Here is a 53,902-nt window from a genome sequence, read left to right as displayed (position 1 = left end):
GAGGGTTCTCACCCAGTTCGACCGCTGCCAGGGGGTTTGAAAACTCTCGCGATCAAGCGTGAGGGGTAAGTTCCGTTGTAAGAACCATGTCATAAGCTTTCGCTTCACCCACCACGGATACCTTCTTGCTTCCAATAGACAATCTTAATGCGGTTGGGTACAAGCGGGTTGTTAGGTTCCCTGTACCTCTCGGTTATTACGAACCGAGTAACTCCAACCCCTATTGACATATCCTTTACTTTCCTTACTTTTTCTACTTTCAGTTGTCTCCTCGGAAAAATCGATTATCAATTCATCTTCGTTTTGGTGAGCTGATGCCTCATAATACTCAGCAGCAAAACGATTTAGCACATTATCATATGTTATAAATTTCTTTTTTCTGTCCACAGCAGTCGCCAGTATTAAGATGTCATTGATAGTGTTACGAATATTGCTTTTGCAGTTATGTTGAGCAGCAAACTCTGAAAACAGAGTCAACCCATTTTCTATTGTCGCTCTAGTTAGAGAGTAACAACGATAATTATTATCCAAAATGTATTTCAACCGTTTTTTGAGGTACTTCTGCTTTTGTTTAGATAAATGAGAAACACTGAGTTCATATACGCCATACTTTTTTTTGTTAATAACCTCAGCAATTGCTTCGTTTCCAAACTCACGATATGCAGAGAACTGACTGCCAAAGTCGATAATCACTTGGTCTGTCCGACAAGCACCTCCCTTGGCCCATTTAGGATTTCCAAAATGCTCGGGAATACCAAAATCACGTTCTTCTGAATTTATTACCGAGTATCTAGCTGGATGAAGAATGTAGTAGTCAGGTTGCTTTGAGTCTCGGGGCTGAGCCAGTAAGAATTCATTAGCTGTAATTGATGAAATAGCTCGGCTTCCGTCGTGGACATCGTTCTCAATCTCCTTGAAACGATATGAAAGCACTTGTGTGTCAATAATTGTATTCACAACCCCGTCCTCTCGATAAACCACTTATCCCCGAAACTTGGGAACCTAACTACTCATTTTACTAGGATCGCACTATAAATTTCTCTGTAGGATTCAATTATCGCACACAGCTTTGACATAAAGGGTTTTGGAAAAACTCGATCGCCATCAGATTCCTGATTAACAGCTTCCATTAACCAAAATACCTAAAAAAATCCCCCGCCAGAAGGCGGGGGATTTTAGTTAATTACCTAGAAACCAGAGTTCAGAGTTACCCGAATTTCCCGGCCGTCGAGGCAATTACAAAGGCGGCGTAAGTGAGGATGTATCCCACAGTAAAGTGAGCCAAACCAACAACGCGACCTTGGATGATCGACAAAGCAACAGGCTTGTCTTTCCAGCGAACCAAGTTAGCCAAAGGAGTGCGCTCGTGAGCCCAAACCAAAGTCTCGATCAACTCTTGCCAGTAACCTCTCCAAGAGATCAGGAACATGAAACCAGTTGCCCAAACAAGGTGTCCGAATAAGAACATCCAAGACCAGACAGACAAGTTGTTAGTACCATACGGGTTGTAACCGTTGATCAACTGAGCGGAATACAGCCAGAGGTAATCGCGGAACCAGCCCATCAGGTAGGTAGAAGACTCATTGAACTGAGCCACGTTACCTTGCCAGATGCCCAGGTGCTTCCAGTGCCAGTAGAACGTTACCCAACCCAGGGTGTTCAGCATCCAGAACATCGCCAGGAAGAAAGAGTCCCAAGCAGAGATGTCGCAAGTACCGCCACGGCCGGGGCCGTCGCAAGGGAAAGCATAACCGAAGTCTTTCTTGTCCGGCATCAGCTTAGTACCGCGTGCATCCAGAGCTCCCTTGACCAAGATCAAGGTGGTGGTGTGCAAGCCTAGTGCGATCGCGTGGTGAACCAAGAAATCGCCAGGTCCGATCGCCAAGAACAGAGAATTAGTACCGTTGTTAATCCCGTCTAACCAGCCTGGGAGCCACACGTTAGCGTAGTTCGGCCAAGCGGTAGAAGCAAGGCTGTCAGGGTTAGACAACAGCACGTCCATGCCGTAGAGAGCTTTTCCGTGAGCAGCTTGGATGAACTGTGCGAACACTGGTTCAATCAAGATTTGCTTTTCAGGAGTTCCGAAAGCAACTACCACGTCATTGTGAACGTACAGACCGAGAGTGTGGAAGCCCAAGAACAGCGACACCCAGCTCAAGTGAGAGATAATCGCTTCTTTGTGCTGCAACACGCGATCGAGCACGTTGCCTTTGTTTGCTTCAGGATCGTAGTCCCGCACCAAGAAGATAGCTCCGTGGGCGAAAGCGCCGACCATGATGAATCCAGCAATGTACTGGTGGTGGGTATACAGCGCAGCCTGAGTCGTGAAGTCCTTCGCCATGAAAGCGTAGGGAGGCATCGCGTACATATGCTGTGCTACCAGGGAGGTGATCACGCCCAAAGCAGCGAGGTGAATTCCCAGTTGGAAGTGCAGCGAGTTGTTGTAGGTTTCGTACAAGCCTTGGTGAGGCAAGTTGAACTGCCCTTCACTCTTGCCGCCGACCAAACCAGCCTTAGAATCCAACATCTCTTTGATGCTGTGACCGATACCGAAGTTAGTCCGGTACATATGACCGGCAACGATAAACAGAACTGCGATCGCCAAGTGGTGGTGAGCGATGTCTGTCAGCCACAGGGATTCTGTTTGAGGGTGGAAGCCACCCAAGAAAGTCAGAATTGCGGTTCCAGCGCCTTCGGAAGTACCGAAGACATGGTTCGGTGCATCTGGGTTCTCGGCGTATACGCTCCAGTTACCAGTGAAGAACGGAGCCAAACCTGCCGGGTGAGGCGGGGTAGACAAGAAGTTTTCCCAACCTACGTGCTGTCCGCGAGATTCGGGGATAGCAACGTGAACCATGTGACCAGTCCAAGCCAAAGAGCTGACACCGAACAAACCAGCCAAGTGGTGGTTGAGGCGAGATTCAGCATTTTTAAACCAAGACAAGCTGGGGCGGTACTTGGGCTGGAGGTGCAACCAACCTGCGAACAGGAAGACAGCCGCCAGTAGTAGCAAGAAGATAGCTCCTTGATACAGGTCAGCGTTTGTCCGAATCCCTTGAGTGAACCACCAATGGTAGACACCGGAGTAAGAGATGTCTACTGGGTTAGAAGCGCCCCCTTGAGTGAAAGCTTCTACTGCAGGAGCGCCGAATTGGGGGTCCCAAATCGCGTGAGCGATCGGGCGGACGTTTAGGGGGTCTTTAATCCACTGTTCAAAGTTACCTTGCCATGCTACGTGGAACAGGCTGCCCGAAGTCCACAAGAAAATGATTGCTATGTGGCCGAAGTGAGAAGCAAAAATCTTTTGGTAAAGATTTTCTTCCGTCATGCCATCGTGGCTTTCAAAGTCGTGTGCTGTGGCAATCCCGTACCAGATCCGCCGTGTGGTCGGGTCTTGGGCAAGGTCTTGGCTAAATTTTGGAAATTTCGTTGCCATAAGCCTTGATTAATCCTGAATCCTGAACAAAATTGAAGGGATTCGGTTCTGAGTTTGGATTCTCGATTTGAGATTCCTCCCAAATCGAGAATCCAAAACCTAGGGGTAGTTTACCCTACCGAAATGATTCGCGCTAGGAAAAATGCCCACGTAGTGACAATTCCTCCTAGGAGGTAGTGAGCTACACCCACAGCCCGACCCTGAATAATGCTCAGAGCGCGAGGCTGAATGGAGGGACCTACCTTGAGCTTGTTGTGAGCCCAAACAATGGACTCAATCAGTTCTTGCCAGTAGCCGCGGCCGCTGAACAGGAACATCAAGCTGAAGGCGAAGACGAAGTGTCCAGCTAGGAACATCAGACCGTAGGCCGACAGTGCCGAACCGTAGGACTGAATCACCTGAGAAGCTTGCGCCCAGAGGAAGTCCCGCAGCCAGCCGTTAATCGTGATCGAACTTTGTGCGAAGTTGCCGCCGGTAATGTGAGAAATTGTGCCGTCTGGCGCTACTGTTCCCCACACGTCCGACTGCATTTTCCAGCTAAAGTGGAAAATCACGATCGAGATGCTGTTGTACATCCAGAACAAGCCGAGGAACACGTGATCCCAACCCGAAACTTGGCAGGTGCCGCCACGGCCTGGGCCGTCGCAAGGGAACCGGAAACCCAAGTTGCCTTTGTCAGGAATCAAGCGAGAACTGCGTGCAAACAACACGCCCTTCAAGAGAATCAGGACTGTAACGTGAATTGTGAAAGCGTGGATGTGGTGGATCATGAAATCCGCCGTACCCAACTCGATCGGCATCATCGCTACTTTGCCGGCGACTACTACTGCACCGCCGCCAAAAGCGTGGCTGACGATTTCCGTAGCATTAGGCGCTGTTGTGCCCGGAGCCAAGGCGTGGATGTTTTGCACCCACTGGGCAAATATCGGACGCAACTGAATCCCGGTATCCGAGAACAAATCTTGAGGACGACCGAAAGCCCGCATCGTGTCGTTGTGGACGTACAAACCGAAGCTGTGGAAGCCCAAGAATATACAAACCCAGTTCAGGTGGGAAATGATCGCATCTCTATGACGGATCACGCGATCGAGCAGGTTGTTGACGTTGCCGCTCGGTTCGTAGTCCCGCACCATGAAGATTGCTCCGTGAGCGGCTCCTCCAACGATCAGGAATCCGCCGATCCACATGTGGTGGGTGAAGATGGACAACTGAGTCGGGTAGTCGGTCGCGATGTACGGATACGGAGGCATCGCGTACATGTGGTGAGCCACGATGATGCTCAGAGAGCCCATCAGTGCCAAGTTAATCGCCAGTTGCGCGTGCCAAGAATTAGTCAGGATTTCGTAGAGACCTTTGTGACCTTCACCAGTGAAGGGGCCTTTGTGGTTCTCTAGGATTTCTTTCATGCTGTGGCCGATGCCCCAGTTCGTCCGGTACATATGACCAGCGACGATGAACAGCACTGCCAAAGCTAAGTGGTGGTGTGTTGTATCAGTCAGCCACAAACCGCCTGTGGTGGGGTTCAGACCGCCTTTGAAGGTCAGGAAGTCTGTGTATGCGCCCCAGTTGAGGGTGAAGAAGGGGGTTAAACCTTTAGCGAAACTCGGGTAGATGTCAGCCATCAAGCCCGGTGTCAAAATCCACTCGTGCGGCAGGGGGATGTCGGCAACTGTTTTGATCAGCTTGCCGCCGACTGTCAGCGGTGAACCTGCATCGATCGCGTCCATGCAAGCGTTGATTGGCAGCGACACGTGAATTTGCTGTCCCGCGTAGCCCAAGCAGCCGCAGCCCAACAACACAGCCAAGTGGTGGTTCATCATCGATTCCACGTTCTGGAACCATTCCAGTTTCGGAGCGCGGACGTGATAGTGGAACCAACCGGCAAATAGCATCAGAGCTGCCATTACCAGGGCGCCGATCGCAGTGCAATATAGCTGGTATGAGTTAGTGATGCCGTTGGCGCGCCACCACTGGAATAGACCAGAGGTGATCTGAATTCCGTGAAAGCCGCCGCCTACATCTGCATTTAAAATTTCTTGACCAAAAATCGGCCAGACCACTTGAGCGCTGGGCTTGATGGCTGTAGGATTTGTCAGCCAAGCTTCGTAATTGGAAAATTTAGCGCCGTGGAAATATGCGCCACTGATCCACACGAAGATTACTGCCAAGTGGCCGAAGTGAGCGCTAAAGATTTTGCGCGAAACGTCTTCTAAGTCACTTGTATGACTGTCAAAGTCGTGAGCGTTAGCGTGGAGGTTCCAAATCCAAGTGGTGGTTTTTGGTCCCTTAGCTAGAGTGCGATCGAAATGACCGGGTTTTGACCACTTCTCGAAAGAAGTTGGAACCGGATTCTTATCGACTACTACCCTAGCTTTTACCTCTCGCTCTGGAGGACTAATGGTCATGAAGACTCTCCTCTCGGTAAGACAAGGAACGAGAACTGAATAATGTACCGGACACTCCCCGCGCTTGATTGGGCGGGGGATTCTCGAAAAAGCCGACACTGCACTACACTTTACTCTTTGCAGAGCTAGACGCAGGTGCATCGTCTCCCCAAGCATTTTGCTTCTTTGAAGAAGCCAGTTTCCCAGTGTCGCTAACAATGTGACTGGGTACTGCCAACTCTTCTCTCCAGATGAGCCGCCGATCGCGTCCTTGATTCAGACTTGATACGGCTGCTCCTTTTGAGGGAGTTTTATGAATTATAAGCTTGCTAGAGGAGTATTAATCGCTTGTTAACAATACTTAAAAAAGGCTCAATTATTGATGTAATAACGCCTGTAAATCCCACAGTCCCTCGAAAAAGTCAAGGGGTACTGCCATTAACTTTACAAAACTCAAAGATAAAGTAATTTAGGAATACTCATTTGTAGATATATGTTTTGGAATAAGGCTGCGGGAATTAAGAGTGCGAGAAGATGGGTTGGCCGCTGCTGCCTCAATCCGGGTTCCTACGCAGCTTTGGAATTCCTGAGCGGCAATTCCCCAATACTAAATTCATTTTTGGGCTATAGTTCCCTATGAGAAGGCTTCTAGGAGTATGGTTGCGTGATTGGGATCAATTGGCACAGAACGGTTGCGGGCAGGCTGCTGGCATTGTTCGCAGCAGCAATATTAATTTTGGGTTTAGCAAGTTGTGGCGCGGGTCATCCCGAATTGCCCAAATCAGGGAACAAGAGCGACTCAGCTACCGCCCCAGTAAACAGAATCTCAGAGGTTTCTCCCCCAGAAGCCATTCAACAACTGCGTCAGGCTCTAGAAATCTACCAGCCTCAAATTAGTATTTTGAATCCAAAACCTGACCAAGTGCTTCAGGATATAAATGTGTCTGTTCAGTTCCAAGTAAAGGACTTGCCCATTTTCAAAGATGCAAACTTGGGTTTGGGCCCCCATCTGCAAGTTTTATTAGACAACCAACCTTATGCAGCAGTTTACGACATCAACCAACCTTTAACGCTCTCCGACTTAGAACCCGGAACCCATACCCTGCAGGTGTTCGCCGCTCGCCCTTGGGAAGAAAGCTTTAAAAACGAAGGTGCCGCAGCTCAAACCACCTTTCACGTTTTTACCAAAACAGACGACAATAATCCCGATCGAACATTGCCCCTATTAACGTACAACAGCCCCCAAGGCAGCTACGGGGCAGAACCCATCCTGCTCGACTTTTACTTGACAAATGCCCCCCCGCACGAAGTGGCGCAAGAAAATTCCCAAGATGAAATACTCGATTGGAAAATTCGAGCCACAGTGAACGGCGAAAGCTTTGCGATCGACCAGTGGCAACCTATATATCTTAAAGGATTCACACCAGGGAAAAACTGGGTACAGCTAGAATTAATTGACGAACGAGGAAAAATTGTCAAAAACGCCTTTAATAATACAGCCAGACTGATAAATTACCAACCCCTCGGTCAAGATACTCTTTCAAAATTAGTGCGGCGCGAACTAACAGCAGCAGAAGCTCGCGGTATAGTCGATCGCACCTACCAAGCTCCCGAACCCAAACCAACCCCAACCCCCGAACCGACACCGACACCTGCATTAGAAAAAACACCAGTTGTCCAACCCTCACCAGCGGTTCCAGAAACCCCTGTTACTCAACCGAGCTTAGAGCCAACAGTCGCTCCCGAAGTTGCTCCCATTCAAGTAATAGAACCGACACCGACAGCAACTCCACAGTTAGAAACCCCGAAAGTTGTTGCACCAGTTCAAGTAATAGAACCGACACCGACAGCAACTCCCCAGTTAGAAACCCCGAAAGTTGTTGCACCAGTTCAAATAATAGAACCGACCCCAACAGCAACTCCCCAAACAAAAAAACAGGAATATAAAGGATACTACAATCGGTTCCGCAACTTCTTGCGTGAAGAGCCCCAACCTGCTAATCCTTCAGTGCCACCAACCCTGCCAGAAATAACAGGAAAAGCTCCAGTACCAAAAGTAGTCGCTCCCGCGATACCAGAAGAGTCTCCCAATCTTGTACCGCCAACGCCACCAGTTGCCGCTGAAACTCCTAGCCAGCCAACCACCGAATTAGCAGATCCCAAAACAACTGTTTCCGAACCCGAAAATCCGCCCAAATCCGAACAAAAAGTCGAATTTGCCACCTAACAAAATCTTTCGGGGCTTCTTCGTGGCATGGGGGTTCCGCCCGTGCTCCATCTGCGGTTAAAAATTAAAGGACACTAAAAAATGACCTACCTCGAAACAGCAGCCAAATTCTACAGTGATGTTGCCGAAACACCCCAAATCGGACTTTGCTGCGTCCAAAGCAGTCCCTTGCAATTGCCAGGATTAAAAATTCCCGAACAAATGCAAGAAATGAATTACGGCTGCGGCACAACCGTTCACGCCGCCGAACTTGTCGGCAATCCCTTCGTGCTTTATGTCGGCGTCGGCGGCGGCTTGGAAGCACTACAATTTGCATATTTTTCTAGACACAAAGGAGCGGTTATTGCCGTCGATCCGGTTCCAGCAATGCGAGATGCGGCTGCACGAAACTTGCAAATTGCGGCCCAAGAAAATGATTGGTTTGATGCGAGTTTTGTAGAAATTCGTGAAGGCGATGCTTTTGCGTTGCCAGTGCCGGATGCTTCTGTAGATGTTGTCGCTCAAAACTGCTTGTTTAATATCTTTGAACCAGCAGATTTAGCTAAAGCATTAAAAGAGACTTATCGGGTGTTAAAACCGGGTGGCAGATTGTTGATGAGCGATCCGATCGCAACTCGGCCAATTCCGCAGCATTTGAAGCAAGACGATCGCTTGCGCGCCCTGTGTTTGTCGGGTGCTCTGACATACGAAGAATACGTTCAACACCTTGTAGACGTTGGTTTTGGGCAAGTGGAAGTGCGGGCGAGAAGGCCTTACCGATTGCTGGACAAACACAATTATCAATTGGATGCGGATTTGCTGTTAGAAAGCCTGGATTCGGTGTCTTTCAAAGTGCCTGTACCGGATGATGGAGCTTGCATTTTTACTGGCAAGACTGCTATTTATGCGGGGTCTGAAGAGCTGTTTGATGACGGGGCGGGTCACGTTTTGCAGCGGGGAGTTCCGGCGGCGGTGTGCGATAAAACTGCTGGGAAGTTGGGCGGATTAATGCCGGATAAGGTGTTAATTACGGATTCGACTTGGCATTATAACGGCGGCGGTTGCTGTTAGGAGAAAAAACAGCGCCTAGACAAACGAAGTCCGCGCAGGCGGACTCTTGAGAACGCGCGCAGGCGGACTTCGTTTGTGTTCCCGTAAACTGTGCGATTTCTAATCGCCCGGTATAATATTTACCAGTCGGGTATAGAGCGGTTTTCAACCGCATGAGGTACAATCAGTAAAAGTAATGTGCTAACTTGCTGTCTTGTAGTTCGTAGTCAAATACGCTAGACTACCCTGTTGGGTCGGGTATCCTAACAAGAGGGAGTTAATGACTAGAAGCATCTCTACAGTAGATTTATTTTGTGGTGCTGGAGGGCTAACGCATGGGTTTGAACAAGCAGGTCTTCCAGTCAAAGCTGGATATGATATCGATCCCGCGTGTAAATTTCCATACGAACACAACAACAAAGCAAAATTTATATTACAAGATGTCGCAAATATCACCGGTTCTGATTTGGCAGAACATTTTTCTACCAGTAGTATAAACATTTTAGCAGGATGCGCTCCCTGTCAACCATTTTCAAGTTATTCAAGACGCTACAACGATCAACAATTGAAGTGGAAACTAGGTCGCGATTTTGCTCGTCTGATTGAAGAATGCCAACCAGAGGTTATTTCTATGGAAAATGTGCTTCAGTTAAAACATCATTCAGTTTTTGATGAATTTATTAACCTGTTGAAAAAATTAAATTATTGCTTTGAGTCTTATGAAGTTAACTGTTTAGATTATGGAATTCCGCAATCTCGAAAGCGATTAGTCTTACTTGCTTCAAAATTTGGTAAAATTAACTTAATTCCCGCCACACATCACCTAGAACAATACAAAACAGTACGACAAACTATTGAACACCTTGAACCCCTTTCTGCGGGTCAAGCTTCTAAAAAAGATTGGCTACATAGATGTAGTAAACTTTCTGAATTAAATCAGCGTCGTATTCGTGCTTCCAAACCTGGAGGAACTTGGCGAGATTGGCCTCAAAACTTAATTGCAGAATGCCACCTAAAAAAGAGTGGTAAAACCTATCCGGGAGTATATGGTCGAATGGAGTGGGATAAACCTAGCCCAACTATTACTACACAGTGTTTTGGTTTTGGTAATGGTCGATTTGGTCATCCGGAACAAGATAGGGCTATTTCTCTCAGAGAAGCAGCTTTATTGCAAACTTTTCCACCAGCATATCAGTTTGTAGACCCTGATAAACCAGTGGCGATCGATATAGTAGGGCGATTGATTGGCAATGCTGTGCCTGTCAAACTTGGCCAAGTTATAGCCCAAAGCATCCTCAATCATATTGAAGAGTTTAGTTACGGAGGGCCTACAATAGATGAATCCAAGTAGTCTTGATTTGATAAATATTGTTCAATATTTTGCAGTATTTGCCTTAAATATCTGACCGTCTTATTCTTAATTTCTAATAACTCATCTGCAGTTTTATCTTTTCCTACCTCTGCAAAAGATTTCAAGCCATGTGCTAAATCATTTCTATTTGACTTAATTATCAATAAATCTATTCCGTCACCAGTTTTAACAGAGTCAGTTCTATGTAAAAATCCATACTCAGTTGCCGTCGTTCGTATTTTTCTACCATCCAAGTTTCCCGAAAAAAGATCTTCTTTATCAAAACCAGCAATAATAATGTCAATGGAAATAGCTGTTATGCTTGAAAATATTTTGTCAGGATCTCGCTTCTTTAAGTTCTTGAGGACTATTTTTTTAAGTTCAGGTCTAATTTGGTCGTAGGAAACTCTTTGACCTTGGAGTTCATCAAATATTGCTTGGATCGCGTTTCGCATTGTTGATTCCACTAGGTTATAGAGCAACAGAAAACCACTAGCTTTTAACGTCTTAATTAACTCCGAATCAATTTCTTTGATTTTAGAAATTCCTCCCTGACCTTGCATACTTAATTGAGTAGTTCCCTGCTCCAAACTCTTCAAGAACATAAAATATTTGCTTACTTCTTTAGAACGTTCATTGAAGTCCTGAAATAATGTGCTACTCATGCTTTACCGAGAAGTTGATCGCGAACGTATTCAATACGCTTAATTACTTTAGGTTTGGAGTTACTTGCGTCAGAAGTAGTATATTCCTTGAATTCTGGTGAGTCAATCCATTTCATTGACTTTGGCACAAGATCATTTTTTTCTCTTAAGGCAAGTGCAACACCTACAGAAATTGCCTCAAATCGAATTCTTGGTGTTTTAACATGACCTTTTGATTTGCTAAAGCCATTGGAAAAGTATTTTTCAACAAAGTCTAACATTGTATGAAATTCAGAGCGCATACCATCTTGGTTAATTCCATTATGGTTATGTTCTTCTAGATATTCATTAAGAAATTCATTAACTCGTTTGTCAAAGTTTTTATAATTATTTAAATATGCAAAAAAACGAAGGACAAATTCTTCTGGTTCCCGTTTGCGGACAAGTGCCTCCGACAAGGGGCATAGTTTAATAAATTTGGGAGTTTTGGCTAGTTCTTCAAGAAGATTGACAAACGGGCCAGGAGATATGCCTCTACGCTTCTCCATGTCATTTAGTTGGACGCTACCAGTATTGATACGCTCAAACATATCGCGTCTGGTTTCTTCATCAGCTTTCTCCGTTAGCACAATCATGCGAATGGTAGCTCGGTTAAATCGCCTCTGTCTTGCCAGCGGTAAATCGCTGAATTTGAAGTTGTTAAGATTTCTTAGTTTTTCTAATTCAGACAGCTTTAGCTCGTTACTTAGAAATCTATCTAAAGTACGGATACGTTGGGTTCCATCAACAATTTCTAGCCGAGCTAAATCATCCTCATCATCTTCTTTCTTGGGTCGTAAGTCAGCAACAAAAATATAGGGTATGGGTAGCCCGAGAAAGATAGATTCAATAAACTTTGACTGCCGAGTTTCTTCCCAAATTAGCTCTCGTTGATAGTCTGGTATATACAATTCGCTGATGTCTTCCTCTAGCCCATCTCTATATTTCTGGACCAGCACTTCCACTGGATATTCTTTTGTGTCATAGTCAACAGTTTTTTGCTTTTCCCGAATTTCTGCTTCTGCAGCTTCTCTTTGTTTATCTGTAATCTCTGGTTCGAGTGGTATTTTTGGGGCTTTTGCCATTGTGAACTCCTGTTCTGGCAGAATGTGTTTATCAAAAGTACAGAATAGTGAAACCTTCGTGGGGACATCTACTATTTTAAGTGCTGCCGTTTACGGCCATGCACGCAACCCTCCGCCATGAGGGTTTGTTTCCTCAGAAATTTGATCGCGTAGAGTGCCGTCGGTAATTGATCGCCTGTCAAACCTCTTTGTGCAATTCTGGCTTAGCCGAAAGTGCTTTGGCAAGAGGATTTTTAGGATACCAGATCAAGTATACATTGTTATGAGTGGACGAGTTCGCCATCCTCTCTCGCCCCCCTCTTGTGCCACAGCTATCTTCGCTGTCTGCAAAAACCCTGGTTTAATCAGCTTTCTTCCCATCCTGCTAAACTTCCCGCTAAATTAAAGAAGTAAAAAAATCACTCACGTTCTACCCAGGAGATGCCATGCCTCGCGTCAGAGCACCAGAATTCCCCGGAAACTACCCTTGGTTAAACACCGACAAACCTTTATCCATTGAATCTCTAAAAGGCAGGGTCGTCCTCCTCGACTTCTGGACGTACTGCTGCATCAACTGCTTGCACGTCCTCCCAGACTTAAAATACCTCGAACAAAAATATAAAGATTCCCTCACGGTTATCGGCGTTCACTCGGCAAAATTTGAAAACGAAAAAGAAGTAGAAAACATCCGCCAAGCTATCCTCCGCTACGATATCGAACATCCGGTAATTGTAGACAGCGGCATGAAAGTTTGGCAAAGCTACGCGGTTCGCGCTTGGCCGACTTTAATGGTGATCGATCCTGAAAGTTATGTCGTCGGCTTTGTTTCCGGCGAAGGCAATAGAGAAGCACTTGACGAGTTAGTTGGCAAGTTAATTGCTGAATACAAAGATAAAAATGCACTCAAATTTAAACAACTCCGTTTTAGCTTAGAAAAACAGCGCAAACCTGTATCAACACCGCTGGCTTTTCCCGGTAAAGTGCTGGCATTTGCGATCGCTGCAACGGAGGCAAAACATCTTCACCAACAGGTCGCGCTTTTGGGCGAAATGAGCCAGGAAAATGAATCTGTAGATGAAACTGTATTGCCCGGGCCTGCTAATTCAGTCATACAAAACTTAGTCGGTTCTTGCTTATTTATTGCCGATTCAGGACACAATAGGATTGTTGTCAGCACCCTCGAAGGTGAGGTGCTGCACGTCATCGGTAGTGGCAAACCGGGTTTAACTGATGGGGACTTTGAAGAGGCTGAGTTTTTTGCACCTCAAGGTATGGCTTTTGATGCAGAAACTCAAATTCTATATGTTGCTGATACGGAAAATCATGCTCTCAGAAAGATTGATTTTACGACTCAACGGGTAGAAACTATTGCTGGTACGGGCGAACAAAGTCACGAAATTTCACCCCGCAGCGGCAAGGGTTTAGAAACGCAATTGAATTCGCCTTGGGATTTAGAAAGAGTTGGAAATAGACTTTTTATTGCAATGGCGGGTTCCCACCAAATTTGGGAAATGCAGTTAGACACTGGCACGATCGGCACTTATGCGGGTATTGGCCGAGAATCCTGTGTGGACGGGAATCTTGCAGAATCGGCTTTTTCTCAGCCCAGCGGCCTCGCTACGGATCGATCGGAGTTGTTTGTTGCCGACAGCGAAATTAGTTCGATTCGTGCTGTGGGTATAGATGAAGACCCGAAGGTTCGCACTGTTTGCGGTAGCGGTGAATTGTTTGGTTTTGGGGATAAAGATGGTCGCGGTGATGAGGTCAGGTTGCAGCACTGTTTGGGTGTTGAATACGCTCAAAATTACCTCTGGGTGGCTGATACTTACAATCACAAAATTAAACGGATCGACCACCGGGGCGGTACGTGCAGAACAATGATTGGAGATGGTACAGCAGGTTTGGTTGATGCTAAAGGTCTCAAGGCTCGATTTTTTGAACCTTCAGGGTTGAGTGCGATCGGGCCTCATTTGTTTGTTGCTGATACGAACAATCATGTAATTCGGAGAATAGAGTTGGATACGCTGGAAGTCACAACTTTGGATTTCCCCAGTTTGTGCGCTCCCGAGGTTTGTTTGCCTGAGTAAGTCGATCGACTTTTTTTACTTCAGGCACGGTTTTCAATTCTCCTGATTGCCAGATTGATTGTGGTAAAGTAGGGTGCTCTTCGGCGCACCTTACCACAATTTTCAAGCCAAGTAAGTTACCCTAATTATTCGCGGTGGGTGCAGTGTCTCACCCGCAATTCACTCCTGGATGCAGTACCTCTATATTTAGGGTGTACGGCCCAAGAACACCTAACCGATATAAGTAGAACGCCAAACCACTTTTTGCGTCCAGGACTGAATTACTAAATGTTGTTAATTCCATCGCTACTAAAACCGCGATCGCCCGTATTAAATAATCGCAAAAATCCTCGCCCCAATCTAAAATTCCGAATAGCTCAGCAGCCGCACTATTTTTTCATCATCATTCAATTCGCCGACAATTCGTCGCACGGGTTTCGGCCAGATTTTAATCAAAGTAGGAGTTGCTGAAATCTGATCTGCCTCAGCTTGGTCTGGATGTTTCAAAACATCAATTACTTTTAAAGTGTAGGGACGATCGAGGCATTGCTCTAAAAACTGGTGTAAAGTTTCGAGGGTGCGTTCGGTGCTGGGGTTGCTGCCGGAAACAAACAGACGCAAAACGTACCCTTGAGTTTGTGGCGGTGGGGTGAGTGCTGTTGGTTTGGGAAGCCGAGTCTGCTGCAATGCCGGAAAGCCCAAGGGAGTTACGATCGAACTGCTCCACTCCGATCGAGCTTCGGGGCTGGCATACTGTACAACTAAGTCGTGATTTTCCCAAAGTTCGGGGAATTCTTCGTGATAAGTAGCGATTGCCATCGGTTCGCACATTTCTTCGCTCCGGGGATGCCACACTAAGTCGCCAGTCCCAAAAATGGCGTTCAGCAGCGTTTGATGTCGCAGCACAGGGGGGTAAGCCTCGGCAGCAACCCGCACCTGCCGATCGCCTGGATCGAGCCACGAGTCAACGGTTGCCGTGTAGCAAGGTATCAGAAAATGCGGCGGTTCCGACAAACCGAGGATCTCCTGTAGAGCTACGCACAACTGCAAATGCCACCGAGTTTGCTTGTGGGGGTCTATGCAATAGATTAAGTCTCCCCCTGGTGTAAACAGCGCAATGCCTTTGAAAATTTCTGGCAAAATCGGGCGATCGACTTTCAATTCAGTACACCAATAGCAGTTAACAGTTAACAGTTAACTGTTAACAGTTAACTGTTAACACTCGACCTTTAGACTCGACCTCGGAGCATCTGAGCCATTTCGTTCGGGTACGGCGAGTTCTCTACACAAAGTTCTTCAGTAATCCGACCTTCTTGATAAAGGCCGTAGAGCGACTTATTCATCGTCGTCATGCCTTCATAAGTATCTTTGATCATGATTTGATTAATTTCCTCATTCTGGCCCTTCAGAATGTATTCCTTAACCACATCGGTATTGATCAAAACGTCGTGGAAAGCAGCCCGCTTGCCGTCTGTGGTTTTGCACAGCAGTTGAGCAATAATTGCCACTAGGGATTCGGAAAGTGAAACCCGTATGGCCTCCTGTTCTTCGGGCCCGAACATATCCAGAATCCGGTTCAGAGTTTTAATCGCACTGTTGGTGTGCAGGGTTCCTGCAACTAAGTGACCGGTCTGAGAGGCTTTGAGGGCGATTTCCACCGTCTCTCTGTCCCGAATTTCTCCTACTAGCATCATGTCCGGGTCTTGCCGCAGAGCGCCTTTGAGAGCGCTCATAAACTTCAGGGTGTGCCTGCCGACTTCCCGGTGCTTGATCAAGGATTTTTTGCTTTCGTGTACGAATTCTACCGGGTCTTCGATCGTGATGATATTGTAGGCTTTATTCTTATTGATGTAGTCGATCATCGCAGCCAAGGTGGTAGACTTACCCGAACCTGTCGGACCCGTCACCAAAATCAGCCCTTTGTGGTAGCCGGATATTTTCTTAAAGACCTCCGGCAGCTTCAATTCCTCCAGTGTCATTATTTTGGCAGGAATTAGCCGCAGCACCATCGCCGGCCCGGCTAAGGAGTCCATGCAACTGATCCGAATCCGCACGAACCCGAAGTCGAAAGCGCCGTCAAAGTCTAGGGTTTTTTGGAAAATTTCAATTTCTTCATCGCTCATGCACTCGCGCAACCAGCCAAAAAACGTATCTAAATCTGTTGGTGGATAGCCGATGTCGGCAATTTCGCCCCGCGTGCGGAAGCGGGGCACTTCGTTTACGCCGAGGTGAAGGTCGGATACTCCTTCGTCTTTCGCTCGGAGGACTAGCTCTTTCAAAGTCGGAGATCCGCCGCTGCTAAAGCTCGGGCTTTTAGGTGTGGCGAAGGATTGCGGCGGCGGTGCTGGTGCTGGTGCTGGTGCGGGCGGCGGTGCGGGCGGCATTCCTGCTGCTCTGGGGGGCATCCCTGGAGCTGGAGGGCGGGGTATTCCTGGCAGGGGGGGAGCTCCGGGTACGGGCGGGCGAGGAGCTGGCGGATGCTGCTGTGTCATATGCGCTACCTTAAGTTGGTGAGAAGGCTGACTCGAACAGATGATTTGTGGGAGTTGGACAATGCCGATCGCCATTGTGGGCCTCTTGCACAAAAGCTTAACTGTTCTCCTCAGTCTATCGCAAGATCAGTTTCTACTGGTGCAATACAAAGGAAATATTCTGCCAATAGGAGGATGCGCTCACTATCGCTCTACGACCAAATATGGATTTCCCACATTTTTGGATAAATTTTTTAATGGAAAGAGTTTTCCGCACTTACGCAGTATAAATTGATACTTCATCCAACTATTAAGGACTTAAACCGATGAATTCTGTCGATCGGGCTTTTACTCCAGCTCTGGAGTTGGCGGAGTCGATCCGCACCCTGGAAGTGTCGCCTTTAGAAATTGTCAATCTCTACTTGGAACGGATCGATCGATTAAACCCTGAGCTGGGCAGTTATTTTACTGTAACGGCAGAGCGGGCGATCGCCCTAGCTAAATCTCAAACCGAAAAACTAGCTGGATTAAACAAGCCACAGGAATTGCCACCTTTTTTCGGAGTGCCGATCGCCATTAAAGACTTGACACCAGTTACGGGCGTTCCCTGTACCTACGGCACTCAGGCTTTGTTGGGTAACATCTCTGCCTACGACGAGTCAGTAGTATGGCGGATCAAAGCAGCGGGATTTAACATTCTGGGCAAAACAGCCACCTCTCAAATTGGCTCATTACCTTACACTGAACCCGAAGGTTTCCCGCCCGCGCGCAATCCCTGGAATTTAGACTATACGCCGGGAGGTTCCAGCGGCGGCTCAGCGGCGGCTGTAGCAGCCGGTTTGTGTGCGATCGCCCAAGGTTCAGACGGTGGCGGTTCGATCCGAGGCCCAGCTTCCTGCTGCGGTTTAGTGGGCATTAAACCATCGCGGGGGCGAGTTTCCTGGGCACCTGTCGGAGATTACCTCAGCGGCATTTCTGTCAACGGCCCCCTGGCGCGAACTGTAGCTGACGCCGCCGCACTTTTGGATGTAATGTCAGGCTACACAACAGGCGATCCGTACTGGCTACCAGATTCAAATCCGACGTTTTTAGAGGCTTCCCGTGAAAAGTTGGGCAAACTGCGAATTGCCTTTTCTACGACTATTTCCCCTGTCGGCGAGGCTTCGGCTACCTGTCAGCAAGCGGTACTGGAAACAGTAAAATTATTGACAGATTTGGGACATGATGTCGAACCTGGATGCCCAGATTTTACGGGTTTAATCGAACCGTTTATCGCAATTTGGCAGTCAGGGGCGGCGGCAAGCGGCATTCCAGGTTCTGCTTTGGAACCGATGAATCGCTGGCTGTTAGAAAGAACTATTTCGGCTGGGGAATATTTGCGGGCGGTGAATCAAATGCAGGTGATTTCACGGCGGATTGTGGGATTCTTTGAAAAATTTGATGTGTTAGTTTTGCCGACTTATATGCACTCCCCCATCCAGGTTGGGGAGTGGGCGGATTTGAGTTTTGAAGAAACTTTGCAGCGGATTATTAATTGGATTGCTCCTTGTCCGCCATTTAATGCTAGCGGTTTGCCTGCGATCGCACTTCCTGCCATTTTAGATGACAACGGTTTGCCCGTGGGAATTCAAATTATCGGGCGACCGGCGGCGGAAGCAACTTTAATTGCTTTAGCGGCGCAGATGGAAGCGGCGAAACCTTTCCCGGTTTTAGATTTTAAATAGAGAAGAGCAAGGGATAAAAGCACGTTGCCCTTTTTTCTGGGTATTATTCCCAATCAGGACTTGTACGCGGGGAACTAGAAACCCGGCTTTTTTCATAAATTTTTCGTCATCAAACCCATGTTTTACCAAGAAACCGGGTTTCTCCCGCCCAGTCCTACTTATTAAGAATTACGCTGTAAAACTTTGATAATACTTCTTTAGATTGATAGATATTTTGATTGTTTTATTTTAAATATGGTAGCAGTTCGCTGCCAATATTTAGGGAAAATTTTTTATGTTAACTTCCGGGCCGATTACCGCTCCCGTTCCCGTTTTTCTGCTTCTTTTAGCAATCATGCTAATCGCGCCCCTGTTATTTGAGCGCTTGCGGCTACCGGGGATAGTCGGTTTAATTATTGCTGGCGTAATTGTCGGACCAAACGGTCTCAACTTGCTGCAACGGGACGCTACTATTGTTTTGTTAGGTACAGTAGGATTGCTGTTTTTGATGTTCCTAGCGGGACTGGAAACTAGCCTCGACGACCTCAAACTCAATGCGGACAAAGCTGTCATATTTGGGCTGGCTACTTTTTCGTTACCGATGATATTGGGGACGGGAGCGATGCTGCTGTTGGGATATAGCTGGCTGGCTTCAATTTTAATTGCTTCTTGTTTCGCTACGCACACGCTTTTAGCGCTGCCAATTCTCACAAAATTGGGATTGATGCGAACTCAGACTATTACTGCGACTTTGGGGGGGACTTTAATTACGAATGTGTTGGGACTGTTGGTGCTGGCAATTGTTGTCAAAGCTTACAAAGGAAATCTCACTCTAGATTTTTGGCTGGTTCTCATTCCCTCTCTTGCTATCTACACTTTTGCTACTTTGTGGGGAGTGCCCAAAATCGGTCGCTGGTTTTTTAAGAAATTCGGACACGACGAAAATGCTGAATTTATATTTGTATTGGCTACCCTATTTTTAGTTTCTTACGCAGCAGAACTAATTGAGATTGAGGCAATTATTGGGGCGTTTTTATCGGGAATTGCCATTACTCAAATTATTCCCAAAATGAGTCCGCTGATGAATCGGATTGAGTTTATTGGCAATACGCTCTTTGTACCGTTTTTTCTGATTTCGGTGGGGATGTTAATTGACCCGCTAATTTTGGTGAAGCAGCCGCAGTCTTTGTTGGTGGCGGCGGTGATGATTTTAGCCGAGGTGGTGAGTAAGTTTTTGGCAGCTTGGATACCGGGGAAATTATTCGGTTTTGAGTTTCCGAACATTATGGTAATGTTCGGTCTTTCTGGTGCTCAAGCTGCTTCTACTTTGGCTGCGATTACGGTTGCTTTTGAAATTAAATTGGTCGATCGCGTAACGGTGAACGGCATCATTGCCATGATTTTAGTAACTTGTGTCGCTTCTCCTTGGATTGTATCTCGGTGGGGTCAAGAAATGCAGCACCCGGGGTCGAGTTTGCCGACTGCTACTTCGGGAAAGCATTCATGGGGAGAGCGAGTTTTAGTGCCTGTTGCTAATCCGAATACGGAAGATAATTTGCTGCGTTTGGCTTTGATATTAGCAAAAAGATATCAGGGAACTTTGCTGCCGCTGCATATTTTATCCGATCGCGGGGAAGCAATTTCTCCGGCAGATAAAATGCAACAAACTCAACTTTTGACGGCTGCGGAAACTGTCGCCCATGCGGCTGCTTGTGCGGTTGAACCGATCGCGAGGATAGATGATGCGATCGATCGCGGAATTCTGCGGAGTGCAACCGAACGCGAGGCTAGTTTAATAGTTTGCGGTTGGAAGGGATTTTCTACGACTCGCGACAATTTTTTTGGCAGCATCATTGACAATATAGTAAGGCGATCGCCCGTACCCGTACTGATTGCTCGATTTCCCGATCCTCTCCAGAATACAGCCAGAGTTATTTTGGCGGTAACTGACAGCGAGTTGAGTCGGTTTGGGTTTCAGGAAACCGTGGATATTGCTAAGAGTTTGGCAGAGGAACTTAAGGCGAGTTTGCAAGTGTTGTTGGTGGCGACACAACGGGAAAAAAGCAACAAAAGTGCGGCGGAGGTGGAAATTCTTTCTGAGATACCAGTAAATCGGGTGCAGGGAAATTTTATCAAGTTAGTTTCGCAGAATTTGTTAGAACACGATTTGCTGATTTTAACAACACTTTCTCAGCAACAGAAATTGTGGGAAAAACCGGGAACTCTCAAAGAACCAGAAGCGCTAGCCCGGACTCACCAAAATATTTCGATGCTGGTTGTTTATTTTCCTGTATCTTGAGGAAGATTTTCACCGCCGATGATGTTATGAATCTGCATTCATCTGCGGTTAATGTTTTAGGACTCAAGCCAAGTGGCAAATTAAACAAAGGTATGTAGTTGCCCTAGACTCGCTCTTTCCTAAGCTAAGATCGCACAAGCGCAACTACATACCTAAAATTTAACCTCCCTATTTATGACAATTGTGTAAGTCCTATATTTAATTCTAATCCAACGGAATTGCGAGGAAAATTTCCGCACCTTTGCGCGGTTCGGACATACACTAGATCGCTGTACATAGTTTTTAGGCAACACTTTGATAGCTAATCGATAGACTCTATTTTGAATCTTTCCCTTACCGCAATTTGGCTTAGTGGTTTAAGTAATATCAAATCGGGTAGCATCAAAATTAATATTACCCCCAGTCAGGACACACGCCGTGCTGTTTACGAAAAATTAATCGGGCGATAGGTACATCTGTCGCGACCGCTCATGATTATTTTGGGCTGGGGCACAGCACTGCTGTGCCCTCCGTTGCTATGATATATGAGTGCCACCGGAAGTGATATAAATGGCTATCTTTCTTTGGTGGGCAATTCTACTTAATAATTTCTCGCAGCTCGCTTTTACTTCCATATTTAATTGGCTCCACAATCACTTCCCCTAATTAATGAAGCATTTCTGGCATTTGGTATCAATATTTACAAATGTGGTCGGCTTAAATTCCCCTTCACTTTTTAGACTCAAATTATGAAGATTTTTCAAGGTGGATAATTGTGAAGTTCCAGGAGTATAGGATTTACCCAACAAAGAAAACCTTACAGTTAAGAGCCGATCGCTCTTTTCACTCGCGAAGTTTGTATTTTTTGGGAGGTCGATTAAAAAATCCTTCAACTGATCATCATTAGCACCCGCACAAGAAGTGCACTTAGGTACGGAATGTGCGATCGGCAAGTAAATATGCGTAGAGGCCTTGACGATCGCGCCCCGATGGAGACAATTTCTCGGCATCTAGGACAATTTCTCGGTATCTGGGAGAATTTTGAGAATATGGTGATCTATCCTCTCTAGTTCAATAAGGTAAAAATGAGCATCAGACCAAATTTCAGATGGTTTTCTTCAGTAGCGAGTGTTTTGGGTTCGATTTCGATTAATCCTTTCAGCGACACGACATCTCCTGTAAAAGCTGCAGAAACGGTTGTTGTCCGCAAAGGTATTTTAGAATCGTCAATATCGGTTGCGGATTTGCGCGAACTCGCAGAAACAGGAAAAGTCCCCGCCAGACTGCAAGCTTATGCCAATCTCCTGTCTGACGAACAGCGCAGTAAAATCTTTCGGGCGCTGCAAGCGAAAATTCCCCTAAATGTAGTCGGCCTGAGCAACTTGCTAAATACGGGCATCGGCACTGGCATCCTGACGGATTTGACTACAGTGATACCCAGGCGCGACGGTGGGGGTGTGGAAGCGCTGCGATCGGCTCTGCTGCTGGGAGCAAACGCGCCGAAAGGCTTATCGGTATTGAGTTTCATTGAATCTTATCCAAGCTCGCGGGTCGTGGTGGATCTCGATCGAGCTTTCACAGTTTTGGGAAATATGAACGCAAGTTTTTGGCAAACTCAGCGCTTTATGGAGGCGATCGCACCTCAGTTAGCACCCGTTAAACCCGCGTTTAACCTGCCTTTCGATCCAACCCAGCCCGGCCCTAATTCGGTGCAGGTACGGGCGCTAGATTTGAACGATAGCGCCCGCAATCGACCTATTCCGGTTGATGTGTACTGGTCGGAAGCTGCGACAGCCGACAAACCGACGATCGTCTTTTCTCACGGGTTGGGTTCCGTCCGCACGGATTTGCGCTACTTAGCCGAGCATTTGGCGTCTCACGGCTATGTAGTAGCAGCTTTAGAACATCCGGGCAGCAACGAGACGAATACCAATGCTGCGATGGCGGGTAAGTGTCCTTTGCTAGCTCCTCAAGAGTTTTTAGACCGTCCCAAAGACATCAGTTTTGTACTCGACGAGCTGACAAAATTGAACCAAACTGATGATAATTTGCAGGGGAAAATCGCGCTCGACCAAGCCGTAATAATTGGCTATTCATTTGGCGGCGCTACAGCCTTGTCCTTGGCCGGCGCCGAACTGCAATTGAGCGGACTCAAACAGCGGTGTCAGGGGGATTTGATTGGGTTCAGCTTGGGCGAAGGCATTCAGTGCGCGGCGGCCGGATTGCCCGAAGAACGGTATCAATTGCGGGATGCGAGGATTAAAAGGGCGATCGCCATGAATCCGATCGCATCATTACTATTTGGAGAAACTGGTTTAAGTGCAATTCAAATTCCTACCTTAATAGTAGCATCTTCCGCAGACAAAACAACTCCCGCCTTAGCAGAACAAATTGCCGGCTTTCCGAAAATTCCATCTCCTAAATGGCTAGTCGGTTTTGTAGGAGGAACCCACTTAAGCGTCAAAGATCCCAGTACAACTTTACACCAAGTTCGTAGGCCGAGCACAGTAATTACCGGCGATGAAGTTGTCGGCGACCAAGCTTTTAGCATACGCAATTATATTAAAGCTGTAAGTTTGGCTACCGTCGCTCAACTGACTGCTGAAGCTGACAAATATGCAGTCTTTCTAACACCAGAATACGCGCAATTTGCTTCTACATCGGCAATCCCGGTGCGGCTAGTAACAGAAATTTCCCCGGAAATTCATACAGTAGTGCAAACTTTTATTCAAGGGAATAAGTAGTGATTAGTCATTAGTCGTTAAGTAGGTAAGCGCCAAAAAACCATAGTATTTTTTTGAGTTCTCCACCCAGAACATAATTATGTAGGGTTCGCAGTCCGAACCTTACCACTATTAGTTATTAGCTAATAATCTGATGTCAGCTCGAACACCTATAATAAAGGTCTTTGTAGTGGTAGTTCGAGGGGGCATCATATTGCGACTAGCCGGCTTTCCTGTTGTAGGCGACGCCCCTTACCCCCCAGGGCTGGATTTTCTTCTTAAGCTGTCTCTGATATTTTTTGTCCGTGCAAGGGCAAAATATAACAAAGCGCTTTCACAAACTCTACTCCCAAACTGCGATGCCTAAAAAAAATCTTATCCCGCTATTGCTTCTGTTTGTAGCCCTGTTTACCCTTTACGGTGACACTTTAACTTTTCTCCCCAAACCTGTAAGAGATACTAGCGTGGCAAGCCGAAAGTTCTTCGTCGGGTTGTGGCCTTCGTGGGTGAAGCCGAAAGATTCAAACAAGCAAAGGGATAAGGAGATTGAGAACTTGGAAAAAACCCCTAGTCCCAGTCGATAGTTTTGAGCTACCAGCGAGAAACTGGGTTTATCTAACAATACCTAGCCATGTTCTTGTAGGTTGGGTTAAGGGAATCACAACCAAACATGACGATTTGAGATTGTAGATTTGAGATTTTTCCTCCAATCTCAAATCGATTAAACTTGAGATTTTAGATTTTCCTCAAAGCAGTAAGGTGTGCATTGCACACCCTACAGATAGAGGCTATGCCTCCAGGACTGTTTTAGATTGGTCTTCCCATCTAAAATCTAAAATCTCAAATCTCAAATTGATTAGGCCTGCTTTTTCAACCAGCTAAACATAGCTCGCAAATCTTTACCAACTTCTTCAATAGGATGTTCTGCTTCCTGACGGCGCATGGAGGTAAAGCCCGGTTTGCCGGCTTGGTTTTCGAGAACGAATTCGCGGGCAAATTGGCCGGATTGAATTTCGCTGAGAATTTTCCGCATTTCGGCGCGGGTTTGATCCGTAACGATGCGGGGGCCGCGAGTTAAATCGCCGTATTCTGCGGTATTGGAGATGCTGTCGCGCATTTTGGCGAGGCCTCCTTCTACTACTAAGTCAACGATAAGTTTAACTTCGTGCAAACATTCAAAATAAGCTAATTCCGGTTGGTATCCGGCGTTAACTAAAGTTTCAAATCCAGCTTTAATTAATGCGCTCAAACCGCCGCACAAAACTACTTGTTCGCCAAAAAGATCCGTTTCTGTTTCTTCGCGGAAAGTGGTTTCCAGGATGCCGGCTCTGGTGCCGCCGATACCTTTAGCATAGGCCATTGCCCGATCGCGCGCTTGACCGGAAGCATCTTGATATACTGCAAACAAACTCGGAACGCCCTCCCCTTGTTCGTAAGTCCGCCGCACCAAGTGTCCGGGGCCTTTGGGGGCAACCATTACTACGTCTACATTGGCAGGGGGAACAACTTGGCCGAAGTGAATGTTAAAACCGTGAGCAAATGCTAAAACATTTCCTTCTGAAAGGTTCGGTTCAATTTGTTCTGTGTAAATAGTTTTTTGAACTTCATCGGGCAATAAAATCATGATGAAGTCAGCGGCGGCGGCTGCTTTGTCTACGGGGTGCACTGTTAAACCCGCGTCGGTTGCTTTGGCGGCAGATTTGCTACCGGGATACAAACCGACAACGACATTCATGCCGCTGTCTTTGAGGTTGAGGGCGTGGGCGTGTCCTTGGGAACCGTAGCCGATGATAGCAATCGTTTTGTTGGCTAAGAGGTCTAGGTTCGCGTCGGTGTCGTAATACATACGGGCCATAATCCTTGTCTCCTGAGATGCAAATTGGGTGATTGACTGCAAAACTCTCATTTTATCAAAGTAGGGTACTTTTTTTGCAGAAATTTTTTTAATTAAGATTTGGGGGAGGGAAAATAAGGGGCGAGCGCCCTGAATTTCCCAGGGTTTCTCGCCGAGTCTGCGATCGTCAAATATAATTGTCAATAGCGTGCTGTGCATTTGAAAAAACCTCACATCTTGCACGATTCTCAAGAACAGGCAAGATGCCTGTTCCACAAAGAGTAAATTTTTTTGTGGAACAGGCATCTTGCCTGTTCATAAAAAGCTTATTTAAAATAGTGCAACATCTCAGAAAAACAAAACTAACTAACTTTATTCAGATGAAAATAAAAGCAATACATCATGTGGCGATTATTTGCTCGGATTACGAAACCTCGAAAAAATTTTATGTAGAAGTATTGGGATGTTCCATCATCAAAGAAACTTTCCGAACCGAGAGGAATTCTTACAAACTAGATTTGGGAGTCGGAAACGGCGACACCATTGAGCTTTTTTCATTTCCCCACCCTCCTGAAAGAGTTAACAGTCCTGAAGCGTGCGGTTTGAGACATTTAGCTTTTGCAGTTGAGGACATAGAAGCATCAGTTGCTTACTTAAAATCTCAACAAGTAGAAGTAGAAAATATTCGCCTGGACGAGATTACCGAAAAACGATTTACATTTTTCAGAGATCCCGACAACTTACCGTTAGAAATTTATGAGATTTAGACCCACATCCCCATTTTAAAAAGCTTAGCAGAGAAGATAAACAATGGACTCTATCATCAGAAACATAATCACGCTCGGATTGCCTACTTTAATGCTATTAATAGCGAGAGTAGCGACAGGTAAAACAGGTGACGCAGCCACTTGGTCGGCTTTGAGGAAAATCGGCGGTTCCTTTGGTATGCTAATCGGTTTAGGTGTGTTGGTGTTTGTAGGATTTGTTGCCAATTATTTTAGTTATTTTGTGGTAGATAGCTTGCTGGTGAGATTTTATCAAAAGCGGCGAGAGTTGGAACAGCCAGAAGAACTGGTAAGAGAAGTTGATAAATTGCCTATTACCAACGACCTTAAAATTAAGCTGAAATGGGCGTTACTGCACAGCAATAACCAAATTATTAGCTTGAAGCACGTAATTTTAAAATGGTTTATGCTTGCAGCAATTGTAAATGCACTCTTGTCAATAACAGGTTACTTGGGAGAATTTAACCTATTTTTTGAGTTAAGTTCTCATTTTAAACTACAATATCTGTTGGCTGGGTTACCAATTTTTATCTTCTTCGCTCTCGTGCGCTCAAAAAAAATATGGTTGCTGGTGAGCGCATTTTGTATTATCCTTAACTTGGCGGAAATTGTTCCTTGGTATTTCCCAGCGCCAGCCTTTGCGGGAGAGACTCCCGGACAAAACTTGCGGATTTTGCATTCAAATGTTTTAACGAATAACCGACGCTATTCAGACGTGATATCGCTGGTTAAAACACAACAACCTGATCTCGCGGTTTTTGTGGAAGTTAGCACAGTTTGGGCGAAGGAGTTAGCCGTCTTAAGCGAGATTTTTCCTTACTCTTCCAACCTGCAAGAATCCGAGAGATTTGGCAGTGCAATATACAGCAAGCTGCCTTTAGAAAATACTTCTGTTAAAGCCTTTTCAAAGCAAAGAAAAAGCTTGTTTGCAGATGTGAATTTTCAAGGTAAAATCATTTCTCTGATTCTTGTTCATCCGACTGTACCGATAAAACAGCAGAATTTTATCGATCGCAATAAACAGCTAGCAGCCATCGGCGAGTATGCAGCCCAAGTCAAAAATCCGCTGATTGTGGTTGGGGACTTCAATACCACAATGTGGTCGCCGTTCTACAAAAATATGGTAAAAACTGGCAAACTGCGAAATGCACGATCGGGCTTTGGCATTTTACCGACTTGGCCGACTTTTATGCCGCTGGCTTATATTCCGATCGATCACTTTCTAGTCAGCAAAGAAATTGGTGTTTTAAAGATTCGTACTGGCCGCAATGTCGGTTCGGATCATTTGCCGTTAATTACAGATTTGGTCATTTGAAGGCAGGAGTCGATATTTTCTAACAAATTATTGATTAACTGTATCTGGTATTGCTGAATATTTGTCTGTAGCGGCTCTTTGCTGTCTTGAAAACAGATAACTTTTCCGGCGATTTCCTTGTAGTGTTGCAGCATGGAAAAAGTATCGGTGCTGAAGCGAGCGAGATAGTTTTTAGCAGCCTCGCTGCAAATTTCCGTTACTTGATTTAGATAAGCTTCTGACGATTCAGGCGGCTTTTCATACCCAGTTCTTTTATTCAAAATATAGCTAGCACCGCCGACTACTGCGGCTCCCACAGGCCCGCCCAACAGCCAACCTAAGCCGGTGGCGATCGCCACTGGAGCCACTTCGCTGTCGCTCGACTTTTGAGCTGGAGGTGGCGGCGGCTCTGGTAAGGTGACTTGTGGGGATGGAGGAAACGAAATCAAAAGTGCGATCGGCTGTTCTTTCTCAAAGAATTCGCAAGCTTTATTTACCCATTCTGCGATAGTTTGCTGCTGATGTAACGCCTCTCGCTGAAATTTTAGCTTCCACGCATCAAAACTTCCTTCCTGAAGCGACAGCGCCATTTCCGATTGATACCGCTGCAAAAGTGTGGGCTGGTAAAGCCAACTCTCGAAGTCAGAAACGCTGGCTAAAAACCCTTTTGATATCAGTTTTTCAGCTTTTTGTTTAATTTCAATTTTGTCTTGGTGCTTTTTTTGAGCTGCGGCTATTTCTGCAGCGACAGTCTCCGCTTTGGCTCGGAGAGATTGGCAAATTTTAGTAGCTATAGCTTCAATTCTGGGCAACTTAACTGCTAGTTGTTCCTGTTGAGCTGCCACAATACTTTGCAAAGCCGATTCAAACGTGGCAATTCCTGTAGTTTGGGCGGCAGCCACATCTCCTTTAAGCCTCGCCCTCAAAGCCGGCAAAGCATCGACGCGGTAGATATTGCTGATATTGTTCGGCAAGTTGGAGCGAAAACTTTCGGCAACAAACAACAACCGATTGTAAACTTGTTTTTGTTCGTCTGGTTCGAGTAGATTGAGAAAATTGGCAACAAAGACGACAGTGTTGATGTTGCGATCGCTCAACCAATCTCTCAAGTTCTCCCGTTCCCCTAAAGTCATCAATTTGCGAGCATCTAAAACCTGCACAACTAAATCAGCCGTTAGCAATTTATCCCGAACCAAATTATCCTGTTCTTCCCGGTCATTGGTTCCCGGCAAATCCAGCAATTCCACACCTGTTTTCAGGAAAGGGTGGGGACAGTAAACATTCACGGCGGCCACATCATCCCGCATTTGTCTGGCGTCGTCAAGGATGGCGTAGCGTTTCAAAACATCAGTCCCCGGTTCGCTAACTTCCGTGCCGTCTTTCAGGGTAATTTTTGCGCGCAATTCCTCGCCGTAGTTGACATAAATGGCAGCACCTGTAGTGGGCACTAGGTCGATCGGCAAAGCACGATTTCCCAGCAAAGCATTGAGCAAAGTTGACTTACCGTAATTAAACGGGCCAAAGACAGCAATTTGAAAAGTTGGTTTGGCCAGATAGTCGCAGATTGAGGTGGTATCTCGATACAGTTGGGAGTTTTTGTCGAGTTCGAGAATACCCAGTGCTGATTGGAGATTGTGGGTCAGGTTTTGATAAATTTCGGGTTGTTGCATATTGTTGTTTTATTTCATTTAGCGGATGCTAGGAAACCTTGATATACCGATTCAATACTCTGCGACTCGGCAGAAACATCAGCCTCCAACTTTTTCAACCGCTCAGATTCAGCCTGACAATTAATCTCGCGAGATTCCTTTTGTTCCAGCAAATTATCTAACTCAGCTTTCCGAGAATTAATATCCGCATTCATGCGATCGCCCACTTCCCGCCCGTAGACATCAAAACACTCTTTCACAGCATCGTGAATCGGCTGCCACTGCTCTTGAGCCACCTGCGGCAGATATTTCACCAGCTCTTTTTTCGCCGCTTTTACCAACTGTTTGCGAGCTCCGTCTGCTTGCAAAACCCCAACACCGATTCCCAATAAAGCCAAGGACAGCGGTCCCAAAACAACCCCCGTCAAACTAGCAAAAATCGTACTGACGCTCAACACAGTGATTAAATTAAGCAGGATATTTTTCCAATCAAAACCCGCTCCTGCCATTGCTACGCCCGCCAGATTTCCGGTCGTTAACGAGAACAATCCCATCGCCCATTTTGCCCAAGCGGGCGAGTTATCTTCGGTTGAGTTGCTGACTGCTGCTGGTATTTTTTGCCCAGTCAGTTTTTCTGTGATTTTTTCAGTCACTTTCGTGTAAGAGGCTCCGTAATTTGCCGCACTTTTCGATAGCTGTGAAAAGGCTGAATTCATCTCTTGTTCTGCTGTGAGAGTCCAAGCTGCTAATTTGTCGTTGATGTACTGCTCTAATGCTCGTTTGAGCGATGCTTCAAAGGCTTCTCGCTTGCCTTGGCTGAAGAAATCCAGAAAATTCAGATCCGGTTGATACCGCAAAAAATCTGTTTCAAAGGTATTTTCTAAGTTAAGAACGTAGGCGCGGAAAGAATCTGCGATCGCCCGCGATTTACTATCTCTAACGCCGATAATTTCTTGTTGAAATTCATCGCGAATTTGAGTCAGTTTTTTAAACTCTGGCTCAACCGAATTAATCTTTTCCTTCAACTCATTGACATCGCGATCGAGTAATGGTAGTCGGCGTCCAACAGCTTCGCGGACGCGAGCAGAAATTTGACGCGCCAAAGTCCTCGCCGGACGCAATTCCGAAATCGCCCTTTCCTGCGTCAAAAACGTATTGAGTGCCGCCATAAACTCCGGAAAACCAGTTCCCGTCAAATCCGCCTCCGGGTTTTTGAGCCGCAACCTGAGCGCTTTAAGTGAGGTAATTGCAAACACTCGCTCGTCGTAAATATCGTGTCCTTCTGTTAAACAATATTCACCTAAATTAGCTTGAAAAACCCGCCGCAGTTTCCCTTCTGCTTCTGCCAATTCTTCAGGATCGTCCGGGTCAATCAAACTTTCCCGCACCTGATCCCAAGCATTGATCAGAAAGAAAAGGCTCAATCCGCGATTTTTGATGTAATTTTCTAGATAGCGTCTTTCACCCATTGTGCAAGGCTGAGTTGCCCTGAGCACAAACAAAATAGCGTGACAGTTGTTGATGTAACCGAGAGATAATTCGTTGCGGGCTTCTGTATCGTTCAGTCCGGGACTGTCTACTATTTCTATGCCTTTTTCCAGCAAAGGTAAGGGATATTCTACTACGGCGCAGTCGATATCGGGAAATGCTGGTTTCTTTTCTTCTTCTAAACGTTTGGCCTCAGCGGGGTCAATTGTGTAGTTCTGTTTGAAACTTTTAAAATCGAGCTGTTTGGGGCTTTTGCCGTCATTGAAATAAACGGTAACATTTTTTTCGGAACCGTAGCGCAAAATCGTCAGCAAAGCTGTACAGGGATTTACATCGCTGGGCAGTAAGTTTTCGCCGATTAAGGCATTGAGAAAAGTGCTTTTTCCGCGTTTCATGTCGCCTAGCACTAGCAGGCGAAAGACTCCTTGGCGCAAGTTTTTACTGGCGACATCAATGTCAGCGTTGTCTGTTTCTAAACCTAGTTTTCCCGATGCTTCTCCTCCTGCTAATTCTGATTGGTTGATGGCTGTGGCGATGTTGCTGAGGCGATCGGCAATTTCTCGGCGGACGGCGGCTACTCGCTCTAAATCGTTGAGAAAGTTGCTAGTTTCTACTTTAAGGCTCATGGCTGTTTCCTGATAGTTTTCTGCTTGGGATTTTCAAATTCTGTTTTCTTCAACAAACATTTTGTAAGCAATGAAAGCAATCCCTCCAACCATCAGCGCAGTTGCCAGCCAAGATGCTATGCGAACTGCAACGACAACAGCAATGACAATGCCTGTAAATTGAGCGACGGCTAGGATTTTTCGGCGCCACTGTTTGAGTTTGCCGTTAACTTGGCTGTCTGGTTCTTCGTACTTGCTCGTTCGTAGATATTCGGGCACTGAGCGGTCGATTTCGGCTTCTAGTTCCCGCAGCCGACTTTCTTGTTCGCGCTTCCGCAGTTCTTGTTCTTGGTGCCGGAGTTCTCTTGCTTTTTTGTCGGGAGAATTCATAAATTTTACCCGGTTTGCAGGTGGCAAAATGTGTTATTTATTGTCAATGTTGCGGAGCGATAAGTTTTTTACAACTGTAACTCACATTTTCTGCCGTGTCGATAGATGTTAAGAAATGTTAAAGAGGGCGATTCCCTACGGGATAGCTACGCTTCACGACTCATTAAGCCGATCGCCCTACGCCCTAGACTAGCTGCTGCAAATCCTCAATATCCTTCGGGCCCGATAGTAGTGCGATCGCACTCAGCTTCCGACAAATCCACCAAGCGCGATCGAAATAAGTTGCAGCCCGCTAATTGAGCTTTGGTTAACTTTGCTTTCTCCAAATTAGCTCGGCTCAAATCCGCATATCTCAAATCCGCATTCCTCAAATCTGCATTGTACAAATCCGCACCTTGCAAATTCGCTTTCTGCAAATTGGCACCTTGTAAATTGGCGTGGCGCAAATTTGCTCTGGATAAATTTGCTCTGGATAAATTTGCTTCCGACAAGTTGGCATGATAAAGTTGAATGTCGCCCAACTCAGCATCTTGCAAATCCGTTTTATAAAGATTGGCTTCAGTCAAATTTCCGTAGGGCAAATAAGCTCGCCTCAGAACGCTACCAGAAAGATTTATTTCTGCCAAATCGGCTTGAAACAAGTTATCTTCACTTAAGTCAACGGCGTTAAAGTTTCGCTTGCCCTCAGCATACTGAGCGAGCAATTCCTCAGCGCTTAGCTTTTGCATTTTCATCCATTTATGAGGACAGCTATTGCAGCCAATCCATAACAGTAATTAATGGGTATTAATTTGTGTATTTATACTTAGGCATTGTTTTATGTTAAGCTTGTGTAACAACGATCTCATTTTTTCTAAGATTTTTTTTATATTTGTAAATTTCTGCCTTGCTCGACCAGTAAACGCTTAGTAATGTCAAGATCGATCGAGAAACCAAAGCGAATCCTCTACTGAAATATGCCAGAACTTCCTCTCTCCATAGCTCAGCACTACCACGAACGGACAAAATACGACCCTGAAACCATTGCTGCTAAAAGTAAACAGCTCGATTGGACAGAGCAACCTGTGCCTTTCAAAGAATATAAAATTGGAGCGTATTTTGACCTCAAGCCTTATCTAAAAGACCCCTCGGAGGATGCCGATGCCGATGCCGATCCCGATGCCGCTTGGTGGCATCGGTTATCTAGCTTGTTGCTGTGCAGCTACGGGTTGACGGCGAAAGTGCAGACGGTAGACGACAGCTACCTGTATTTGCGATCTGCACCGTCGGCGGGTGGACTCTACCCAGCAGAGGTTTATTTAATCTCCCGCGGCACTGCCCAGTTGCCGGCCGGACTCTACAACTATCAGTGCAGAACTCATTCACTTGTTCATTTTTGGGACAGTCAAGTTTGGCCATCATTGCAAGCCGCTTGTTTCCAGTCGCCAGCGCTAGAAAATACCCAATTGGCGATCGCCATTACCACTGTTTTTTTCCGTTCTTCTTGGCGTTACGAAGACCGAGCTTATCGGCGAATTTTTCTAGACACCGGCCATTTATTGAGCAATATCGAGTTAGCTTGCGCCGTCAACGATTACCGACCTCACCTGATTGGAGGATTCGCCGACGAAGCTGTCAATGAATTACTGTACATCGACTCGGAGCAAGAAGGAGCGATTTGTGTACTTGCTTTAGCCGACTTGCTAGATATTGACCAAAACTTGCCTAAATTTAAAACCGCTTTGCCAGGAAACACCACGACAGATTACCCGAAAATTTCCGAAGGTCAACTGTTAAAATACCTCCACAAAGCCACGCATTTAGACTCAGACCCTACCGGAGCAGACGGGTGGAAACTTGATGAAAGTGAAGGGGTACTAGAGGATAAATACAACTTTCCCTTTTGTACTAAAGTTTCGACGGTCACTCCTTCGATTCCTTGGGGAGTGAACCTGGAAACTTTAGAAAACACTATGCTCAAAAGGCGTTCTACCCGTGCTTATACAGGTGCTTCTTTGAGTTTGGGCGAACTGCTAGCTATGCTCGATTTTACTTACCAGCCCCAGCACTATATCGACCAAGGATTAGACGGTTCTCCAGACTATTTCGATCTAAGTTTGATCGAGACTTTTATTGCTGTTTCGGGAGTGAATGGGTTAGAAGAAGGCTGTTACTATTACGCTCCGAAAGCTCAAGAATTGCGGCAAATTCGGTTTAAAAATTTCCGCAGGGAGTTGCATTTTTTGTGCTTGGGGCAAGACTTGGGCAGAGATGCGGGGGCGCTGTTATTTCACACGGCGGATTTGAACAGGGCTGTAGCAAAATATGGCGATCGAGTTTACCGCTATTTGCACATGGACGCGGGTCATTTGGGCCAGCGGTTGAATTTAGCAGCTATGCAACTGCGTTTGGGTGTCAGCGGTATTGCGGGCTTTTTTGACGATCGCGTCAATGACGTTCTCGGTATTCCTGCGGGTGAGGCTGTGCTTTATATTACAAGTCTGGGAAGACCTCGATCGTAAGAATGACTTAGTTGTTATTTGTCAGTAGTATTGCTTCACTAAGCCCAGGCGCATCTAAATTTTACAGTCAAGTTTGATGAAATTAACATCTTACACCATTCTCAAGAACAGGCAAGATGCCTGTTCCACAAAGAGTGAAATTATTGTGGGGTGGGCGGGACGCCCGCCCTAAAAATACAACTTAAATTCGAGACAGCTTACCTATTTAATTTACTCTTTTCCTATGACTATTTGCCAATGCAAAACCTGCTAAATATTCTGTCGAGCACTGATTCTGTCACTTCTTCGCCCGTAACTTCCCCCAATGCTTGAATTGCCCCGCGCAAATCTATCGTCCAGAAATCTAAAGGCAATTTGTTGCTAATAGTATCCGTGCATTGTTCTAGAGAAATTTTAGCTTTGGTTAAGGCTGCTGCTTGTCGCTGGTTGATTGCTAAATCTGAGTTTGCTGCTTGCAAATTTCCCCCGCTGACGGCATCTAAAATTGCTGTTTCTAAGTCTTCTATGCCTCGATCGAGGGCTGCGGCTGCGGTAACTATACGGTGAGTTTCCGAGGAAAAAGGTAGTTCAGGGATGGTATTTACTAGGTCGATTTTGTTAATAATTATAATTAGCTGGCGGTGCTTTACTTGTTCGTAAATTTCCCAATCTTCCTCTGTCCATCCAGATTCCGCGTCAATTGTCAACAACACTAAATCGGCTTGTTTTGCTGCTGCGCGCGATCGCTCAACACCAATTTTTTCTACCTTGTCTTCGGTTTCTCGAATTCCCGCAGTATCGAGCACCTGCACCGGAATTCCGCCCACAACTAGCTGCGATTCTACCACATCCCGCGTCGTACCGGGCAAATCCGTGACGATCGCCCGATCGCTCTTACTCCACGCATTCAACAAACTCGATTTTCCCACATTCGGCCGCCCAACAATCGCTACTTTCAAACCAGTTCTCAACAATTCTCCACGATCTGCGGTTGCCAAAATTGTTGACAATTCCTCCAAAACATGATTTATTTCCAAAGAAGTTTTAGCTTCATCTAAAGGCGGCAAATCTTCCTCAAAATCAATTCTCGCCTCAATTTCTGCCAGCACGTCCAAACAAGTTGTTCTCAATTTGCGAATTGGCTGCGCTAATTTTCCTTGCAAACCAGCCAAAGCACTTTGTGCAGCAGCGGGCGATTTGGCTCCCACCAAATCTGCAACACTTTCAGCTTGAGTTAAATCCAGCCTCCCGTTCAAAAAAGCCCGCAGCGAAAACTCTCCCGGCTGCGCCAATCTCGCCCCATTTTCCAAACACAACTGCAAGACTTGCTGCACCGCCATAATGCCGCCGTGACAGTGAAATTCCACCACATCTTCGCGAGTAAAAGAACGCGGTGCTTTCATGATTAGCAGCAAAGCTTCATCGACTAATTCTTGAGTTTTGGGGCGGCGGATGTGGCCGTAAAGAATGCGGTGAGACTCCCACATTTGCCGTCCTGGGGCGCAAAACAGAGTTTCGGCAATTTTTAAGGCTGCGGAACCGGAAACTCGCACAATGCCGACGCTGCCTTGTTGGGGAACTATGGCAGTGGCGATCGCTGCGATCGTTCCTCCTTTTGTTAGTGATTCAGACATTTTTATTGTTCACACATTCAAAACTTTTCTCAATCTCCTGTTTTTGAGTATCAGGCAATTGCTTCTATGTCTTCGAGAGGAGAAATCTCGGGTTCCTCATTCAAAAAATTAAAATAGCCGCCAGGAAAGGGCAAGCTGCCCGAGTTTCCGGGTCGAAGGATAGGGGATATTTGGTAATATTTTTCCTAAGCTCCGTAATTGCTCGTCGGCTGCCAGAGGTAAGATAACTTGAATTAGGGATTCAACCAGTTGTACCTTCATTTGACTGACCTCCAGATTAATTGTTAAATTATACATATCTCATTGACAGAATAAACAATTTCAGCATTTTTTTTGTAAGATCTTAGAAGAGCGTCGCCGCCACGCTTGACTTGGATAGCCAATCCGATCGCCCGTTTGCTCAGTCAGCCGATTTTAGATTTTAGATTTTAGATTTTAGATTGACTCCACAGATGAATCGGGGAGCTTCTACTCGGGTCTAAAATTTTGGGTGAGTCACGACTCCTGTCGGAAAGCAAGTATCCGTTTTTGGGAGGGAGTCACGGCCAGCTCAAACTTAAATTACTCAGCCAATTTTTTGGCTATCCTAATTTCATGCGATAATGGAACATTAATAGGGTAGAGGGCAAAGCATGATTGGTCAACTTCTAGACAGACGTTACCGCATCATTAAAGTCACAGACTCAAGTGAGGTGGGAAAAACTTATCTAGCAGCAGATACTCACCGTCCCGGGTATCCGCAATGCACGGTTAGAGAAATGCGGCTACCCGGCACAAGTTCGCAAACCCCAGAATTAGTCAAAGTTATATTTCAAAGAAACGCAGAAATAATTGAAAAATTGGGAAAACACGACAAAATTCCCGAATTATTGGCGTATTTTGAGGAAAATCAAAGTTTATACTTAATTGAAGAATTTATTGCCGGATCACCTTTAAGTCAAGAACTAATACCCGGTCAACCGTGGGATGAAGACCAAGTAATTGGTCTGCTATCAGAAATATTAGAAATTTTGGTGTTCATACACGAGAAAGGTTTCATTCACCGCAGAATTCAACCAGACAGAGCGATCCGGCGCGAGTCAGACGGCAAATTTGTATTGGTAGACTTTAGCTTAGACAAAGAAATTAACCCGGAACTTGCTAACTGTCATTTGTTGTCGCAAACTTCCCCGAACTCTGTTAAACGGCATGAGGCAAAAAAACAGGATTTGGCGGCCCAGGAGTTATACGTGCCGATCGAGCAATTGAGCGGCAACCCCCGTTACAATAGCGACATCTACGCTCTAGGTACGATCGCTCAGCTTGCCGTGACGGGACTCTCACCCAACGAACTGAGTGCCTTAAAAAACAACAAAAGCCAAATTTCCTGGCGAAACCGGGCAACTTGTTCGGCAGCGCTAGCAGATATTATCGATCGAATGGTGCGCCCTGACTGCGAGGAACGCTATCAGGAGGCCGCCGAAGTTTTAGCAGACCTCAAACAAATCGCCGTAAAATTGGAGGTTGAGCCGCCGCCAGCCACAATCATCACGGACGCTAGGAGTCAACCGCGAAGACAAAGCCAAACCAAACTGCTGCTATTGGCTGCAACAGCGGCAGCTTTAATCTTGACGGCACTGATAATTTATTTGTGGCAGAGTCAAAGTCCGGGGAGGGCAAAAGAATTGTTAGCCCGCGGCGTTACCAAGGCGCAGCAAGGTGACACAACAGGGGCGATCGCCGATTATACTCAAGCCATCGCCCTGAATGCCGGCGATGCGGAAACTTACTACACGCGGGCAAATGCTCGCTACGACATGGGCGCAACCGAGCAAGCCATACAGGATTACACGCAAGCAATTAAAGTCAATCCTAGCCACACCAAAGCTCTCTACAATCGAGGTATGGCCCGCCTCGACATCGGGGACAAGCGGGGGGCCGTGGAAGATTTCACCCAAGTAGTGCGACTCAATCCCAGCGACGGTGAGGCATACTCTAAGCGGGGTTTAGCCTCCTACGATTTGGGCGACTACCCCCAGGCAATTGAAGACTACACTCAAGCAATTCGGCTGAGTCCCAACGATGCTACAGCTTACAGCAATCGGGGTTTAGCTCGATCGGCTGCAGGCGACAAAACGGGAGCAATGGCAGATTTTACTCAAGCGATTCAAATTAGCCCCAAACAAGCTGGCGTATACTACAGTCGCGGTCGAGCGAGGTTTAATCTGGCAGATTATCAAGGAGCGATGGAAGATTATACTAAGGCGATCGAATTGCAACCCGAGCTCGGTGATGCTTATACTAATCGCTGCAGCGCTTACTTAAATTTGGCAAGCTACGACAAAGCGATTGCAGATTGCACCCAAGCAATTGGCCTGGCTCCCAAAGATGAAGCAGCTTACAACAACCGCTGCATTGCTTATCTGAATTTAAAACAATTTCAAAAGGCCAGCGAAGATTGCAGTTTGACGATCGGACTCAACGCCAACAATCCCAAAGCCTACAGCAATCGAGGATTAGCTCGATCGGCTTCGGGAGACAAGCAGGGCGCTGTGGAAGATTTTACTCAAGCAATTCGACTCAATCCCAGCGATGCAGTAGCTTACAGCAATCGCGGTACTATTTACTCAGAACTAAAAAATTACCCTTTAGCGGTTGAAGATTTCGCTCACTCCCTGCGTCTCAACCCCAATAATGCTAGCGCTTTTTACAGCCGAGGCCTCGTCCGCCGCCAACTCAAAGACCGTGCTGGGGCGATCGAGGATTTTCAGAAAGCTGCAACCCTCTTTCTAGAACAAGGAAGAGCCGATGGTTTCCAAAATGCACAAGCACAAATAAACGATCCTAAATAAGCTATTAGTCGTTAGTCAGATGTTAAAAAAAGAAGAAAAAAGGAAGAAGGAAGAAGGAAGAAGGAAGAAGGAAGAAGGCCAGATTACCAACTCCCCGTTACCAACTCCCCGTTACCAACTCCCCGTTACCAATTCCCAATTACCACCTCCCCGTTACCAATTCCCTATTTCCGATATGAACATGGTTGGTCAACTTTTAGACAGGCGTTATCGCGTAGTGCAAATTCTCAGCTCGGGTGCTTTCGGACAAACTTATTTAGCTGTCGATACTCGCCGTCCTGGCCACCCTCAATGTGTAGTCAAACAACTGCGCCCTCCCAGCAATACTTCCACAGTTCTTAAAACAGCTTACCGCTTATTTAAACAAGAAGCAGAAATATTAGAAAAGCTGGGAAAACACGATCAAATTCCCTTTTTACTCGCTTATTTTGAAGAAGCAAATCAATTCTACCTCGTCGAAGAGTTTGTGCCCGGACACGCGCTAAATAGGGAAATTGTGGCCGGTCAACCTTGGCGGGAAGAACGAGTGCTAGATCTTTTGGAAGAAGTTTTACAAGTTCTCGCCTTCGTACACTCTCAGGGAGTGATTCACCGCGATGTTAATCCCTCCAACTTAATTCGCCGCAAACCAGACGGCAAATTAGTTTTAATTGACTTCGGTTCGGTTAAAGAAGTTGCCAATCACGTCAGCGAGTACGATACAGAATTTCCGCGCACCATTGCTACCGGAACTCCGGCTTATATGCCGATCGAACAATTTCAAGGCAACCCCCAATTTTGCAGCGACCTCTATGCAGTCGGCATGATGGCAGTGCAAGCTATCACGGGTTTGCCCGGTACGGATTTGCCAAAATTGCAAAATCCGAGTCCTTCTCACACGGGGGAAATTGTTTGGCGAAACCGAACTCAATGTTCTGTTGGACTAGCAAATATAATTGACAAAATGGTCTGCCACCAATTTGGCAAACGCTATCAATCTGCGGACGAAGTGTTGGCAGCTCTCAGCAAGTTGAGACACCGCCCAGAGCAGGGAAATATGGCTCAAAAGAAAAGTATTTCTCCCCTGTTAATGTCTTCTGATAGTTTTTCGTCACGGGGAAGTCGGTTTTGGTGGCTGATTTTGGCGGGATTCGGGGCGGTGATAGTTATGATATTTCTGTTTAGTTATGCGAGTCGGCCGAATCCGCTTAAAGCTAAGGAATATTACGAAGTGGGAGTAGAAAAGTCTCGCAATCAAGATGCGGATGCAGCTTTGCAGGCTTTTAATAAGTCAATTCAATTGAATCCTAAAAATGCTGAGAGTTTTTACCAGCGCGGTAATCTTAATTATGATTCAAAAAAGTATCAAGAAGCAATTGCAGATTATTCTCAGGCGATCGCACTCAATCCTAAATATGTTCAGGCTTATTTTAACCGCGGGCTAGCCCGTAAGGATTTTAACGACAAGCGCGGGGCAATTGAGGATTACACTCAGGTTTTGAATCTCCAGCCCAATGATGCTGATACATATTATGAAAGAGGAATTGCTTATTTAGAACTGCAAGATTACAAGGCGGCTATTCAGGATTTTAACGCAGTAATTCGGTTGCAGCCGAACCTTGTTAAAGCTTATCATTCGCGAGGGTTGGCTCGTGCTGGGAGCGCAGATTTGCAAGGAGCGATTGGAGATTATACTGAAGCGATTAAACTCGATGCTCAGAATGTTGATGCTTTCTACAGTCGGGGGAGAGCTCGCTTTCACTTAGGAGATTATCAGGGAGCTATGGCGGATTATTCTCAGGTAATTGCGATCGCTCCCAAGAGTGCAGATGCTTACGCTAATCGTTGCAGCACGCAGTTGAATTTGGGAGCGCATCAAGCGGCAATTGACGATTGCACTCAGGCTATTTTGCTGAGCGATGAGGATGGGGTTCCTTACAACAATCGCTGCATTGCTTATTTAAATTTGAAGGATTATCCCAAAGCAATTGCCGATTGCACTCAAGCGCTGAAAGTTAACCCGAGTGATCATAATGCTTTTAACAATCGTGCTTTAGCTCGCAGCGCAGGAGGTGACGCCCAGGGGGCGATCGCAGATTTTACAGCAGCAATCGGGTTCAATCCCAACAATGCTGAAGCTTACGCCAATCGGGCTAAGATTTATCAGGAATTAAATAATTACAATAGTGCGATCGCCGATTACGTCCAAGCTATTCGGATCAATCCGAATTATGCTGCTGCTTACTACGGTAGAGGCATGGTTCGCCGCTCCTTGGGAGACAAAGCAGGAGCGATTAGCGATTTAGAAAAAGCCGGCAAAATGTTTCTCGATCAAGGACTTACTGGTGGTTACAAAGATGCACAATTTGAGATTGAAAAGCTCAAGTAGTCATTAGTCAGTTGTCAGTGCTCAGTTGTTAGTTGCTAGTTGTGAGTCCACAGTCAACAGTCAACAATGCCCCATGCCCAATTCCCTTTAAGAGTTTTGAAGTCTCTTCACCAACTCATAAAACGGTTCCCAATTATCCTCAATAGCTATGGCCTCCCAAACAGCCTCAATCGTGGGTCTCAACAGGGATTGTTCGGGATTGTGCTTCCGCAACCTGTCCGCCATTTTATCCATATCATCCGCAGACAAACTTTGCAAAACGTGATAATAAAACTGTCGCCAAGGTGCTATCAAGTCGGCCGGTTCCGCCTCAGCAAAAATTAGACTAGCATCATCTCGCCAAGTGCGATCGAACTGTCTTCGCAGTTGAAAAAAGAAATCGTGATACTCAACTTGAGACTCCGCCAGCATTTTAATTGTCACCTTCAACAACTCATCTCCCTCAGCTTCGGGCAAATCCTCAAATCCCAATCTATTGAGCATCAACTGCCGATAAGCTGCATTATAATAATCGCCAAACTTTGCCAAAGCCGCATCCATATCAGCTTGAGGAATCGCCGCTGCTAGCGGTTCCTGGAGCTTCTCTAAATTATCCCTACAAATAAACGGTTGATTGCCGTAACAATAAAGACCCGAATAGTCAAAATAAGCTGCAGTAAATTGCGGCTTATAAGTTGGGATAAAAGCGAAAGGCCCGTAATCGAAACTTTCTCCAGTAATCGACATATTATCAGTATTTAGCACGGCGTGGCAAAATCCCGCTGCCATCCACTGAGCGACTAATTCGGCTACTCGCTGGACTAAATCTGCATAAAATAGCGCATACTTTTCCTGTGGCGAAAAACCAGCATTGCTTGCTTCTAAATGCAGTTCAGGATAGTAATATTCAATAACAAAATCTAAAAGTTTTTTAATTAAATCCGGGCGGCGGATATAGTGCAACCTTTCAAAAGTTCCAAACCGGATGTGAGAATGACTGAAACGCACCATTACAGACGATCGCGTCGGAGATGGTTCGTCGCCCCGCCACAAAGCCTCACCCGTTTCAACTAAACTAAAACAGCGAGATGTCCGCACTCCCAACCGGTGCAAAGCTTCGGCTGCTAAAACTTCGCGAACTCCCCCTTTGAGAGTGAGTCTACCGTCACCGCCCCGCGAGTAGGGAGTGCGGCCGGAACCTTTAGTGCCGAAGTCGTAAAGTCTGCCGTCAGTCCCGCGAACTTGACCGTATAAGAAGCCTCTACCGTCACCTAAATTGGGGTTATATGCGTTGAATTGATAGCCGTGATAGCGGAGTGCGAGAAAGGGGCGGACGCAGTGAAATTCGCCGAACGCTTCAATAAAATGTTGGTCGGTTACTTGTGCGGGGTCTAAACCCAATTTCGGCAATAATTCGTCGTTGCGGAAGCGGAGAATGTGTTGCGGAAAATCGGCCGCAGCGACTTCATCAAAATAGTCGCCACCGAGAGATTCAATGGCGGGTTCGTAGTTGAGGGAAAGTAAGGGATTTGACATTTTTCTATTATAGGGTGAAATTGGCTATCACTCCAAATTATATACGGGTAAGGTGCGGACTGCATTGGTGTCAACAATCGCCTCAAACCCTTTGTCTCTCTCGTTTATAGCCGAGTTCGTTCTCCCTCGCATCCCAGGGCTGTTTCATGCTCAAATGTTAGCTATGCTAAAGTTTGAGCATGAAACATTAATGTCTTCCTCGAACGCGAAAAAATTTTACGGTCAATTTTATTGATAGGTAAATTAACCGTTTTCCTTGCTGAAAATTGGGTTGAAGGATTAAACTTTTTAAAGTTTAGTGGAAGGCACCAGCTAATATACCTTTTTCCCTATTTAAAATTCGTCAACACCCCGTAAATTGCCCAAATCGCCATCGCCCGCAAATAGTGACTCGCCCGAAAAGTTCCCCCCGCCGTAATCGCTTCCGGCGTCCGAAACTGCAACCCATTTTCATAAATCTGCTTCACCACCGCATCCGTCAATTTAAACGCTTTATCCTCCATCCCCATCTGTACCAAAAAAGCCGCCAACCCAAAATTAATCCCTGTCCAAACTTCCAAAGGATGAGTCGCATTCGGATTTTCCGGCGAACCGTTCAGCATCACCCCATTCGCCGCACCGAACTCGCCCTCGTTGAACTTCAAAAAGCAAGAATCGTACACAGTTTCTAAAGCACTGGCTGCACATTCTGGCGGCACAATATCCGGCAATCCTAACAGTTTCGCGTAAAATTGACCGCACAGTTGGTCAGCCATCACCACTTCGGAATTACTCTCGCTGTCCAAACGGTAATATTGACCGTTCCACAGTTTTTCTTGATAGCTCGGTCTTGCTTGTAGCAGCCAACTGTGATATAATGCAATCTTTGCTTGAGGGTTAGGAATTATCTCCGGTGCTGCATCTTCCAAGATTTCGCCGATCGCGATCGCAGCCTCCAGCGCCGCCAACCACAAACCGCCGCAATACGCACTGATTCCCCGCATTTGCCAGTCATCAAACGTCTGATCGGGTGCTCCAGAATTCTCAGGGATTCCGTCCCCATCCTCATCAAAAGTTTTCAGATAAGCCAAAGCCTCAACAATTGCCGGCCAACACTCTTTCAAAAACTCGCAATCTGTGCCGCCAGTCAACAAAAAGTCACGATAAACCTGCAACACAAAATCGCAAGGCAAATCCTTCCACAAATTGCAATCTTGATAGCTAGTATAATTCGTTTTCTCCCAAGGATGTTCGTTAGGAGCACCCAAATCGTGGGGCGTCGCCCCGACAGCTTTTCTAATAGCCGAAGCTTGATTCCAGCCAATAATTCTCGGCGTATCGTCTCCGGCAGAAATTGCCCTAGCAAACGCTAAAACTACTGACTTTTCTAAATCCGGCCAAAGCATCAACAAAGCAAAAGAACCGTAAAGCCGCACATCCAAACTTTCGTACCAGCGGTAATCAATGCACTCCAAAACCGCAAATTGACCCTTCGGATCGCGTTCGTCAGCCGCACTCCAAAGAGTACCGCCGTCTGTCAGGGCGTACAACTCGTTAAACAGCGCCATTTTAAAACTATCTGACAAATCTGTCCGTTCTAAAATAGGTTTTTGCCAAGCTTCGATATTTTCGCGCCAAGTATCAGAATGCTTCATTGCAGTGCGAATAATCGGCCAAGCATTTTTGCCGTTGCGGCCGAAGAAATCCGTATAGCGGCGGTAGTACCAAACTCCCGATGCAAACTCAGTAACGGGCAAATCCCAAGCTATAATAAAGGGGATTTTGCGCGTTTTTCCCGGTCGAAGAGTAAAGCGAACTGCGATCGCACAAGCCAACTGTTCTCCGGCTGCTGCGGCTGTCTCGTCATTGTCATCTAATAAGAAACCTTCAGCAGAAAAGTTGCGCCAAATATCCTCGCCATTGCCCGCCGGGTTCCAGCGAGTTTGATAGAATACTTCTACCGCCGGATTAGTAATAGTTGCGATCGCCCATTGTCCATCCCCCTCTTGCGGTTCGTCCTCAGCAGTCAACCGCGTCATCACGCAACCGATTCGGTGAAAATCTTCCACCAACAAATTCAAATTTCCGGCACTTTCTCCCCACCTGGGTTGATAGTCATAAAATGGACTACCATCATCTCGCACCTTCACTTCCGGCGACTTATTGGCATTAGTAAACCAACCGACAATATTCTCCCAACTCAGCATGATGCTGAGAGTGATCGGCGCATCTGTAGGATTGTGCGCCACCCATTCAAACATGGCAACAGGGTAACTGCTTTCCTGATAATTGTTCGGCAAAATTGGCGAAAATTGCTCGCAGCTTAATTTAGCCTCAAACACATTTTCATAAACAAACCAACTGCGGGGATACAAAGCATGATAAGTGCCAGAATTAGACTTTACCCCTCTCCCTTCATCCTGGTGTATTCTATCCGTTACATCCGTTACAAAATCCGCTGCCGAACTTCCTTCTTCCTTCTTCCTTCTTCCTTCTTTTGGATACCATTTCCAACTAGATAAACTACCATCGCTAGGCGGTTCAGTGGACAGTGCAAAAGCTTGTTTCTTGCCTTGAGTTTCTTCAAAAATGCTGAACTGACAAGCGGGCAAACTGCGAAAAATGTGTTCGCCGCCGTCAATGTGCCAGAGGTTGAAGTCGCCGCGGGGCGATCGCCCGATGCAGCCGGCACCGAACCCGCCCAGAGGCATTCCGTGCCAGGGTCCGTCGTCGAGATTGCTTGCGTAGCGGACTGTATAGGGATTCTCCCAACCGAGGCCGATGGGACGTTTCCAGGTGTGTGGGGGGATGTTTGGATTGGATGTGCGATCGTTATTCATGTGATTAATCTTAGCGCTAGATCGAGACTTGACAATTTTTTTTATTTAAGTTTAAACTTTTATCGCGCTAACGAATCCCGATATTTCCGACTATTGTTGACTGTTGATTGTTGAGTTAAAGCAATTGGGTTGAGCGTTCCCGGATTCATCAATTCTCCAATCTAAAATCTAAAATCGGTTCCGCGATCGCCTAACGGGGAAGAATATCATCTAAGCGAAGTTGCAAGCTTTTTAACAGAGGAGAAATAATCGGTTGACCGAGGCGAAATTGCTGCTGGGTGTAATCTTGGTCAATCAGTTGGCAAACGGTGATAGTAGGTTGTTTTGGTTTACCGATAAAAGCCACGCCCCCCAATCCGCGATAATCAACTATCCAATATTCGGGAATTCCTAAAATAGCATATTCTTCAACTTTTCGGGCGTAATCAGTTTCCCAATTAGTGCTGACTACTTCTACCACCAATTTAACAGATCGCCCCAGCGTAATCACAGGTTCTCTTTCCCAAAGAGGTTCGCTGACAATAGCAGTTTCATCTAATACGACAATATCAGGACGGCGGGCAGTAGCTGCATCTGAAAATGGACGGATCAAACAAGTGCGGGGAAGGAACCAGGGTAGTTTTTCGGCTGCGATGGCGATGCCAATTTGAGTTGCTAGTTTACCGCTGACGGTTTCGTGCGGGCCTGTTGGTTCCAGGTCAACTAATTCTCCGTCAGCGAGCTCGTAGCGGAAGTTGTCACAATATCGATCGAGGAATGTTTCAAAAGTTAGGATTTTTGGCGCGGTGTAAGCCATTGGAAACTAATAGTTTTTTGCTTAAAATCTTATTCTATCAACTCACCAAATCCCAAATCAGAACCTTTCCCCGCGTGAACCAAAGCCAACTTTTCGTAACGCTTAGCGTGTTCCACCAACTCCGCAGCTTCTTCCTCAGAGACATCTCGGAGGCGTTTGGCAGGCACTCCCGCAACTAGCGTGTGAGGCGGAACGTCCTTGGTGACAACAGCCCCTGCACCGACGATTGAGCCTGTTCCTACCCTGACTCCATCGAGGACGATCGCCCCAATCCCGATCAGGCAGCCCCGTTCAATGTAAGCTGAGTGAATCACCGCTCGGTGTCCGACTGTCACGAAATCTTCCAAAACAGTCGGTTTCCCTGGATCTCCGTGCAGAATTGCTCCATCTTGGATATTGGTACTTGAGCCGATCGCAATTCGCTCTACATCCGCCCGCACCACCGCCCCGTACCAGATACTAGCACCCGCAGCAACCTCTACCCTGCCGATCACAACCGCGCCTTCAGCGACAAAAGCCGCTTGGGATAGATCGGGCCTGGGCCAATAGGAAGGAAGTGCAGACAGAGATTCGTTGAGATTGCTCATTTGCGATCCTTATACTTCTAGCAGATTAGCTGGTTGTTCATACGGGATATAATAAAAGTATTTGGCACTTTTGCAGAGAAAATATGCTGGGACGCAAATAAATGATTGAAGTTGCCTTGCAATACCCTATGTTTGGCCCGGAAATTCAGTGTCCCCACTGTCGCCAAACAATTCCGGCTTTAACGCTAACGGATACCTATTTGTGTCCGCGTCACGGGGCATTTGAGGCAGATCCAAAAACGGGGGAACTGGTTCACCTTCAGTCTGGGCGGCACTGGCGCCGCTGGGAGAATGAATGGTATCGCCAGCACACGCACCCGGACGGAATTCGGTTTGAAATTCACGAAGCGCTCGATCGACTTTATACTCAAGGCTACCGAGCAACTCGCGTGATCGTTGCTCAACGCTATCGCGACTTAATCAGCGCTTATTTGGAACGCAGCACGCCTTGGCGCGGCCAAGCGGAATCGCCCCGGCCAAGACTGTACGGTTTGCCTGTGGATTTTAGCCCTGAGCCCCAAGAAGACCCTTGCTGGGAAGTGATTAATTTTGATTTGGAAAAAGAGCCGGGAGTTCCGATTAGATATCCTTATTTTCGGTTGTTTGAATAAGTGAAGGAAGAGGGAAGAAGGAAGAAGGAAGAGGGAAGAAGAAAGAGGGAAGAAGGAAGAAGGAAGAAAAAACAAAGCTCTATTACTTTTGGGCAACAGATGCGATGTTTTTAATTCCGAGTTCCGAGTATACCCTCTCAAATATAAAATCTCAAATCGCAATTCCTACTTCCCAGTCTAAAATCTAAAATCTAAAATCTAAAATCTAAAATCGAATGCACCACGCCTCGATTCGCACTGCTAACATACACCGGGCGATCGCCTTTTACGAACAGTTGGGATTTACTGTGAGCGATCGCTTTACCACAGGTTACACCCTAGCCTGTTGGATGGAAGGTCTCAACGGACGCATCGAACTCATTCAAATCCCGGAACCAAAACCCGCACCGGATGCTTTCGGAGACGAGCATTATGTTGGATATTATCATTTATCTTTCGATTTAACTGAAGCCACAACTGACTTACCTAGTTGGTTGGAGTCTCTGAAAGAGCGGTTTGAGGAAGCTGCTAAAGACCAACCAAACCAGTTTCAAGCTTTAAAAGTTTTGTTAGAACCGACTCAACAGGCGATCGGGCAAAATGTTTACGAAGTAGCTTTTATTGCCGATACTGATGGTTTGGCTTTAGAATTTATCCGGCGGATGAATAGCTAATTAAGTCAGAGTTGAAACACTTCAGAAATCCCATCAGCGTGCATCTGTGTTCATCTGCTGATATCTGCGGTTAAAAAATCCCAATCCCACTAATCTGCTTTAATTCGGATATCAATTAACCCATAACTTCAGTAGAAGGAATAATTGGCGTTGCTGATTTACGGTATGAAAGGCTAAATATGCCCGTTATAGAAACCAGTATTCACAAAGCTTTTGGATTTTCAACTTATTTTTCGTACCCTGATTAAGCAACACCGAATCATGAAGAAGGAAGAATGGTCATATAGCAAGCTTTTTAGCCATCTGCACCTTTCGTTTAATTAGGTAGATTTACTTAATAACCAATAACTCATCAATAAAAATAAAACCCGCACCCGCGGGTTTCATCTTCAGGCTTATTGTTAATAAATTACGGTTTCAACTATTTACTTTTTAGGAACAAGAACCTCATTAGCAGCAACGGGACGGGTCGAGGAAGCGGTAGTTTTCAAAAGTGCGATCGCCTGCGCGTAGCAAGGATCGTCCTTAGTCGCAACTAACGTCGGTTTGTTAGCTAATTTCAGCTTTTGTTCGTCGGTGACTTCTACCTTAACATCGGGAGTAACCCCCTTTTGGCTGATATCGGTACCGCTGGGAGTATAGTAGTGGGCGATCGTCACCGCCAATCCCGAACCGTCAGCCAAAGAATGCACCGACTGCACCAAAGCTTTGCCAAAAGTTTGGCCGCCCATCACAGTTGCGCGCTTGTTGTCCTTCAGAGCACCGGCCAAAATCTCGCTGGCGCTGGCTGAATTGTCGTCCACCAGCACCACCAAAGGCTTATCAGTGATTGCAGTGCGGTTTGCGCGCATTTCCTGAGAATCGCCCGCGCGATCGACTGTGCGGACGATCGCCCCTGTATCCATCCACATCCGAGCGATATCAATGCTCACTCGCAGCAAACCGCCGGGATTGCCCCGCAAATCCAACACAAAAGCGTCAGCTTTCTGATCCGAGAGCTTTTTAATCGCCGCCTGCATTTGTTCGCCCGCATGAGAGCTAAACTCTTGCAAACGGATGTAACCCACCTTCTGACCGCCTTCATCCTTGAGGCTGTAGCGAACCGCTGCTACCTCAATTCTCGCCCTAGTCAAAGTGATGTCAAATTCGCCTTTACCCTCACGAGCAATCCGCAGCGTGACTTTCGTGCCTTCGTCGCCCCGAATTACCTGAGCTGCATCCGAGACAGTCATGCCTTTGGTAGTTTTGCCGTCTATCACCAAAATCCTATCGCCCGCTTGAATCCCCGCCTTCAGGGCGGGGGAATTTTCCATCGGCTCGACTACGGTAATCGCTTTCGTTTTCTCGTCTTCTTCGAGCCTCATCCCCACCCCTGTCAGTTCCCCAGAGGTTTGATTCGTCAGCGCTTCGTACTGCTTCGGGTCCATGAAGCGCGTGTACTGGTCGTTTAATTTCTCTAGGGCTTTGCGGAGAGCGGTGTAGGCAGCTTCGCGAGAAGTATAGTTTTTGCTCAACAGTTCTTGGCGGGTCAATTGCCAGTCAGTCTTGTTAAAGCTGCCATCAACATACTCTCGGTTGACAATTTGCCAAGCTTCGTCTAAGACAGCTTTGGGGCTATCTTGAAGCTCAGCGCGGACTGATTGGCTCAGGCCGGGAACGAGTAAAGATATCGAAGCGGTTGTTGCCATCGCCCCAGTGAACAGGGCTGCCTGTAATTTAGAAAAGCGTCTGCGGGCTTGATTCATTGAATTTGGCTCAATTCGATTTTAGATTTTTGATTTGAGATTTTATATTGCTAAAAAATCTCACACTACTACTTAAACTATTGTGTGGAGGCTCCACCATCCCTGTGGACAGTTTAACGAGATTTATTGTCGATCGCCAACCAATTATTACTCTCTTTCAATAAACTTAATTTAAAACTTGGATTTAAAAGTGCCGTGGAAGCTAAAATCGAACAATTTTCGCGTAAGTGGTTGAGCCTGCTCGTTAATGGAGCTATCGGTCTAGCAGCGCTGGCGGGGGTCGTTACCATGCAGTCGAGCGGGCAGTTGGGCGGAATGTCCCCAGTTCGCGTTCAGGGGCAAAAGCCACTCTCTCCAATGTCTGCTGCCAGTTTCAAGCAAGCCGCACAGCAAGAAGCGCAGCAAGAAGCCCTGCGGCTGAAAATGCTCAAAACTATCCCTAGTTTTGGGTTTGACAATTTAATTGCAGATTGGACATTTCTCAAATTTTTGCAGTATTTTGGCGACGACGAAGCGCGAGAGGTGACGGGCTACAATCTGAGCCAAGATTATTTTGACATAGTTACGCAGCGCGACCCGCGGTGGGCTGACATCTACCTGTTTCTTTCCACAGCTATTTCTTTTTATCAGGGAAAGCCTGAAACTGCTGTTAATTTGATAGAGCGCGGTACTAGGGCCCTTGCCCTTTCGCCGCAAATTCATTCCCAATCGTGGATAGTGTGGCGAACTAAAGGTCTTGATGAGTTGCTGCTGTTGGGGGATATTCCCGACTCAATTCGCTCCCACGAAATGGCCGCTGATTGGGTGGAAGGAACCCCGGAAGGAGCTTCATTGGCGCCGAGGTTTCGAGCAACTGCTGAGTATTTGCGCAGAGATCCCGATAGCGTGCCGGTGCTGTTTAATGCTTGGAGCACAGTTTATGCTCAAACAACTGATAAGTTGGTGCGTCAAAGGGCGAAACAAGCTCTTGTCAAGTTGGGAGCTCAGGTGCAAAAAGATAAGGATGGAAACGAGAGTTTTATTTTGCCGCCTCGAAAGTAGTTAACTGTTGATTGTTGACGGTTAACTGTTGACGGTTGACTGTTGACTGTTGACTGTAATTCTCCAATCTAAAATCTAAAATCTAAAATCTAAAATCAGCTTGAGTTAGTTCCCGCCATTCACCGGGTTTGAGACCTTCCAGACGCAAAGGCCCGATCGCACACCTGACTAGCCGCAGCGTCGGAAACCCTACTGCTGCGGTCATCCGGCGCACTTGGCGGTTGCGGCCTTCTGTGAGAGTCATTTCCAGCCAAGCTGTGGGCACGTTTTTGCGAAATCTAATCGGCGGTTCCCGGGGAGGCAAAGGGGGTTCTTCTAACAATAATTGCACTTTTGCCGATCGAGTCCGATAATCTTGAATTGTGACACCTGTCTGCAAAGCTGAGATCGCACTTGCATCGGGAATTCGTTCAACTTGCACCCAGTAAGTGCGGGGATGAGCGAATTTCGGGTCACTGAGGCGGTGTTGCATTTGTCCGTCATCGGTTAACAGTAACAAACCTTCACTATCGCGATCGAGCCTTCCTACGGCATAAATGTTGGGAATAGGAATATAGTCTTTGAGAGTGCTGCGTTTAGTTTCGCTGGAGTTGTCAGTGAATTGAGTTAAAACGTCGTAGGGTTTATAAAATAGAATGTAACGATAGGGCATGAGCAATTAACAATTAAAAATGTACGGGCTGGTTTTAATATTAAGTAAGTTGGTATAAACTCATATTTTGCACCATTCTCAATAATTATTTCTGGGCGGGCTAGGAGACAACCCCTATTCCCCACAAGAAAATTCATGTGTTGTGGAACCGACCCGAAAGCCTGTTAAGCGAGAATGGTGCAAGATGTCAGTATAAACTAACTTCCTGCACTAATGTCAATAATCCTGTAAGGGGCGGGTTCCACCAACAAGAATTGCCTAAAACCGACAATCTGGAAAACCTTCCCTACCCAACGGCAATATGAATAAACTTACACCTAATTTTACCATGCCCGAAGCTACTCACCGCGTTTGCATCGTCTTAGGAACTCGCCCAGAAGCGATTAAACTAGCGCCAGTAATTCAACTCTTCAAAAGTTCGCCAACCTTTGACACCCAAGTAATTTTAACCGGCCAGCACCGAGAAATGGTCGAGCAAGTGATGCGAATGTTCGATCTAAAAGCCGATCGGGATTTAGCAATTATGCAGCACCAGCAAACTTTGACAGATATTACATCCCGGAGTTTGCAGGGTTTGGAAGCCTTGTTTAAAGAATTGCAGCCCGAAATCGTCTTAGTTCAGGGCGATACAACGACAGCGTTTGCCGCAACGTTGGCTGCATTTTACCAGAAAATACCCGTAGGTCACGTAGAAGCCGGATTGCGGACAGACGACGTGTTCAATCCTTACCCCGAAGAGGCTAACCGACGGTTGATTTCTCAGCTCACACGGCTGCATTTTGCCCCGACAGAGCTGGCCCAAGAGAATTTAGGGCGATCGGGCGTTTTGGGAGAAATTCACCGTACAGGCAACACAGTAATCGATGCTTTGCTTTCTGTCGCCAAACGCGAACCAGAATGCAACATTCCTAACTTAGATTGGAGCAAATATCGCACTATCTTAGCAACAGTTCACCGCCGCGAAAATTGGGGCGAACCCTTACAAGGAATTGCGCGGGCATTTCTCCAAATCTTAGATAAATTTCCCGATACAGCCTTGCTCTTACCTCTACACCGAAATCCCACAGTCAGAGAACCTTTGCAAGCTCTTTTGGGCGACCACCCACGAGTATTTTTAACTGAACCTTTAGATTATGCAGAATTAGTAGGAGCCATTCAGAGATGTCATTTAATTCTCACAGATTCCGGCGGCTTGCAAGAGGAAGCACCTAGTTTGGGCAAACCTGTTTTGGTATTGCGAGAAACCACAGAAAGACCCGAGGCAATTTCCGCAGGTACTGCTAAACTTGTGGGTACTAATTCTGATACAATTTTCACAGCAGCGGCAGAATTGCTCAGCAATTCCGAACCATACAACGCCATGGCAATGGCAATTAATCCCTTTGGTGACGGTTTGGCATCCTCGCGGATTTTGAAAATTGTTGAAGAGTATTTTAGTTAGCTACCCCCTGGCGAGTGGGGCGGTTGAAACCGCAACTCCACAAACGAAGTCCCCGCAGAGGGGGACTAATTCCTGTTAAAAAAACTCGCTTTCTGCCTCCATCCCCGAATTACCAATCCCCACCGCCACCCCCACTAATGCAGTAGTCGCTACTGCTACTGCTGTAGTCGCTACTGCTACTACTGCTAATGCTGTAGTCGCTACTGCTACTCGTGCTGTTACTGCTGTAGTCGCAGCCACCGCAATAATCGGTGTTGTTACTTGTGTAGTCGCCACCCGCACCGGCACCGCTGGAGTCGCCACCACCAAAGCTACCCCCGCAGTCGCTACTGCTAATGCTGTAATCGCCACCCGCACCGCCACCGCAATCATCACTGCTACTGTTACTGCTGTAGTCGCTACTGATACTGTAATCGATGCTGTTAATGCTGTAGTCGCCAGCCCCACCGCAATAGTTGTGACTGTTACTGCTGTAATTCGGACGGTTAGTGCTGTAATTGCAATTGTTACTGCTGTAATTGCGCCGATAACGGCGGTGGGAGGGGGAAGGAGATTTCCCAGAAAATAAGCTGCGAAATATCCTGAAGATAATGAAGCAAGGTATAAATGCTATGAATGCTATGAATAACAACCCAAGTAAGCCATAGATTAGATTCGATGAATCTTCACCTGTGGATGTACTATTACTAATAACTGGCGATTGACTAGGTATTGGTGACGGTTTCACCCCTTGAGATGGTACGATTGGAGCCACAGGAAGTGTGGTTGGAGATTGAGCATTTAGCGTCGGAGTTTGTAAAACATTTACTAACGCCTTTGTCCCGGCTAATGTGCCCCCGTCAAAGTCCTGCTGTTTAAATCTGGGCGTAATTCCGGTTTCAATAATGCATACTGCTCTAGCATCCGGCACAATGCTTTGAATGCTCGAATTTATTTCAATTTTAACGCGTCGTTCACCCGACGAAATCAATAATAACACTCCGTTATTTTTACCTTTTTTGCCAATCCCCCAAAAGTTAAATAATTCTGTAGCAAATGCTTTTGGGGTCGCCGATGGCTTAGTATCATGCACTGTCACAACAGCGATTTCTGAGCCGTTTTTTGCCTCTAAATCCGAAATCATTTGATTTAGCTGAGTTTCGATCCTGTCGCTGAGAATGTTTGCATTGTCCGTTACCCAAGTGTTATTTACCTGACGGGGTGACAACCCAGTCAAAAGCATTGCCAGTAGCGGATTGAGACAACTTAAGGTAAAAAAAGATGGGGTCA

The 53,902-nt window shown here is 46.4% G+C and carries 36 protein-coding genes and 1 pseudogene; 16 read left to right on the top strand and 21 right to left on the bottom strand.

What is annotated here, in order from left to right; genetic code table 11:
- Nucleotides 1-171: 171 nt before the first annotated feature.
- From QUA71_RS22165 to psaA, 3 genes are all read right to left on the bottom strand, one after another.
- Nucleotides 172-957: a hypothetical protein gene (locus QUA71_RS22165; protein WP_333288322.1), complete on the bottom strand. Its 786-nt coding sequence runs from the start codon at nt 955-957 to the stop codon at nt 172-174.
- A 250-nt stretch (nt 958-1,207) separates the two neighbouring features.
- Nucleotides 1,208-3,436, bottom strand: coding sequence for a photosystem I core protein PsaB (gene psaB, locus QUA71_RS22160; protein ID WP_190659912.1), 2,229 nt, complete (start codon nt 3,434-3,436; stop codon nt 1,208-1,210).
- Between the two features lie 110 nt (nt 3,437-3,546).
- Entirely contained in the window at nt 3,547-5,841 is a 2,295-nt protein-coding gene (gene psaA / locus QUA71_RS22155) for a photosystem I core protein PsaA (RefSeq protein ID WP_333220614.1), read from the bottom strand.
- Between the two features lie 643 nt (nt 5,842-6,484).
- On the opposite strand from psaA, the gene QUA71_RS22150 reads away from it, so the two are divergent.
- The 3 genes from QUA71_RS22150 to QUA71_RS22140 all read left to right on the top strand — a co-directional run bounded on the left by QUA71_RS22150 (nt 6,485) and on the right by QUA71_RS22140 (nt 10,427).
- Nucleotides 6,485-8,047, top strand: a complete 1,563-nt coding sequence (locus QUA71_RS22150) for a hypothetical protein (RefSeq protein ID WP_333288320.1) — start codon at nt 6,485-6,487, stop codon at nt 8,045-8,047.
- A gap of 81 nt (nt 8,048-8,128) precedes the next feature.
- Entirely contained in the window at nt 8,129-9,097 is a 969-nt protein-coding gene (arsM, locus tag QUA71_RS22145; RefSeq protein ID WP_333288319.1) for an arsenosugar biosynthesis arsenite methyltransferase ArsM, read from the top strand.
- Nucleotides 9,098-9,356: 259 nt separating this feature from the next.
- Entirely contained in the window at nt 9,357-10,427 is a 1,071-nt protein-coding gene (locus QUA71_RS22140; protein WP_333288317.1) for a DNA cytosine methyltransferase, read from the top strand.
- Here the strand turns inward: QUA71_RS22140 and QUA71_RS22135 are convergent.
- Together QUA71_RS22135 and QUA71_RS22130 are read right to left on the bottom strand one after the other, a co-directional pair.
- The gene (locus tag QUA71_RS22135; protein ID WP_333288315.1) at nt 10,394-11,092 is read right to left on the bottom strand and encodes an MAE_28990/MAE_18760 family HEPN-like nuclease; all 699 of its coding nucleotides are present in this window, start codon (nt 11,090-11,092) and stop codon (nt 10,394-10,396) included. The two genes, QUA71_RS22140 and QUA71_RS22135, sit on opposite strands and share 34 nt — an antisense overlap.
- Entirely contained in the window at nt 11,089-12,195 is a 1,107-nt protein-coding gene (locus tag QUA71_RS22130) for a DUF262 domain-containing protein (protein ID WP_333288313.1), read from the bottom strand. The genes QUA71_RS22135 and QUA71_RS22130 overlap by 4 nt, the downstream gene beginning before the upstream one ends.
- Nucleotides 12,196-12,620: 425 nt before the next feature.
- Here QUA71_RS22130 and QUA71_RS22125 point away from each other — a divergent pair, with 425 nt between their 5' ends.
- The gene (locus QUA71_RS22125) at nt 12,621-14,261 is read left to right on the top strand and encodes a thioredoxin-like domain-containing protein (RefSeq protein ID WP_333288311.1); all 1,641 of its coding nucleotides are present in this window, start codon (nt 12,621-12,623) and stop codon (nt 14,259-14,261) included.
- A 339-nt stretch (nt 14,262-14,600) separates the two neighbouring features.
- Here QUA71_RS22125 and QUA71_RS22120 read toward each other — a convergent pair whose 3' ends face one another.
- Nucleotides 14,601-15,401, bottom strand: coding sequence for a circadian clock KaiB family protein (locus QUA71_RS22120; protein WP_333288309.1), 801 nt, complete (start codon nt 15,399-15,401; stop codon nt 14,601-14,603).
- A 68-nt stretch (nt 15,402-15,469) separates the two neighbouring features.
- Nucleotides 15,470-16,732 carry a type IV pilus twitching motility protein PilT gene (locus QUA71_RS22115; protein WP_333288326.1) on the bottom strand — a complete coding sequence of 421 codons (1,263 nt, stop codon included), beginning with the start codon at nt 16,730-16,732 and terminating at the stop codon, nt 15,470-15,472.
- A gap of 305 nt (nt 16,733-17,037) precedes the next feature.
- Between QUA71_RS22115 and QUA71_RS22110 the strand changes: the two genes are divergently transcribed.
- The 3 genes from QUA71_RS22110 to QUA71_RS22100 all read left to right on the top strand — a co-directional run bounded on the left by QUA71_RS22110 (nt 17,038) and on the right by QUA71_RS22100 (nt 23,436).
- A complete protein-coding gene (locus tag QUA71_RS22110; protein ID WP_333288307.1) occupies nt 17,038-18,435 on the top strand; it encodes an amidase in 1,398 nt (465 codons plus the stop codon).
- Between the two features lie 274 nt (nt 18,436-18,709).
- A complete protein-coding gene (locus QUA71_RS22105; RefSeq protein WP_333288305.1) occupies nt 18,710-20,713 on the top strand; it encodes a cation:proton antiporter domain-containing protein in 2,004 nt (667 codons plus the stop codon).
- A gap of 1,064 nt (nt 20,714-21,777) precedes the next feature.
- Complete coding sequence (locus tag QUA71_RS22100; protein ID WP_333288303.1) at nt 21,778-23,436, top strand: alpha/beta hydrolase; 1,659 nt, start codon at nt 21,778-21,780, stop codon at nt 23,434-23,436.
- Between the two features lie 835 nt (nt 23,437-24,271).
- Here the strand turns inward: QUA71_RS22100 and ilvC are convergent.
- On the bottom strand, nt 24,272-25,321 hold the full coding sequence (gene ilvC, locus QUA71_RS22095) for a ketol-acid reductoisomerase (RefSeq protein ID WP_071587777.1): 1,050 nt from the start codon (nt 25,319-25,321) through the stop codon (nt 24,272-24,274).
- A 308-nt stretch (nt 25,322-25,629) separates the two neighbouring features.
- Here ilvC and gloA2 point away from each other — a divergent pair, with 308 nt between their 5' ends.
- The gene (gene gloA2 / locus QUA71_RS22090) at nt 25,630-26,016 is read left to right on the top strand and encodes an SMU1112c/YaeR family gloxylase I-like metalloprotein (RefSeq protein ID WP_333288301.1); all 387 of its coding nucleotides are present in this window, start codon (nt 25,630-25,632) and stop codon (nt 26,014-26,016) included.
- 43 nt (nt 26,017-26,059) lie between these two features.
- Nucleotides 26,060-27,349 (top strand): endonuclease/exonuclease/phosphatase family protein, encoded by a 1,290-nt coding sequence (locus QUA71_RS22085; protein WP_333288299.1) that lies wholly within the window; start codon nt 26,060-26,062, stop codon nt 27,347-27,349.
- Here QUA71_RS22085 and QUA71_RS22080 read toward each other — a convergent pair.
- From QUA71_RS22080 to QUA71_RS22065, 4 genes are all read right to left on the bottom strand, one after another.
- Nucleotides 27,316-28,998, bottom strand: a complete 1,683-nt coding sequence (locus QUA71_RS22080; RefSeq protein ID WP_333288297.1) for a dynamin family protein — start codon at nt 28,996-28,998, stop codon at nt 27,316-27,318. The two genes, QUA71_RS22085 and QUA71_RS22080, sit on opposite strands and share 34 nt — an antisense overlap.
- Before the next feature lie 14 nt (nt 28,999-29,012).
- On the bottom strand, nt 29,013-31,091 hold the full coding sequence (locus QUA71_RS22075; protein ID WP_333288296.1) for a dynamin family protein: 2,079 nt from the start codon (nt 31,089-31,091) through the stop codon (nt 29,013-29,015).
- 33 nt (nt 31,092-31,124) lie between these two features.
- A complete protein-coding gene (locus tag QUA71_RS22070; RefSeq protein ID WP_333288294.1) occupies nt 31,125-31,460 on the bottom strand; it encodes a hypothetical protein in 336 nt (111 codons plus the stop codon).
- 206 nt (nt 31,461-31,666) lie between these two features.
- Nucleotides 31,667-32,188 carry a pentapeptide repeat-containing protein gene (locus tag QUA71_RS22065; protein ID WP_333288292.1) on the bottom strand — a complete coding sequence of 174 codons (522 nt, stop codon included), beginning with the start codon at nt 32,186-32,188 and terminating at the stop codon, nt 31,667-31,669.
- A 228-nt stretch (nt 32,189-32,416) separates the two neighbouring features.
- On the opposite strand from QUA71_RS22065, the gene QUA71_RS22060 reads away from it, so the two are divergent.
- On the top strand, nt 32,417-33,961 hold the full coding sequence (locus QUA71_RS22060) for a SagB/ThcOx family dehydrogenase (RefSeq protein WP_333288290.1): 1,545 nt from the start codon (nt 32,417-32,419) through the stop codon (nt 33,959-33,961).
- A 227-nt stretch (nt 33,962-34,188) separates the two neighbouring features.
- Here the strand turns inward: QUA71_RS22060 and mnmE are convergent, their stop codons facing one another.
- Nucleotides 34,189-35,574 carry a tRNA uridine-5-carboxymethylaminomethyl(34) synthesis GTPase MnmE gene (gene mnmE / locus QUA71_RS22055; protein WP_333288288.1) on the bottom strand — a complete coding sequence of 462 codons (1,386 nt, stop codon included), beginning with the start codon at nt 35,572-35,574 and terminating at the stop codon, nt 34,189-34,191.
- A 632-nt stretch (nt 35,575-36,206) separates the two neighbouring features.
- Between mnmE and QUA71_RS22050 the strand changes: the two genes are divergently transcribed.
- Together QUA71_RS22050 and QUA71_RS22045 are read left to right on the top strand one after the other, a co-directional pair.
- Nucleotides 36,207-38,405 (top strand): tetratricopeptide repeat protein, encoded by a 2,199-nt coding sequence (locus tag QUA71_RS22050; RefSeq protein ID WP_333288286.1) that lies wholly within the window; start codon nt 36,207-36,209, stop codon nt 38,403-38,405.
- A gap of 181 nt (nt 38,406-38,586) precedes the next feature.
- Nucleotides 38,587-40,773, top strand: a complete 2,187-nt coding sequence (locus QUA71_RS22045) for a tetratricopeptide repeat protein (RefSeq protein ID WP_445243816.1) — start codon at nt 38,587-38,589, stop codon at nt 40,771-40,773.
- Between the two features lie 87 nt (nt 40,774-40,860).
- On the opposite strand, the gene QUA71_RS22040 is transcribed toward QUA71_RS22045, so the two are convergent.
- The 4 genes from QUA71_RS22040 to QUA71_RS22025 form a co-directional block, all read right to left on the bottom strand.
- A complete protein-coding gene (locus tag QUA71_RS22040; protein ID WP_333288282.1) occupies nt 40,861-42,288 on the bottom strand; it encodes a protein adenylyltransferase SelO family protein in 1,428 nt (475 codons plus the stop codon).
- A gap of 329 nt (nt 42,289-42,617) precedes the next feature.
- A complete protein-coding gene (locus QUA71_RS22035) occupies nt 42,618-45,107 on the bottom strand; it encodes a GH116 family glycosyl hydrolase (RefSeq protein ID WP_333288281.1) in 2,490 nt (829 codons plus the stop codon).
- Between the two features lie 190 nt (nt 45,108-45,297).
- Nucleotides 45,298-45,903: a Uma2 family endonuclease gene (locus tag QUA71_RS22030; protein ID WP_333288279.1), complete on the bottom strand. Its 606-nt coding sequence runs from the start codon at nt 45,901-45,903 to the stop codon at nt 45,298-45,300.
- A 29-nt stretch (nt 45,904-45,932) separates the two neighbouring features.
- Complete coding sequence (locus QUA71_RS22025) at nt 45,933-46,490, bottom strand: gamma carbonic anhydrase family protein (protein ID WP_333288277.1); 558 nt, start codon at nt 46,488-46,490, stop codon at nt 45,933-45,935.
- Nucleotides 46,491-46,591: 101 nt separating this feature from the next.
- On the opposite strand from QUA71_RS22025, the gene QUA71_RS22020 reads away from it, so the two are divergent.
- Nucleotides 46,592-47,101 carry a TIGR02652 family protein gene (locus QUA71_RS22020; protein WP_242717500.1) on the top strand — a complete coding sequence of 170 codons (510 nt, stop codon included), beginning with the start codon at nt 46,592-46,594 and terminating at the stop codon, nt 47,099-47,101.
- Between the two features lie 215 nt (nt 47,102-47,316).
- Nucleotides 47,317-47,754 (top strand): VOC family protein, encoded by a 438-nt coding sequence (locus tag QUA71_RS22015; RefSeq protein WP_333288274.1) that lies wholly within the window; start codon nt 47,317-47,319, stop codon nt 47,752-47,754.
- 425 nt (nt 47,755-48,179) lie between these two features.
- On the opposite strand, the gene ctpB is transcribed toward QUA71_RS22015, so the two are convergent.
- A complete protein-coding gene (gene ctpB / locus QUA71_RS22010) occupies nt 48,180-49,499 on the bottom strand; it encodes a carboxyl-terminal processing protease CtpB (protein ID WP_333288272.1) in 1,320 nt (439 codons plus the stop codon).
- A gap of 195 nt (nt 49,500-49,694) precedes the next feature.
- Here ctpB and QUA71_RS22005 point away from each other — a divergent pair, with 195 nt between their 5' ends.
- Nucleotides 49,695-50,540, top strand: a complete 846-nt coding sequence (locus QUA71_RS22005; RefSeq protein ID WP_333288270.1) for a hypothetical protein — start codon at nt 49,695-49,697, stop codon at nt 50,538-50,540.
- A gap of 82 nt (nt 50,541-50,622) precedes the next feature.
- On the opposite strand, the gene QUA71_RS22000 is transcribed toward QUA71_RS22005, so the two are convergent.
- Nucleotides 50,623-51,192 carry a pseudouridine synthase gene (locus QUA71_RS22000; RefSeq protein WP_333176673.1) on the bottom strand — a complete coding sequence of 190 codons (570 nt, stop codon included), beginning with the start codon at nt 51,190-51,192 and terminating at the stop codon, nt 50,623-50,625.
- 328 nt (nt 51,193-51,520) lie between these two features.
- Here QUA71_RS22000 and wecB point away from each other — a divergent pair, with 328 nt between their 5' ends.
- The gene (gene wecB / locus QUA71_RS21995; protein ID WP_333288324.1) at nt 51,521-52,633 is read left to right on the top strand and encodes a non-hydrolyzing UDP-N-acetylglucosamine 2-epimerase; all 1,113 of its coding nucleotides are present in this window, start codon (nt 51,521-51,523) and stop codon (nt 52,631-52,633) included.
- A gap of 75 nt (nt 52,634-52,708) precedes the next feature.
- Here wecB and QUA71_RS21990 read toward each other — a convergent pair whose 3' ends face one another.
- Together QUA71_RS21990 and QUA71_RS29355 are read right to left on the bottom strand one after the other, a co-directional pair.
- Nucleotides 52,709-53,080 carry a hypothetical protein gene (locus QUA71_RS21990; protein ID WP_333288269.1) on the bottom strand — a complete coding sequence of 124 codons (372 nt, stop codon included), beginning with the start codon at nt 53,078-53,080 and terminating at the stop codon, nt 52,709-52,711.
- 367 nt (nt 53,081-53,447) lie between these two features.
- Nucleotides 53,448-53,855 (bottom strand): annotated as a pseudogene (locus QUA71_RS29355) (TPM domain-containing protein); the annotation flags it as partial.
- Nucleotides 53,856-53,902 lie beyond the last annotated feature (47 nt).

It is taken from the genome of Microcoleus sp. MON1_C5 (assembly GCF_036701875.1).
GTDB lineage: Bacteria > Cyanobacteriota > Cyanobacteriia > Cyanobacteriales > Microcoleaceae > Microcoleus.
The sequence above is the reverse complement of the archived record's forward strand: the minus strand, read 5'-3'. Positions and strand labels throughout refer to the sequence as shown.

Bases quoted from the DNA above. Each gene is read 5' to 3' on its own strand.
- psaB (WP_190659912.1), bottom strand. From the start codon at position 3,436: ATGGCAACGAAATTTCCAAAATTTAGCCAAGACCTTGCCCAAGACCCG.
- psaA (WP_333220614.1), bottom strand. From the start codon at position 5,841: ATGACCATTAGTCCTCCAGAGCGAGAGGTAAAAGCTAGGGTAGTAGTC.
- arsM (WP_333288319.1), top strand. From the start codon at position 8,129: ATGACCTACCTCGAAACAGCAGCCAAATTCTACAGTGATGTTGCCGAA.
- QUA71_RS22140 (WP_333288317.1), top strand. From the start codon at position 9,357: ATGACTAGAAGCATCTCTACAGTAGATTTATTTTGTGGTGCTGGAGGG.
- QUA71_RS22135 (WP_333288315.1), bottom strand. From the start codon at position 11,092: ATGAGTAGCACATTATTTCAGGACTTCAATGAACGTTCTAAAGAAGTA.
- QUA71_RS22130 (WP_333288313.1), bottom strand. From the start codon at position 12,195: ATGGCAAAAGCCCCAAAAATACCACTCGAACCAGAGATTACAGATAAA.
- QUA71_RS22125 (WP_333288311.1), top strand. From the start codon at position 12,621: ATGCCTCGCGTCAGAGCACCAGAATTCCCCGGAAACTACCCTTGGTTA.
- QUA71_RS22115 (WP_333288326.1), bottom strand. From the start codon at position 16,732: ATGACACAGCAGCATCCGCCAGCTCCTCGCCCGCCCGTACCCGGAGCT.
- QUA71_RS22110 (WP_333288307.1), top strand. From the start codon at position 17,038: ATGAATTCTGTCGATCGGGCTTTTACTCCAGCTCTGGAGTTGGCGGAG.
- QUA71_RS22105 (WP_333288305.1), top strand. From the start codon at position 18,710: ATGTTAACTTCCGGGCCGATTACCGCTCCCGTTCCCGTTTTTCTGCTT.
- QUA71_RS22100 (WP_333288303.1), top strand. From the start codon at position 21,778: ATGAGCATCAGACCAAATTTCAGATGGTTTTCTTCAGTAGCGAGTGTT.
- ilvC (WP_071587777.1), bottom strand. From the start codon at position 25,321: ATGAGAGTTTTGCAGTCAATCACCCAATTTGCATCTCAGGAGACAAGG.
- gloA2 (WP_333288301.1), top strand. From the start codon at position 25,630: ATGAAAATAAAAGCAATACATCATGTGGCGATTATTTGCTCGGATTAC.
- QUA71_RS22085 (WP_333288299.1), top strand. From the start codon at position 26,060: ATGGACTCTATCATCAGAAACATAATCACGCTCGGATTGCCTACTTTA.
- QUA71_RS22080 (WP_333288297.1), bottom strand. From the start codon at position 28,998: ATGCAACAACCCGAAATTTATCAAAACCTGACCCACAATCTCCAATCA.
- QUA71_RS22075 (WP_333288296.1), bottom strand. From the start codon at position 31,091: ATGAGCCTTAAAGTAGAAACTAGCAACTTTCTCAACGATTTAGAGCGA.
- QUA71_RS22070 (WP_333288294.1), bottom strand. From the start codon at position 31,460: ATGAATTCTCCCGACAAAAAAGCAAGAGAACTCCGGCACCAAGAACAA.
- QUA71_RS22065 (WP_333288292.1), bottom strand. From the start codon at position 32,188: ATGCAAAAGCTAAGCGCTGAGGAATTGCTCGCTCAGTATGCTGAGGGC.
- QUA71_RS22060 (WP_333288290.1), top strand. From the start codon at position 32,417: ATGCCAGAACTTCCTCTCTCCATAGCTCAGCACTACCACGAACGGACA.
- mnmE (WP_333288288.1), bottom strand. From the start codon at position 35,574: ATGTCTGAATCACTAACAAAAGGAGGAACGATCGCAGCGATCGCCACT.
- QUA71_RS22050 (WP_333288286.1), top strand. From the start codon at position 36,207: ATGATTGGTCAACTTCTAGACAGACGTTACCGCATCATTAAAGTCACA.
- QUA71_RS22045 (WP_445243816.1), top strand. From the start codon at position 38,587: ATGGTTGGTCAACTTTTAGACAGGCGTTATCGCGTAGTGCAAATTCTC.
- QUA71_RS22040 (WP_333288282.1), bottom strand. From the start codon at position 42,288: ATGTCAAATCCCTTACTTTCCCTCAACTACGAACCCGCCATTGAATCT.
- QUA71_RS22035 (WP_333288281.1), bottom strand. From the start codon at position 45,107: ATGAATAACGATCGCACATCCAATCCAAACATCCCCCCACACACCTGG.
- QUA71_RS22030 (WP_333288279.1), bottom strand. From the start codon at position 45,903: ATGGCTTACACCGCGCCAAAAATCCTAACTTTTGAAACATTCCTCGAT.
- QUA71_RS22025 (WP_333288277.1), bottom strand. From the start codon at position 46,490: ATGAGCAATCTCAACGAATCTCTGTCTGCACTTCCTTCCTATTGGCCC.
- QUA71_RS22020 (WP_242717500.1), top strand. From the start codon at position 46,592: ATGATTGAAGTTGCCTTGCAATACCCTATGTTTGGCCCGGAAATTCAG.
- QUA71_RS22015 (WP_333288274.1), top strand. From the start codon at position 47,317: ATGCACCACGCCTCGATTCGCACTGCTAACATACACCGGGCGATCGCC.
- ctpB (WP_333288272.1), bottom strand. From the start codon at position 49,499: ATGAATCAAGCCCGCAGACGCTTTTCTAAATTACAGGCAGCCCTGTTC.
- QUA71_RS22000 (WP_333176673.1), bottom strand. From the start codon at position 51,192: ATGCCCTATCGTTACATTCTATTTTATAAACCCTACGACGTTTTAACT.
- wecB (WP_333288324.1), top strand. From the start codon at position 51,521: ATGCCCGAAGCTACTCACCGCGTTTGCATCGTCTTAGGAACTCGCCCA.